The organism is Pseudomonas sp. AGC41 (assembly GCF_057334555.1).
Genome location: NZ_JBHFJB010000104.1, coordinates 30,531 through 79,847, shown reverse-complemented (window position 1 = coordinate 79,847; position 49,317 = coordinate 30,531). Strand labels below are relative to the sequence as shown.

The window sequence follows — 49,317 nt, the reverse complement described above, 5'->3', positions numbered from 1 at the left end:
TGCTCCCTCGCCACAGAAGCGGTTCTGGCAAGCTTCGCACTATCCACATCCCGACTTTTATGATTGACCCGGCAACTTTATTTCGTTTGCCGGGCACCTCTCCCCGCGGCTTAGATAAAGGCAATCTTTCTTCCTCCGAGCCGTCATCCATGAGCCGCGAAAGCATCAGCCAATCGATTTCCTTCGTTCACCCCATCAGCCTCGACCATGGAAAAAATGCCGAAGTCTGGGACACGGATGGCAAGCGCTACATTGATTTTGTCGGCGGTATCGGCGTGCTGAATCTCGGCCACTGCAATCCAAGTGTCGTCGAGGCGATTCGCGAGCAAGCTACCCGGTTGACCCACTATGCGTTCAATGCCGCGCCGCACCGGCCTTATCTCGAATTGATGGAGCGCCTGGCAAGATTCATCCCGGTGGACTATCCGGTTAGCGGCATGCTTACCAACAGCGGCGCCGAGGCAGCGGAAAACGCCTTGAAAATCGTCCGCGGCGCCACGGGGCGCACCGCCGTGATTGCATTTGATGGCGGCTTCCACGGCCGGACCCTGGCCACCCTCAACCTCAACGGCAAGGTTGCGCCCTACAAACAGAAAGTCGGTGTCCTGCCCGGACCGGTCTATCACCTGCCCTATCCCAGCCAGGACAACGGCGTGACCGGTGCCGAAGCCTTGAAAGCCATGGACCGGCTGTTCAGCGTCGAGATCGATGTGAATGACGTAGCCTGCTTCATCGTCGAGCCGGTGCAGGGCGAAGCCGGTTTCCTGACGATGGACATAGCCTTCGCCCAGGCGCTGCGCCAGTTCTGTGACGACAAGGGCATCGTGTTGATCATCGATGAGATCCAGTCCGGTTTCGGCCGTACCGGCCAACGTTTTGCGTTTTCGCGGCTGGGCATCGAACCGGACCTGATCTTGCTGGGTAAAAGCATTGCCGGGGGCGTGCCGCTGGGCGCGGTGGTTGGCCGCAAGTCGCTGATGGACACGTTGCCTAAAGGTGGGCTCGGCGGCACTTACTCTGGCAACCCTATCGCCTGCGCCGCCGCGCTGGCGACCCTGGACGAGATGACCGACGCGAACCTGCAGGCCTGGGGTGCGCGCCAGGAACAGGCCATAGTAGGCCGCTACGAATCCTGGCGCCGTCGCGGGCTGTCCCCCTATCTGGGGCGGTTGACCGGAGTCGGCGCCATGCGCGGCATCGAACTGGCCCACGCCGATGGCACCCCGGCGTCGGCTCAACTGACGCAATTGTTGGCAGCGGCACGGGACTCGGGCTTGCTGCTGATGCCCAGCGGCAAATCCCGGCACATCATTCGGCTGCTGGCGCCGTTGACGACCGAGCCGGTGGTGCTGGAGGAGGGATTGGATATTTTGGAGGCGTGCCTGGCGAAGCTGGCTTGATCACATATTTCTGCCTTCGCGAGCAGGCTCGCTCCCACAGAAGTTTTCCACAGGGGCGTGTAGAACATCCAGGCAATAAAAAACCGGCCGGAGCCGGTTTTTTGTGCCCGATGAATCAGAACGAAACGTTCTGCAAGCCATCCAGGTAACGCTCGGTGTCCAGGGCCGCCATGCAACCGGCGCCGGCCGAGGTGATCGCCTGGCGGTAGACGTGGTCAGCGACGTCGCCGGCCGCGAAGATACCTTCGACGCTGGTGGCCGTGGCGTTGCCGTCGCGACCGCCCTTGACCACCAGGTAACCGTCCTTGAGCTCCAGCTGGCCTTCGAACAACGAGGTGTTCGGCGTGTGGCCGATGGCGATGAACACACCGTCGACCTTGATTTCGTCAAAGCTGCCGTCATTGTTCTTCAGGCGGGCACCGGTCACGCCCATGTTGTCGCCCAGCACTTCGTCGAGGGTCGCGTTGAGCTTGAGGATGATCTTGCCTTCGGCGACGCGGGCGTTGAGCTTGTCGATCAGGATCTTCTCGGCGCGGAAGGTTTCGCGACGGTGGATCAGCGTGACCGTGCTGGCGATGTTGGCCAGGTACAGGGCTTCCTCGACGGCGGTGTTGCCGCCACCGACCACAGCCACTGGCTTGTTGCGGTAGAAGAAGCCGTCGCAGGTGGCGCAGGCCGAAACACCTTTGCCCATGAACGTTTCTTCCGATGGCAGGCCCAGGTAGCGGGCGCTGGCGCCGGTGGCGATGATCAGGGCGTCACAGGTGTAGGTCGCGCTGTCGCCGGTCAAGGTGTAGGGCTTGGCGGCGAAATCCACGGCGTTGATGTGATCGAAGACGATCTCGGTCTCGAAGCGCTCCGCGTGCTCCTTCATGCGTTCCATCAAGGCCGGACCGGTCAGGCCATGGACATCACCCGGCCAGTTGTCGACTTCAGTGGTGGTGGTCAACTGACCGCCGGCCTGCATGCCGGTGATCAGCAACGGCTTGAGGTTGGCACGTGCCGCATAGACCGCGGCGCTGTAACCGGCGGGGCCGGAACCGAGGATAATCACTCGCGAATGACGGACTTCAGACATGACCTGCTCCTGTTGACCGGACCCTGCGGCCCGGAACGCCGGCTATGCGGCGGGAATAAAAAAGGACTGTGGATGCACTTGGGGAAGGCTTGGGTTCGACAGTCCTGAAAAAGATTGGGTGCAGCGTATCGAGGGAGCGAAGATTAAGGAAATACGGTTTAACAATCCAGCTCATAGGTGAGCTCTATCCGCTGCGGCGCTGCCGATAGCTGCAATCCTGCGCTAAACCTTTGTTACACACCGTGTCGTGGCTTTCGCGCATCGGGCAAAGCCGGTAAGGTCGGCGCGTCCACTACCTTCGGAGCCACCTATGCCCGCCGCCCCTGTCCTGTCTGGCCCGCAATATTTGCGAGAAGGACTCAAACTGGTCCTGAGCCCAAGCCTGCGCCTGTTTGTATTGTTGCCGTTGGCGATCAATCTGGTGTTGTTCGTCGGGCTGGTCTACCTGGCCGGCCACCAGTTCAGCCTGTGGGTCGACACGCTGATGCCGTCGCTGCCGGACTGGCTGAGCTTTCTCAGTTACGTGCTCTGGCCCCTGTTCGTCGTCCTTGTCGTACTGATGGTGTTTTTCAGCTTCACCATGCTCGCCAATATCATTGCTGCGCCCTTCAATGGCTTTCTCGCCGAGAAAGTCGAGGTAGTGGTTCGCGGCACTGATGATTTCCCCGCGTTCAGTTGGGGCGAGCTGGTTGCGATGATCCCGCGCACCCTGGCCCGGGAAGCGCGCAAGCTCGGCTATTTCCTGCCCCGGGCCCTGGGGCTGTTTGTGCTGTCGTTCATCCCGGTGATCAACATCGTCGCCGCACCGCTGTGGCTGCTGTTCGGCATCTGGATGATGGCGATCCAGTACATCGACTACCCGGCGGACAACCACAAACTGGGCTGGAACGAGATGCTCGCCTGGCTGCGGGAAAAACGCTGGCAGAGCCTGGGCTTCGGCGGCAGCGTTTACCTGGTGTTGCTGATCCCCTTCGTGAACATCTTGATGATGCCGGCGGCGGTGGCCGGGGCGACGTTGTTCTGGGTTCGCGAACAAGGTGCCGAGACGGCTTTGGCCCGGCGGGGCTGATGGGGCATGACCGGTTAGAAGAACTCGGTTGCTACTCGCCTGAACTGCCTTTCCCAGCCAACTGGTACACAAGGCTGGTACATATGGCACTGATAGCACAACCATTCCGGCATCCCGACTCTGGTATCTATTACCTACGACGCAGGGTGCCGGATGACATCCGAAAAGTGATCGGTAAAACTGAAATCGCCGGTCGCTGAACACACGAAACCCTCAACAGGCGAAGGCTGCATTTGTAATCGCGTATGCAGAGTCCGAGCGCTTTTTCAACAGGCGCAGTGAATTGAATGGCTGCTACCACAGAATGGTCAATGGAACGTCACCGCTTGATTTCGTGATTTCAGTCGACATTATGGTCCCGTCGACTCCCATGCTAATTTGAACTGTTGTGGCCATGCTACGCCTTGCACTTGGCGGACGAGCCCCCCCTTCGGCAGCTCTGGCCTTGATCAAGTCTTCAAAACCCATAGCAACATCCATGTCGTAGATCACCTCTGGTCGAGCCTTGCCCAAGGCGATTTTCGGCGGAAGAGCGATGCAGTTAACGAGGAAAATCCCATTCCAAATTCGGCCCTCATGCAATGAAAGAACATTTCACGGCCCACATCGATACCAGCGGCAAATTCGCGGTTCGTCTGCAATTCACCGCCCTTCAATTGGTTTCCCAAAACTATCCATGATGCGGCCTGAGTTGGCGCTAAAACCGCTGTCACAGCAGTGGCGGATAATAAATAAACTTCTTTGCAGTAAGTAAACCGTTGTAAAATTCACTTTCTTCCGAAGGGTAAATGAGGCTTTTATCCTTGCCATAATCTGATATATAAATGTCATCTTGTCTTGGGTGGCCTTGCAAATTTTATATGCTTAAAAACTGATCAGTGATACCGGGAATTTCGTTTCTCCAGCTTTCTCGAAGTCTTTTACGTGTTTAATCAGAGGCTGTGTTTTTAGATCAATATTCACAGTATTCTGTGAGGACGAATGCACGACCATCGCGGACAGTGATCCATCTTTGATGATGGATCCATGCACGTGGATATCGGCTTAGCTTTCGGAAAGGTACTCCGCCAAAACGCAAGGAGGCCGGGCTGACCCAAGAACAGCTAGCACATGATGCCGATGCGCAGCGCAACTACGTCAGCTTGATAGAACGCGGGATTCACCACCCTACTATTGCGGTAGTTTTCAGGCTTGCACAAGCTCTACACTGCCTGCCGTCCGCTCTGATATCAGAACTGGAAATAGAGCTGACCCGCCCCCAGTAGTTGCGGATGCTTATGCTTTGTCCTTGACCGCAAATACAGGCTCATCTGCGCCGCTCCCGCCTATAAAAACCTCATGCGTTCCGCAACAATTTCGAGGCACTGTCGTCGCAAATCCTTGCGATCCACAGCATAGTGCGCTCGACGATGGGCGTCGGCGGACAGTGCTATGACATTCTCGATTGTGTCAGCTCCTCCCTCCGAAAGCGGGACAATATGGTGGGTTTCTAAATAAATGCCGCCGTTTGCCATTTTGAAACCTGGAGCGCTCGTCAGCTCACATGTGCCCCCCGATCTTGCCAGCACAAGCGCACGTACCTTCGGATCTCGGTACCTTTGAACACCATTGTACGTATAGGCCTCAGAGCGGTTTTCCTCCCGAAACTGATCGCACATTACCTGCCCATCTCCAATGGGAAGACCTGCTGTGTCCTCCTCACAACCCGCTGTTCCTAATGGATGATCAGAATTGCATCCACGAATCAGGAGAAAATCACCCGTGTCTTTATCAAAGCGCTCCACCGTCCAGGATTCGTCATCTAAGTAACGACCAACAGCACGGTCATTCCCAGAATCCACGTCTTCTATCTCGCGGACAGGTCCTGACACGATCACCACACGTACAGGGACCGAATTCATGTAGGCAAGCTGAACTGTCGAGTTGAAATGTTGCGCACGACTAATGCGTGGGTCCTTGATAGTGCGGTTTCTATTTTTGGGGTCTTTTTCGAGTTGCCTGATCAACGTATCGGCATAGGAAGCCAGGTTGCCCGAGAAGTGAACTCGTCCCCGATCATCCACTCGTAGCTCTTCGAACCAGACGCATAACAAAAATATACGCTCGTTATAGTTGCGAAAAGACCATTCGTAGCAGTACCCACCGTTGGATTGGGGCAAAGCGACCGGTTGACCGTCTTTCTTTCTGAAGCTCCACGCGTTGACATCGATACCCGCTTCCTCCACGCAATCGATGATCATCCATTTGCCCTTGGGCCTTAAAGCTTCCAATTCAGTATCCAACACTTGCTCCTTATAAAAACCTAGATTTAGCGAGCTGATAATAGCAGCGCATCATCTAACGACCGATTTACGAGCCCTTAAAAATCCAAGTTATTTAAGCATAACAAATTAACCCTTGACGATTTTTTATACCATGGTAACGCGATACTACCTTTTATGATACCAACCAAGGATCAATTCATGTCGCGAACGTTTCTCTACTGCCGAGTGAGCACCGCGAGCCAGTTCACTAAAGCCAAGTTCAAGAAGTGAAATCTGCGGATTTGATATCCAACCGAACCGCGTTGTTGAAGAAACCATTTCGGGCAACATTGCTACGTCAGAATGTCCAGGGTTTCAAAAGCTACTTGACCGAATGGCGTCAGGTGACGTTTTAATCGTTACCAAGCTTGACCGTCTGGGCAGAAATGCAATGGACGTACGCCAGACAGCGGAGAGGTTGGCAAATAATGGAGTCCGCGTTCATTGCCTAGCTCTAGGAGGTGTTGACTTAACCTCTGCGGCAGGGAAGATGACAATGCAAGTCCTTGGAGCGGTCGCCGAATTTGAACGTGATCTGCTGATCGAACGAACCCAGCAAGGCTTGAAACGTGCAAAAGCCGAAGGAAAGAAATTGGGTCGCCCAGTCGCGGTGAAAACCACTGCAAGCGTTCAACAGTTGAAGGCACAAGGATATATACAGACCCAGGTTGCATCAGAATTAGGTATTGGTATTGCAACGGTAAAACGCCACTGGCACATTGGAGGGCTGCCGGAGGTGTAAATTCAATACCACCCTATTTTAGGCCTAAACACCATTCTGGCCCCATGTGAATATTAAGCTGGATCAACGACGCACTTTGCCCGCTCGAAAAATTCGAACAGGAAACTGAACTTAGGCAGCTTGATTTACCTCTAAAAAACGCATTCCTTACCTGCTTTGTCCGCTCGATGTGTATAGATGATAATTTTTTGAGAAAAAAATGCACCTCAAATGTCCCTACTAATCAGCAGGGCCAACATTTTGATAATCATATCGCCTCGGCAACGGCATCTGCCACTCCCGCTTCAATCGCATCTTTTGCCAAACTATCATAGTATCGCTTAGTAAGCTCAGACTGAAGAAAGTCATCATTCAATAGTTTCAAAAATAATCCCTGAGATTTTTTCGTACGCAAACTAAACCGTTCTCCATCAGCTGTGAATTTGAATCGCCCACGCAATGCCGGATGCGTACTCGCAAAGCTGATAACGTCTGCGTTAGGTATCAAATTAAGAACCGGAGAAGAGCTAGCCGCCTTTACCAGTTTTCTCGAAAAAGAAATATCATCCAGCCTATCAGAAAACACCTGTACGTTTTCAACCAAATCCGCTTGCTTGATATTTTCAATGCCTTGAGTAGCTATATTCTTAATGGCGTCATGAAACCCAAAGAAACGCTCCAACGCCTTCAAGTCAAGAATATAATACTGCCCACCTATCTTGAAAAATTCAAATTTCGCATTAATTTTCAGCACATCCTCATCGAGCTTTTTGAATCTATTGCTACCCCGAGCACGCATCAAATTGAAGCCTGTATCTTTACGCAGCAACGCAACAGGGTACTGATACTTATACAACGCCATCTGATGCTCAGCATTACCGAGCAAAATCAATATCCCTTCAAGATTATTAAGCCTATCTTCAGCGAAAGAAAACTCGTCAAAGTTATCAGCCGCAATAATGCTTCTCAAGTGTTGTAGTTCAGGAGGGATATCAGGAAGATCATAATGATAAACTGTTTCCCTACGATCATCGGCGCTCGAAAGCTCAATCAAGGAAAGATCATCATTCATTAGAATTCTGTTCGTTATCGATTCAACAAACATACTAGTTAATTCTGTTTGTGGAACCTCATCAATATCTGCTTTTTTTATCTGCATACCATTGTCGGACTCTAAAAGAAAATAGATTTCAGCCCCACATCCATCGGCAATAACCGCTGATATCTGCGCTTTCAACTCATCGATAGTCATTACGCTTTCCTTACGAAAAAGACTTTATCATCCAGGCCTAAGCGACTTATCTGGTCCCCCACAGCCAGGCGTTCCTTTGAAATAACCACCACACCTTCCACCAACCCCACGCGCGTCTGTAAGTTTACTTTATACACCCTAAAACCAAGGACCGCTAAAGTCGGATTAGCATAAAATTTATCAGTCTTAACGTATATCACGCCGATGATAAACAGCAAAACTCCCAGAGCAAGCAAATATCTTACACTCGTCAAATTAAAACAAATCAATGGGATGATATAGGTTGTTAAAAACGTAAGATGCTCATAATTCACATCTTCTATTTTAATAACTCGCGCCGCAATACTTTTAGCTCCCGCGATACGATAATCAAAACGAAAGTAATACATCGTACCGAAAAGTAAAAAGGCAAAAGCAATGACAGAAACGACATTACGCGTAAGCAATGATGAAAAACCGATAAATTTACATTTATCACCGTAACAAATCGGAATATCAACCGTGACTACTACAATCAGCAGAAATAAAAACCAAAGCGAAAGTATATATAATTCAAATTTCTCTCTACTTTCATGTGTTCGCATTGAGTCATGGTCCGTTTGCTCAAGCCACTTATGAAGTAAGTAGCTTTCTGCACCGTATTCCATTATGCCACGGATGTCCATAGGCCATCACTAGACAACCCACCATGATTTACATGGCAGATTGCACGGGTCTTAAAATAGGCGATTAAGCGATGGGACGCGATGGCAAAGGTACTGGCTGTCTGTAGAGGCAGCTATTCGCCTTCCGCCTTAATGAATTGAGTAGAGAGGCTTGGCGCTCGATCACGAAGGTAAGTCGCAGCGTCGTCTGCAATGTCCTTCGCTTTCTCATGCCGCTCAGCAAGGTTCATTGCCCATGATCGCCCTGGATGTATCACGTCCCAGCGTGGACGCATCCCAGCATGGCGCCCCTTCCCAGGGTTGTGGTTGCCAAAGCCATCAATTAGCGAATTCCACACGGGGGTAAACCTCGCGATAATTAGCGATTCGCCCAATGGAATCCAAATGTCGTCCACTACCAAAAACCGGCAGTGGAAATCCTCGATATTCAGGTTCTCAGCCGCACGAATGCTGTCAGCATGTTCCTTCAATCGCTTTTGAAGAACCTTTCCAGGTAACGATCCTAAATCGCCGCCCATTCGGGCACCGGCAGGAACAGCCTTGCCTACGTAAATCGGCAGCATGAACTGCCCATTTTGGTTCAATGACGCTAACCGCGCATATGCCGGGAAGTCACCAGTGTAGTAAATCGCATACACTCCCGCCCCATCGAATGCAGGTAATGCGCTCAGTGGGTGGACCTCCTTGGATAGCAACGCTTCAGCAACGCTGGCACCTAGGTTTTTCTTGTCCAACGGATTGAATGGAATGACCTTGCCCGTCATGCGACGTTTACCACCTTCTTGACGGTTTTTTGAATACGGATGATCTCAGCAATTGCCAGCTTTTCCGCAACACTCGAAGCCACATGCTGCGCTAGTAACACCGGTACCGCATTACCAAGCTGTCGCATCGTTTCGGACCAGCTTCCATGGAACCGGAAGCCATCTGGGAAAGTTTGAATGCGAGCGCTTTCACGCACAGTGAAATAACGCACATCACCATTTGGCTTGACTAACATGTTTTCGCCGCCCGGTACGCCATGGTCGCCAGCTTTCAGAGTCTTGGCTGGTAAATCCAACGGGCTACCGGTGTGCCCTGGGTATGAGCGAGCGCCGCCCTGAAATGTATGGTTAGGCACTTTCAGTGCTGCCTTGGTTTCAGGATCAGGAAGGTCGGCAATCGCATCACGGACCGTTCTCCATGGCTCTTTATCCATGGGAAATAGATCGTTCTTCAGCTTACGAACACGTGACAAAAGCTTGGCAGGTACTTCTGGCATTTTGAGGCCATGCCTAGCCCAGTATTCACCGGTGACCCACTGTGAATGCAACAACGCATCATAGCTGTGGGTTTCTTCAGGAAAGGACCACTCAACGCCGAGGTCGTCCCTAAAGCCAACGATGAAAACCCGCTCCCTTTTCTGTGGAACACCATAATCAGCGGCATTCACAAGGGTCGGCACAACGTTGTAGGTGTGGCCCTTCCCCTTGCGCTTACCCGAGGTTCGCTCAGCTTGCAGGCGCATCAAATGATCATGCCAACCCTCGTCTTTTCGACGTGGCAATTCTGGGAACTCAAGCTGGAGCAAAATGTACTGGTAGTAATTTGCGAAAGCAGCTCGCGTCAGCCCTTTCACATTTTCTACGATGAACGCCTTCGGCTTTAATGTTCGGATGATTTCAACAGTCGCGGGGAACATGTCGCGACTATCATCGTACGCACCATGTTTACCGCCGATGGAGAACGGTTGACAAGGAGGACCACCCGCAAGCAGCTCAATACCTTCAGGAACGCTGCTCCAGTCAAAACCACGCACATCACCTTCATGTAGCTTCCAGTGCTGCACAAGGGGATAGCCACGCTTCTGGTTTTCACGAACGGTATCGCAAGCCCACTTGTCCCACTCGACGACGGCTAGGTGTGAAAATCCAGCTATTTCACATCCCATGGCAAGGCCGCCCGCCCCCGCGAATAGCTCAACGGATTTCATCGCGTGTTCTCCCCACCAAGAAAGCCCTTCAGCATTTTCTCTAATAAATTCAAATCTTTAAGCTCGCATTCCCAAATCACAAGAACATCCCATCCCAGTGACCTTAGCTGAAGCAATGTGCGTATATCGCGTTCCCGGTTGCCTTCCAATTTTGGAATCCAGAAGTCCAACCGAGACTTGGGCAATCTTGCGAGTGGACAGCCATCATGCCGGTGCCAAAAACATCCGTGGACGAAAATGACTTTCTTCTTGCCCTTGAAAATGATGTCCGGGCGGCCTGGGAGGCTACGATCGTGAAGTCGATAGCGAAATCCCATCGAAAAAAGTAGCCGACGCACCACCATTTCGGGCTTTGTGCCCTTTGACTTTACCTTCGCCATGCGGAGGCTTCGGTCAGAGGGGGACAGCGTGTCCACGAATCTTACCAGTCACAGGGAATTCCTTCATTACCAAAAACTACGAATAGTGATGCCCTGCTAGCACCTGAAAAATACTATCGCGGCAGGTAAGGGTCCTCGCGGATCTCCATACCTGACGATCATTGCTGGACTCTGCACCCAAAAAACGAATTCACCTTTGGTTTGCCCACGTAGGTACCAAGCTCGGCTCAATTGCCATGTAGCTCAAGCCAAGCCCAGCAGCCATAACGAAAAACCAAAGCTTCCCCGAGAAAAAAATCGTGGAGCCAGTCAAGAACATCCAAAAGCCTTGCAGCGGGCCATAGCTACGCTGGTTCATTAATGCCAGATAGTGAAGCAGCGCGACACCAGTGAAAACCATGACAAGGAAAATCAATGCCACGCCGATCACCTGAAAAATCATCAGTGATTGCCCGTACGCCGATAGGCTATGCGCGTAAAAATCCAAAAACGTACGCTGAGATGCCAGTTGCGTTAGCTCAGGATCAAAGGACGCCTTTGCCAGCAGCAAAAGACGACCACAAGCAGCAAGAATAGCTATCGGTGCAGCAATGTAAACGCTCCAACTGCTTGATGTGAATTGCCCTTTAACCAACGACACCAAGGCAATAGTCAAGTTGAAAGACAGCAAGGTTGACAAAAGCGCCCAGAGACATTCATGAACAAGGTCAATGTGGATCGCATATTTCCAGACCAAGAAGACCAAACCTAAACCAGCCGCGATCAACACAGCGATCACACCGCTAGCATCGTCGCCAGACCCTGATCGTTGTTGATTCACGACGATTTTGGTGATGTATGTTTTCCTCGTCTGAGACACGGTGACGGGTGCGTTCACTGTCGGCGAATTGGTTATCCCCGCGAACAATGCACCAAAAACCACCCCCATCAGAGGCCCCCAAATCCACGCCTGCATCGTCGCGTTTTCGATCAAATCCAAGATTGTCTGCATTAAATGCTCGCTGAGAAATTTTAGTCAGAATACTGTTTAAAAAACCAGTGATGGCTAATAAACCACGAGCCTGAAAGCAATGCAATTTTGACGTCAGAAAATTTTCACCCTCTTTGCATCCATTATCCTTTCTCCATCAATCTAGAAGCCTTCAAAAAACTGCCAGGCCAACCTGTACCTTTCGGCAGGTCCATATCACTGAAACATTTCCGCTCACTCATTTGGGAAAGGGCAGTGAACGGCGTGGCTTTCGGAACGTATGCCCACTTTTCAGTACATCGACTACCCGGCGGACAACCACAAACTGGGCTGGAACGAGATGCTCGCCTGGCTGCGGGAAAAACGCTGGCAGAGCCTGGGCTTCGGCGGCAGCGTTTACCTGGTGTTGCTGATCCCCTTCGTGAACATCCTGATGATGCCGGCGGCAGTGGCCGGGGCGACGCTGTTCTGGGTGCGCGAACAAGGTGCCGAGACCGCTTTGGCCCGGCAGGGCTGAGCCGTCACAAATCCATCATCCTGGCGTCACAATGACGAAACGGCCCCGGTCGACACTGGGGCCATGACCACACTCCTGCACGTTACCCTCGTCACCGAAACCTTTGCGCCGGAAATCAATGGCGTAGCCAACACCCTGGGCCGTCTCTACGACGGCTTGCGTGCCCGCGGGCACCGGGTGGAACTGATCCGCCCTCGCCAGGCCGGGGACCAGGGCCTGGCCAGTGACGAGCAGTTGCTGTTATGCCGGGGCTGGCCTTTGCCGGGGTATCCGGGGCTGCAATGGGGGCAGGCGTCGATGCACAAACTGCTGCGGCGTTGGAAACGTCATCGCCCGGACGTGTTGTACATCGCCACGGAAGGCCCGCTGGGCTTGTCCGCGCTACGGGCAGCGCGGCGCCTGGGGATTTCGGTGGTCAGCGGCTTCCATACCAATTTCCAGCAGTACACCCAGCAATATGGCCTCGGTTTGCTAAGCCGTGGGCTGACACATTATCTGCGCTGGTTCCACAACCGCTCCAGCCTGACGCTGGTGCCCAGCCTCAGTCAGCGCCTGGAACTGGAACGGCGGCATTTCGAACGCGTGGCGTTGCTGTCCCGCGGCGTGGACAGCCAATTGTTCCATCCAGCCAAACGCTCCACAGACCTGCGTGAGACGTGGGGCCTGGGCGAGGACGACATTGCAGTCATCCATGTCGGACGCCTGGCGCCGGAGAAAAACCTGGGGCTGCTCAAGCGCAGTTTCGACACGCTGAGCAACGCTTTTCCGGCATGGCGTATCAGACTGGTGATAGTCGGTGACGGCCCGCAGCGGCCCGCCCTCGAACAGCAATTGCCCGAGGCAATCTTTTGCGGCGCACAGCGTGGCGAAGCGCTGGCTGCGCATTATGCGTCCGGGGATGTGTTTGTCTTTCCGAGCCTGACCGAAACCTTTGGCAACGTTGTGCTCGAAGCGCTGGCCTCCGGGCTGGGCGTGGTGGCCTACGACCAGGCTGCGGCGGCGCAGCACATCCGTCACGGCTATAACGGTGTGCTGGCGATGCCGGGGGATGAAGAGGCTTTCTGCGACGCGGCCCGCTGGCTGCTGGAAGAGCGCGAGGCCTTGCGTTGTGTGCGGCTCAATGCGCGCCAGCATGCCAGTCGCCAGGGCTGGGCATCGGTGATCGAGCAGTTCGAGGCGCAGTTACGCGGGGTTTGTGCGGGTGAGCAGGTGTTGCCTGCGGCGCCGACGGTGCGTTGAGCCTCGGTGATTTTGAAATCGCCTTCGCGAGCAGGCTCGCTCCCACATTAGAAGATCTTCGGTGAACATACATCTTGTGTCCGACCGCAATCCATTGTGGGAGCGAGCCTGCTCGCGAAGGCAGGCGCCACTCAGACCAAGGTCATCAACGCCTCGCGGCTGAACGGCAGGATCTCCTGCTCGCGCCCTTCACGCACTTTCTGCGCCCAGTCAGGATCCACCAGCAGCGCGCGCCCCACCGCCACCAGATCGAACTCTTCCTTGTTCAGGCGCTCCAGCAGGTTCTCCAGGCTGGCCGGTTGCGCAACCTTGTCGGTATTGACCATGAACTGCAGGAACTCACCGTCCAGGCCGACGCTGCCGACAGTAATGGTAGGCTTGCCAGTGAGCTTGCGGGTCCAGCCGGCCAGGTTCAGGTCCGAGCCTTCGAACTCCGGCTCCCAGAAACGACGCGTGGAGCAATGGAAAATATCCACGCCGGCATCCGCCAGGGGCTTGAGAAATTCTCCCAGCGCTTCGGGCGTCTGCACCAGGCGCGCGGTGTAGTCCTGCTGTTTCCATTGGGAAAAACGGAAGATGATCGGGAAGCCCTCACCTACCGCAGCCCGCACCGCGCGAATCAGCTCGATCGCGAAGCGCGAACGGTTGGCCAGGCTGCCGCCGTAACCGTCGGTGCGCTGGTTACTGCCTTCCCAGAAGAACTGGTCCACCAGGTAGCCGTGGGCACCGTGGATTTCCACCCCGTCCATGCCGATGCTCTGGGCGTCTTTTGCCGCTTGGGCGAATGCCGCAATGACCTCGTCGATGTCCGCCTGGCTCATGCCATGGACCACGACTTGACCGTCCTTGAGTTTTTCAGTCGGGCCGTAGCCCGGCACGGCACCATCCGGCTCGGTGCCGAGACGCCGCACATTACCCACATGCCATAGTTGCGGAACAATCTTGCCGCCTTCGGCGTGCACGGCATCGACCACTTTTTTCCAACCGGCCAGGGCGGCCTCACCGTAGAAGTGCGGTACGTTCGGATAGCCGTTGGACGCCTGATGGCCGACCGTGGTGCCCTCGGTGATGATCAGGCCGACCCCGGCCGCCGCGCGACGACGGTAATACTCGATCACCTTGGCGTTCGGTACGCCGCCAGGCGAAAAGGAGCGCGTCATCGGCGCCATCACGACCCGGGTCGGCAATTCCAGCGCGCCGAGATGAAAGGGTTTGAACAGGGCTTTTACAGGCATGGGGCACTCCATGAAAACGCGGTCACAGATCGGATATGACGACGATAATATGAGGCCTGCACAGCGCTGGGTAGCACTATTGATTGGAGTGATTAAGGATTAAAAGGTCGCGCTGAGGTATGGGGCTCGCCACAAAGCAATCACAAGCTTATGCGGTTCAAGCCAGCGCTTTTTCAATCGCCTGGATGACCGAAGGATCATCCGGCGCCGTGCGCGGCGAGAAACGCGCAAGCACCCGGCCATCCTTGCCGAGCAGGAATTTTTCGAAGTTCCAGGTGATGTCTCCGGGAAACTCGGCACCTTCACCGGCCAACAGACGGTACAACTGGTGACGGTCGTGGCCGTTCACTTCCAGTTTGCTCGACAGCGGAAACGTCACGCCGTAATTGAGGCTGCAGAATTCCTGGATCTCCTGATCGGTCCCCGGCTCCTGGCCGGCGAACTGATTACAGGGCAGGCCCAGCACGCTGAACCCCTTGTCCTTGTATTGCTGGTAAAGGTTTTCCAGCGCCGCGTACTGAGGCGTCAGGCCACATTTGGAGGCGACGTTGACCACCAGCACGACTTGGCCCTTGAAGGGCGCGAGAGGAAGCTCCTGACCATCCAAGGCTTGCAGTTTAAGGTCGTGGAAAGCACTCATGACGAACTCCAGGGTTTGCGGATCTTTTCGAAACAGCCATGGGCGATGCTAACAGCTGGCGACTAAAAAGGCGCCATAAGGCGCCTCTCCAGTCAACTTGAGCGTAGCGCACAAATCAGTGCTGATGGCCGCCTTCACCATGGACGTGGCCATGGGCGATTTCTTCCTGGCTGGCATCACGGATGTCGACGATCTTGACTTGGAAGTTCAAGCGCTGACCGGCCAACGGGTGGTTGCCGTCGACAGTCACGTCGTCGCCGTCGAGGTCACGGATAGTGACAATCTGCATCTGGCCATCAGGCGCCGAAGCGTGGAACTGCATGCCCACTTCCAGCTCATCCACGCCTTCGAACATGCTGCGGCTCAAGGTGCTGACCAGCTCGGCGGAATATTCGCCATAAGCGTCTTCCGGCTCAACGGCCACTTTCAGCTCGTCACCGGTGGTTTTGCCTTCCAGGGCTTTTTCCAGGCCTTGGATGATGTTGCCTGCGCCATGCAGGTAGACCAGCGGAGCGCCGCCGGCGGAGCTGTCGATGACCTCACCAGCGTCGTTGGTCAGGGTATAGTCGATGGAGACAGCCTTATTGGCGGCGATCAGCATGGGGCGAGACCTTTTGCATAAGAATGAAGAACGGACAAGTCTAAACAAGGATTTGCCCGAAAGCGAACGGAACCCGGACAAACGGGCTAGCTCGAACAGACCAACGGTCACCGGCTTCCACCAGGATGAGGACGGGCACTGGGTGGCCGAGCTGTCCTGCGGCCACACTCAGCACCTGCGCCACCAGCCACCCTGGCAATCCAGGGCCTGGGTGCTGGACCCGGCGCAACGTATTGAAAAAATAGGCCAGCCCTTTGCTTGCGGCTGGTGCGCTCAAGGCCCGGTTAGCGATAACCTTGGCGACTGAATTGTGGGTAGACGACCCGTCATAGGTCGCGCCATTCCCCCTTAGAGAATTCGCATGCAAACTTTTTTTATCGCACCCACCGATTTTGGTGTGGGTCTGACCTCCATCAGCCTCGGGCTGGTGCGTACCCTCGAACGGGCCGGGCTGAAAGTCGGCTTTTTCAAACCCATCGCCCAGCCCCACCCTGGCGATACCGGCCCGGAACGCTCCACCGAACTGGTGGCCCGTACCCACGGCCTCAAGCCGCCGCAACCGCTGGGCCTGGCCCATGTGGAGCGCATGCTCGGCGATGGCCAGCTCGATGAGCTGCTGGAAGAAATCATCACCCTCTACCAACAGGCCGCGATCGGCAAGGACGTGCTGGTCGTCGAGGGCATGGTCCCGACCCGCAGCGCCAGCTACGCCGCCCGGGTCAACCTGCACTTGGCCAAGAGCCTGGACGCCGAGGTCATCCTGGTGTCGGCGCCGGAAAACGAAGTGCTGACTGAACTGTCCGGTCGTGTCGAGTTGCAGGCGCAACTGTTCGGCGGGCCGAAAGATCCGAAGGTCCTCGGCGTGATCCTCAACAAGGTGCGCACCGACGAAAGCATGGAAGCGTTTTCAGCACGGCTCAAGGAGCACTCGCCCCTGCTGCGCAGCGGCGACTTCCGGCTGCTCGGCTGCATCCCCTTCCGCCCCGAACTCAACGCCCCGCGCACCCGCGACGTGGCCGACCTGATGGGCGCGCAGGTGCTCAACGCCGGCGACTACGAAACCCGGCGCATGAGCAACATCATCATCTGCGCCCGGACCATGCGCAACACGGTGGAACTGCTCAAGCCCGGCGTATTGGTGGTCACCCCGGGCGATCGCGATGACATCATCCTGGCCGTGAGCCTGGCGGCGATCAACGGCGTGCCGCTGGCGGGCCTGCTGCTGACCAGCGACACCCTGCCCGACCCGCGCATCATGGACCTGTGCCGAGGCGCCTTGCAGGCCGGCTTGCCGGTGCTGTCGGTGAGCACCGGCTCCTATGACACCGCCAACCTGCTCAACAGCCTGAACAAGGAGATCCCCATCGACGACCGCGAACGCGCGGAGATCATCACCGATTTCGTTGCCAGTCACCTCGACGCCAACTGGCTGCACCAGCGCTGCGGCACGCCACGGGAAATGCGCCTGTCGCCGGCGGTGTTCCGCTACCAACTGATCCAGCGCGCCCAGGCCGCCAACAAGCGCATCGTCTTGCCCGAAGGCAGCGAACCGCTGACCGTACAGGCGGCTGCGATTTGCCAGGCTCGGGGCATCGCCCGTTGCGTGTTGCTGGCCAAGCCGGCCGACGTCGAAGCCGTGGCCCGCGCCCAGGGCATCGAATTGCCGCCAGGGTTGGAGATTCTCGACCCGGATACGATCCGCGAGCGTTACGTGGAACCCATGGTGCGGCTGCGCAAGAGCAAGAGCCTGAACGCACCGATGGCCGAGCAGCAACTGGAAGACACCGTGGTGATCGGCACCATGATGCTGGCGCTGGATGAAGTCGACGGGCTTGTCTCGGGCGTCATCCACTCGACCGCCAACACCATCCGCCCGGCGTTGCAACTGATCAAGACCGCGCCCGGCTGTTCGCTGGTGTCCTCGGTTTTTTTCATGCTCTTCCCCGAGGAAGTGCTGGTGTATGGCGACTGCGTGATGAACCCGCACCCGAGCGCCGCAGAGCTGGCGGAAATCGCCCTGCAAAGCGCCGATTCGGCCGCAGCGTTCGGCATCACGCCACGGGTGGCGATGCTCAGCTATTCCAGCGGCGAGTCGGCCAGTGGCGAAGAAGTGGAGAAGGTCCGTGAAGCCACGCTGCTGGCCCACGAGGCACAACATGGCTTGCTCATCGACGGCCCGTTGCAATACGACGCCGCCGCCAACGAGGCCGTGGCCCGGCAATTGGCGCCCGACAGCCAGGTAGCCGGCCGCGCCACGGTGTTCATTTTCCCGGACCTGAACACCGGCAACACCACCCACAAGGCCGTGCAGCGCAGCGCCGATTGCGTCAGCCTCGGGCCGATGCTGCAAGGCCTGCGCAAACCGGTGAACGACTTGCCGCGCGGCGCCCAGGTCGATGACATCGTGTACACGATCGCCCTGACCGCGATCCAAGCCGCCAACCGACCCCTGGATATTTAAATGCTGGATTTCCTGCCTGCCCCCGTGCGTGGCGTCATTGCCTCGCTGCTGTTGGCGCTGAACACCATCGCCTGCTGTACGCCGCTGTTCGTCGTGGCGATCTTCAAGCTGTTGCTGCCCTTCCCCGCCGCCCAGCGTTTCACCGACTGGCTGATGAGCCACATCCACGAAGCCTGGATCAGTAACAACAAGGCCTGGATGAACCTGGTGCGCCGCACCCGCTGGCACCTCAGCGGCCTCGAAGGCCTGGACTACCAGCACTCGTATCTGATCACCAGCAACCACCAGAGCTGGGTCGACATCATGGTGCTGCAATACCTGCTGAACCGACGCATCCGCCCATTGAAATTCTTTCTCAAGCAGGAGCTGATCTGGGTGCCGGTGATCGGCCTGGCCTGGTGGGCGCTGGGGTTTCCGTTCATGAAGCGTTATTCCAAGGCGTACCTGGAAAAGCATCCGGAGAAGAAAGGCAAGGACCTGGAAACCACCCGCAAGACCTGTGCGAAGTTTCGCAACAACCCCGTGGGCATCTTCAATTTCGTCGAAGGCACGCGCTTCACCGAAGGCAAGCATGCCCAGCAACAATCACCGTTTCGCTACCTGCTCAAGCCCAAGGCCGGCGGCATCGCGTTTGTGCTTGATGCGATGGGTGAGCAACTGGAGTCGATCATCAACGTGACGATCCATTATCCGGGCGGTCGTCCGGGTTATTGGGATTTGCTCTGCGGCAACGTTGGCGAGGTGGTGGTGCATTTCCAGGAGTTGAAGATCCCGCCGCAGTTCATCGGCAAAAGCTACGACCAGGATGGCGAGTATCGCCTGGAATTCCAGGGCTGGATCAATCAGTTGTGGCAGGACAAGGATGCGCTGCTGGAGCAGATGCATCGCGAATTTCCCAACCGCCGCTGATTCCTTTGTGGGAGCGAGCCTGCTCGCGAAGGCGCTGGATCAGTCACATCTGCGTTGACTGACGCACCGCTTTCGCGAGCAGGCTCGCTCCCACAATGGATTGGGTTTGCGCCTTAGATAAATGAAAAAGCCCGCAGATGATCACTCATCTGCGGGCTTTTCATTTACAGCGCCGATCGTTAGATCGCCCCACGCTTGCGCAGCAGATCCAGCACCTGCTTGACGCTCTCTTCCAGGCTCAGCGCCTGGGTGTCGATCACCAGATCAGCATCCAGCGGCACGTCGTACGGGAAGGACTCGCCTGGGATGTTGTCGCCGGCGGCGGCGTACAGCCCTTGCGGATCACGCTGGGCGCACACCGTTGGCGAGGCCTGGACATAGACGGTCAGCAGCCGCTCGCGGCCAATCAGATCCTTGGCCTGCTCGCGCCCTTCGGCACTCGGCGCAACGAACGCGGCCAGGGTCAACAGGCCCGCTTCGTTGAACTGACGGGCCACGTGAGCCGCCCGACGCCAGTTCTCGGTGCGCCCGGCACGGTCCTGCGGCAAGCCCTTGTTCAGGTCGTGGCGCAGGTTCTGACCATCGAGCACAAACACCGCGCGGCCCATGTCGAACAGCTTGCGTTCCACCGCGTAGGCCAACGTGCTCTTGCCCGCGCCCGACAGCCCGCTGAACAGCACGGTGGCCGGCTGCTGGCCGAAACGCTGGGAGCGTTCTTCCACCGACACATGGGCCAGTTTGCCGTGGTGCGTGCTGCTGCCGTGGGCCAACGGCTGGGCGACGATCATGCCGGCACCGACGGTGCCGTTGGTCAGGCGGTCGATGACGATGAAGGCGCCAGTGGTGCGATTGCTCTCGTAGCCGTCCAGGGCGATCGGCGCATCCAGGGCAATCTTCACCTTGCCGATTTCATTGAGCTGCAACGCGCTGGCCGGACCTTCTTCAAGGGTGTTCACGTCGACCTTGTTGACGATGCTGGCAATCGAGCCGGGTACGTAACTGGTGGCGCGCTTGATGTCGTATTTCTTGCCGGGCAGCATCGGCTCTTCAGCCATCCACACCAGCATCGCTTCGAAACTGTCGGTCACCGGCGGAACGTTGTCGGCGTGTACCAGCAGGTCGCCACGGGAGATGTCGATCTCATCTTCCATGGTCAACGTCACGGCCTGGCCTGGACCGGCGTGCTCCAGCTCGCCTTCGAAAGTCACGATGGATTTCACGCGGCTGCTCTTGCCCGACGGCAGCACCACCACTTCGTCGCCCTTGTGCACGATGCCGCTGGCGAGCGTGCCGGCGAAACCGCGGAAGTTCAGGTTCGGACGGTTGACGTACTGCACCGGGAAACGCAGGTCGGTGAAGTTGCGGTCGCCCGCCACTTCCACGGTCTCGAGGATTTCCATCAGCGACTGGCCGGTGTACCACGGCGAACGCTCGGACTTGTTCACCACGTTGTCGCCCTTGAGGGCCGACATCGGCACGAAGTGCATGCTGGTTGGCTTCATCTTCAAGCCTTCGGCGAACTTCAGGTAGTCGGCCTTGATCGACTCGAACACGCCCTGGTCGAAGTCCTTGAGGTCCATCTTGTTGATGGCCACGACGATGTGCTTGATACCCAGCAACGAGGCGATGAAGCTGTGGCGACGAGTCTGGGTCTGCACGCCGTAGCGAGCGTCCACGAGGATGATCGCCAGGTCACAGGTGGATGCACCGGTGGCCATGTTGCGGGTGTACTGCTCATGGCCGGGCGTGTCGGCGATGATGAATTTACGCTTGGCAGTGGAGAAATAACGGTAGGCGACATCGATAGTGATGCCTTGCTCGCGCTCGGCCTGCAGGCCGTCGACCAGCAACGCCAGGTCGATGTCGTCACCAGTGGTACCAACTTTCTTCGAATCGCGAGTAATTGCTTCCAGGTGATCTTCGTAGATCATCTTCGAGTCGTGCAGCAGGCGCCCGATCAGGGTGCTCTTGCCGTCGTCGACGTTACCGCAGGTCAAAAAGCGCAGCAGCTCTTTACGTTCGTGCTGGCCCAGGTAGGCGAGGATATCCTCGCTGATCAAATCAGATTGATGCGACATGACAACCCCTTAGAAATAACCCTGACGTTTCTTGTCTTCCATCGAGCCTGCGCCATCGTGGTCGATGACCCGGCCCTGGCGCTCGGAAGTTCGCGTCAGGAGCATTTCCTGAATGATGTCCGTCAGGCTTTCGGCCTCGGACTCCACCGCGCCCGTCAACGGGTAGCAGCCAAGGGTACGGAAACGCACCTTCTTCTTGACGATGCGCGCCTTGTCTTCGTCAGACAGGTGCTCAAGGATCCGCTCGTCGTCGATCATGATCAGCGTGCCGTTCTTCTCGATCACTTCACGCTCGGCGGCGAAGTACAGCGGCACGATCGGGATGCCTTCGAGGTAGATGTACTGCCAGATGTCCAGCTCGGTCCAGTTCGACAGCGGGAAGACACGGATCGACTCGCCCTTGTTGACCTTGCCGTTGTAGACGTTCCACAGCTCGGGGCGCTGATTCTTCGGGTCCCAGCGGTGCTTGCTGTCACGGAACGAGTAGACGCGCTCCTTGGCGCGGGACTTCTCTTCATCGCGACGGGCGCCGCCGAAGGCTGCGTCGAAACCATGCTTGTCGAGCGCCTGTTTCAGGCCCTCGGTCTTCATGATATCGGTGTGCTTGGCGCTGCCGTGGGTGAACGGGTTGATGTTCTGCGCCACGCCGTCCGGGTTGATATGGGTGATCAGGTCCAGGCCAAGCTCTTCAACCATGCGGTCACGGAACTTGTACATCTCCTGGAATTTCCAGCGGGTGTCGACGTGCATCACCGGAAACGGCAGCTTGCCGGGGAAGAACGCCTTGCGTGCCAAGTGCAGCATCACGGCGGAGTCTTTACCGATGGAGTACAGCATCACCGGGTTATCGAACTCGGCGGCCACCTCGCGGATGATGTGGATGCTTTCCGCCTCCAGCTGTTTCAGATGCGTCAGTTTGTCGACCATGGCTACTCACGAAAGCTTTCTTATGAACGGCCAGCGGGCCGTGTTCGAGCGGGGAATCCTAGCACAGCGACCTCTTCTAATCAGGGCGCCAAATAGATCGAAACAGCATATGGATATGCCTGTGGGTTCGGGCGCGTTCAGGTATCCATGTGGGAGCGAGCCTGCTCGCGAAGGCGGTGCGTCAGTCAATACACATGTGTCTGTGATAACGCTTTCGCGAGCAGGCTCGCTCCCACAGGGTGACCAGCAGTCAGATCGGGTTGGGGCAATCGATGAAGATGTGCTCCAGCGCGAAGCGTCGCGCCAGGTAATCACCCAGCGCCTGCACGCCATACCGCTCGGTCGCATGATGCCCGGCGGCAATGAAGCTGATGCCGTTCTCCCGGGCGCTGTGGAAGGTCTGCTCCGACGCTTCGCCGCTGAGGTACAGGTCAACCCCGGCGAGTACCGCCTGATCGATGTAGCCCTGGCCGCCGCCAGTGCACCAGCCCACCCGGCGGATCATCTGCTCGCCTTCGATCAGCAGAGGTTCGCGCCCCATCACTTCCTGGACCTTGCGGGCAAAATCCCGGGGCGTCATCGGCTCGGACAAGGAGCCGACCAGACCAACGATTTTCGGGTTGTCCGGATCCAGCGGCCCCTCGACGGTGATGTCCAGCTGCCGGGCCAGTTGCACGTTATTGCCCACCTCGGGATGCAGATCCAGCGGCAAATGGTAGGCCAACAGGCTGATGTCGTGCTTGAGCAAGGTTTTCAGGCGCCGCTGCTTCATGCCAGTGATACACGGGTTCTCGCCCTTCCAGAAATAACCATGATGCACCAGCACCAGGTCGGCGCTGGCCTCTACGGCGGCGTCGAGCAGCGCCTGGCTGGCGGTCACGCCGCTGACAATCCGTATCACCTGCGGCGCGCCTTCGACCTGCAAGCCATTGGGGCAGTAGTCGGCAATCCGGCTGCTCGCCAGGTATCGGTCCACTTCTTCAACCAGGGTGTTCAGGGCTACGGCCATAAAAAGACTCCTAAATATCCCGTTCAGAGGCGCGCGCGGCCTCGTATAATGCGCGACATTATGGGCGGTCCCATTCCGCCTGCAACCTCTGTAGGACGTGCTTAATGCTCAAGGCGCTGCGTTTTTCCGGCTGGCCGCTGTTGGCTGGCGTACTTGTCGCACTACTGATTATCCAGCGCTACCCGGAATGGGTCGGCTTGCCAAGCCTCGACGTCAACCTGCAACAGGCGCCGCAGGCCAAGGCTCCGCAGCAAGGCCCCGTGTCCTATGCCGATGCGGTGATCCTCGCCGCGCCGGCGGTAGTCAACCTGTACACCACCAAGGTCGTGAACAAGTCCGGTCACCCGCTGTTCGAGGACCCGCAATTCCGACGCTTCTTTGGTGACAACTCGCCCAAGCAGAAGCGCATGGAATCAAGTCTGGGCTCGGGCGTCATCATGAGCCCGGAAGGCTACATCCTGACCAACAACCACGTCACCAGTGGTGCCGACCAGATCGTGGTGGCACTCAAGGACGGTCGTGAAACCCTGGCGCGGGTGATCGGCAGCGACCCGGAAACCGATCTGGCCGTGCTGAAGATCGATTTGAAAAACCTGCCGGCAATCACCATCGGCCGCTCCGACAGCATCCGCATCGGCGACGTGGCCCTGGCGATCGGCAACCCGTTCGGCGTCGGCCAGACCGTGACCATGGGCATCATCAGCGCCACCGGTCGCAACCAGTTGGGCCTGAACAATTACGAGGACTTCATCCAGACCGACGCCGCGATCAACCCCGGCAACTCCGGCGGTGCGCTGGTGGATGCCAATGGCAATCTCACCGGGATCAATACGGCGATCTTCTCCAAGTCCGGCGGCAGCCAGGGCATTGGCTTCGCCATTCCGGTGAAACTGGCCATGGAGGTGATGAAGTCGATCATCGAGCACGGCCAGGTGATTCGCGGCTGGCTGGGCATTGAAGTCCAGCCGCTGACCCAGGAGCTGGCGGAATCCTTTGGTTTGTCCGGGCGCCCCGGCATCGTCGTAGCGGGGATTTTCCGCGACGGTCCGGCCCAGAAAGCCGGCCTGCAATTGGGCGACGTGATACTCAGCATCGACGGCGAACCGGCCGGCGACGGCCGCCGCTCGATGAACCAGGTGGCGCGGATCAAGCCCACCGACAAGGTCACCATCCAGGTGATGCGCAACGGCAAGGAGCTCAAGCTCACCGCCGAGATCGGCCTGCGTCCACCGCCGGCGCCGGTCGTGCTCAAAGAAGAAGAGTAAACCAATCCCCTGTGGCGAGGGAGCTTGCTCCCGCCGGGTCGCGCAGCGGCCCTGAAAACTATCACCTCAAAACACCAGACAATCCTGTTGGAGCTGCTTCTCGCAGCCCAGCGGGAGCAAGCTCCCGCGCCACAAAAACAATCCGCGAATCGCCTGAATCAGAAATAGCATAAATTCTCATTAGTAGTGTTATATTGTTTCAATACTAAAAATTGGAACAACATAACATGTCATCCTTCAAACGGATTTCCGCTGCCAGTCTCGCCCTCGGCCTGCTCGGTGATCCCGCCTTTGCCGAAGAAATCCAGCCCCTGGAACTCGACGCCATCAACGTCACGTCCGAGTACGAATCCCCCACCGGCCCCGTTTCAGGTTATCGCGCGGCCCGCTCCGCCAGCGCGACCAAAACCGACACCGCCCTGCGCGACGTCCCGCAATCCATCAGCGTGATTCCCGCGAGCGTGCTCAAGGACCTGGGCAGCACCAGCGTCGAACGAGCGCTGGAGTATGCCGGTGGCGTATCGAAGCAGAACAATTTCGGCGGCCTGACGCTTTATGAATACAGCGTGCGCGGCTTTACGACGTCGGAGTTCTACAAGGACGGTTTCAGCGCCAACCGTGGGTACCCAAGCACCCCGGACGCCGCCAATATCGAACGCATTGAAGTTCTCAAAGGCCCGGCGGCCAGCCTTTATGGACGAGGGGATCCTGGCGGGACGGTGAACATCGTCACCAAGAAACCCCAGCTCGAGGCCTTTACCACACTGCAGACCAGCGCAGGCAGCTGGGACCGCTATCGCACCGCGCTGGACGTCAATACGCCACTGGACACCGAAGGCAACCTGCTGTCGCGGGTCAACCTGGCGGTCGAGGACAACAACAGCTTTCGCGATCATGTCGGCGGCAAGCGCGTCTTCGTCGCGCCCTCCATCAGTTGGCAGTTGACCCCCGATACGCGCTTGCTGGTGGAAAGCGAAATCGTGCGTCACAGCTCGACGTTCGATCGAGGCATCGTTGCTCCGAATAATCGCTGGGGTGGCGTCTCACGCTCGACTTTCCTCGGCGAGCCCAACGACGGCGACATCGACAACCACAACAACATGCTCCAGGCCGCCCTTGAGCATCAGCTCAACGATACCTGGCAACTGCGCCTGGCCAGTCATTACAAGCAGGGCGAACTCTGGGGCTTCGCCTCAGAGGCGCGCCCCCTGAATGCCGACGGCCATACCGTGAACCGCCGCTACCGCGAGCGCGACAATAATTGGCACGACAGCATCACCCAACTGGAACTGCGCGGCCAGTTCGACCTCGGCCCCTGGCAGCACGAACTGCTGATTGGGACTGAATACGAGGACTACCGCAAGAACGAGCGCGTGACGACCATCGCCGGCAGCGCTTATCCCATCGACGTCTACAACCCGATCTACGGCCAGCCAAAACCCAACGGTACGCGCTCCGGCACGGATTTCTTCGAGCACGTCAAAAGCAGGGCCGTGAACCTCCAGGACCAGATCATTTTCACCGACAAGCTGCGTGGCCTGCTCGGCGTGCGCTACGAACACTTCGAGCAGAGCATCGACAACCATGTCAACGACGTGACCAGCCGCCAACGCCACGACACCCTGACGCAACGCGCCGGTTTGTTGTACCAACTGACGCCGGAAGTCGGGCTGTTCGCCAACGCCTCCACCTCATTCAAACCCAACAATGGCCTGGACGCCGATGACAAGACTTTCAACCCGGAGGAAGGCGTCGGCTATGAAGCCGGCATCAAGAGCGAGCTGTTCGACAACCGCTTGAGCACCACGCTGGCGGCTTTCCATATCGAAAAAGAAAACGTTCTCAGCCCCGTGGCCGGGACTGACTTCAGTCGCGCCGTGGGCAAGGCCCGTAGCCAGGGCATCGACCTGCAGGTCACCGGCCAGGTGACCGATGCCGTGCGGGTAATCGGCGCCTTCGCCTACATTGATGCCGAAGTGACCAAGGGCGACGAGCAGATCCCCGACGGCAGCCGGATCCTCGGCGTCGCCAAGCGCAGCGGCAGCCTGCTGGGCGTTTATGAATTCCAGGACGGCCATTTGCGGGGCTCGGACGTCGGCGCGGCGTTCACTTACGTCGGTGATCGCTCGGGCGAGGCCGGCAAGGACTTTGAACTGCCGGCCTACCACACCGTGGATCTGCTGGCCCATTACAAAGCCAGCGACGACGTCACCGTGGGCCTGAACCTGAACAACGTCTTCGACGAAAAATACTACGAACGCTCCTACAGCAATTACTGGGTCATGCCCGGCGATCCGCGCAACTTCACTGTCAGCCTCACCCTCGATCTATAAAAAGGAAAATCAGCATGAAATACCCCAAGACCTTCGCCCTGCTCGGTATGCTCCTGGCCATCGATGCCTCGGCCCATGGCCTGTGGACCGAACAACGCCGCGGCAATATCGAAGTGATCTACGGTCACGGTGCCGAAGATAACGCCTTCAAGGCGCAGAAAATCAGTGGCGCCTGGGCCTACGACCTCGGCGGCAAGATGATCCCGGTCACGGTGGAGCGTTTGTCGGACCACGCGCGCCTGCAGCCTCTCAAGCCACCGGCCGTGCTGGCGGTCGCCCTGGACAATGGCATGTGGTCGCAGACCGCCGACAAGAAGTGGGTGAACGAGGGCCGCAGCAAAGTGCCCGGAGCGATCGAGTCGACCCAGACCTTCAAGTACAGCCTGGCGATCTATGAGCCGGGAGCGAAGTTACCGAAGCTGGATCAGATCAAGTTCGTGATCGTGCCGGAAGTCGACCCGCTGACCGTCGGCCCCGGCCAATCGCTGCCGGTGCGGGTACTGCTCGATGGCAAACCGGCTGCCAGCGTGAAGCTGGTCGGCGACTACCGCAGCGCACCGAACACCGTGAGCACGGAAACCGACGCCGAAGGCCGGGCCAAGGTGCTGGTGCGCAATGAAAGTTTGAACGTGATCGCCGCGAGCATGGAAATCCCGCTCAAGGACAACAAGGACGTGGCGACACGCGGGGTGTTTACCTCGCTGACGTTCCTCGGCGAGCCGCATCACGAGTAAGGCTCGAAAACTGCGGGAGCTGACGCCTTCGCGAGCAGGCTCGCTCCCACAGGGCCGTGCTGAAGGTTAGAGCTCGCCGAGAGCCTCGATCAGTGCCTGGTTCTGCTCCGGCGTGCCGATGCTGATCCGCAGGAACTGGGCGATGCGCTCTTGCTTGAAGTGCCGCACGATCACGCCTTGCTCGCGCAGCTTCGCCGCCAGGCCCGCCGCGTCGTGTCGGGGGTGGCGGGCGAAGATGAAGTTGGCCGCCGACGGCAGCACTTCAAAACCCTTGGCCTCAAGCTGCCCAACTACCCATTCGCGATGCTCGATGACCGACCGGCAGGTCCGCTCAAAATACTCGCGATCATCGAACGCCGCGGCGCCGCCGACATTCGCCAGGCGATCCAGCGGGTAGGAGTTGAAACTGTTCTTGATCCGCTCCAGCGCTTCGATCAGATCCGGATGGCCCACCGCCAGGCCCACACGCAGCCCCGCCAGCGAGCGCGACTTGGACAGCGTTTGCGTCACCAGCAGGTTCGGATAACGATCCACCAGACTGATGGCCGTCTCGCCGCCGAAATCGATATAGGCCTCGTCGACCACCACCACCGAATCCGGGCTGGCCTTGAGGATCTGCTCCACCGCGTCCAGCGCCAGCAGGCAACCGGTCGGCGCGTTCGGGTTGGGGAAAATGATCCCGCCATTGGGCTTGGCGTAGTCCGCCGGGTCGATCCGGAACTGCGCATCCAGCGGCACCGCATCGAACTGGATACCGTACAGCCCGCAATACACCGGATAGAAGCTGTAGCTGATGTCCGGAAACAACAGCGGGTGATCGTGCTGCAACAAGCCGTGGAAGATGTGTGCCAGCACTTCATCCGAACCATTGCCCAGGAACACCTGGTTGGTATGCACCCGGTAATACCGGGCCACGGCGCTTTTCAGCAGATCACTGTTGGGATCCGGATACAGGCGCAGATTGTCGTTCAGCTCGGTCTGCATCGCGGCCAGGGCCTTGGGCGATGGGCCGTAGGGGTTTTCGTTGGTGTTGAGCTTGACCAGCCGGGTCAGCTTCGGCTGTTCGCCCGGCACATACGGCACCAGGTCCTTGACGAACGGGCTCCAGAATTTACTCATTTCAGTTCCCCTTCTGTTCGTCTTTGATGCGGTACTCGGCGCTACGGGCGTGGGCGCTCAACGATTCGCCGCGGGCCAGCACCGAAGCGGTCTTGCCGAGTTCGGACGCGCCCTGCTCGGAGCAGAAAATGATCGACGAACGTTTCTGGAAATCGTAAACGCCCAGCGGCGACGAGAAACGCGCGGTGCCGGAAGTCGGCAGTACGTGGTTGGGGCCGGCGCAATAGTCGCCAAGCGCCTCGGAGGTATGACGGCCCATGAAGATCGCACCGGCATGACGAATCTTCGGCAGCCAGGCTTGCGGGTCGGCGACCGATAATTCCAGGTGTTCCGGCGCAATGCGATTGGCGACCTCCATGGCCTGCTCCATGTCATCGACCTTGATCAGCGCACCACGACCATTGATCGAGGTGTTGATGATCTCGGCGCGGTCCATGGTCGGCAGCAACCTGGCGATGCTGGCGGCGACCTTGTCGAGGAATTCGGCGTCCGGACTGACCAGGATGGCCTGGGCATCTTCGTCGTGCTCGGCCTGGGAAAACAGGTCCATGGCAATCCAGTCCGGGTCGGTCTGGCCGTCACAGACCACGAGGATTTCCGAGGGGCCGGCGATCATGTCGATGCCGACCTGGCCAAATACGTGGCGCTTGGCGGTGGCGACATAAATGTTGCCCGGCCCGACCACCTTGTCGACCCGCGGCACGCTTTCGGTGCCATAGGCCAACGCAGCCACCGCCTGCGCACCGCCGATGGTGAACACTCGGTCGACGCCGGCGATGCAGGCGGCCGCCAGCACCAACTCCTTGATCTCCCCGCGCGGGGTCGGGACGACCATGACCACTTCGGTCACGCCGGCCACCTTGGCCGGAATCGCGTTCATCAACACCGAAGACGGATAGGAGGCCTTGCCACCTGGCACATACAGGCCGGCGCGGTCCAGTGGCGTGACTTTCTGGCCGAGCACCGTGCCATCGGCCTCGGTGTAGCTCCAGGAGTCCTGCTTCTGTCTTTCGTGATAGCTGCGCACACGGGAGGCGGCTTTTTCCAAGGCTTCGCGCTGGGGCACGGTGATTCGGGTCAGGGCCAGCTCCAGGCGCTCGCGCGGCAGGATCAGGTCGGCCATCGAGGCGACTTTCAGGCCGTCGAACTTCTGGGTGAACTCCACCAGGGCGGCATCACCGCGCTCGCGCACGGCCTTGATGATGTCGAGCACACGCTGATTGACCGAGTCGTCGGACACGCTCTCCCAGCTCAGCAGGTGATCCAGATGATGTGCAAAATCCGGGTCGGCAGCGTTGAGTCGGCGAATCGAGGTGGGAGCGGTCATAGCGAGGGCCTCATTAATGGCAAATGCTCAGGCGCCCTAAGCTACCAGTCCATTCGCGTGGGCACCTGAGAAAATTGGCTATGACGCGGATAGACGGGCGCGACGCAGAAGTCGCGCGGGTGAATCAGCCGCGGTGTCGTGATTCCACTGCCTTGCGCAGGGTATCGATCAGCGCCTGGATGCGGGCGTGCTGCATTTTCATCGAAGCCTTGTTGACGACCAGTCGGGAGGTGACGTCGGCGATGAAATCCTGCGGCTCAAGACCGTTGGCCCGCAACGTATTGCCGGTGTCGACGACGTCGATGATCTTGTCCGCCAGGCCGATCAGCGGCGCCAGCTCCATCGAACCGTAGAGCTTGATGATGTCGACCTGACGGCCTTGCTCGGCGTAGTAACGCTTGGCAATGTTGACGAACTTGGTCGCCACCCGCAGGCGGCCCTTGGGCTCGGGGGCGCCGACCTTGCCGGCGGTCATGAGCTTGCAGCGGGCGATCCGCAGGTCCAGCGGCTCGTAAAGGCCCTGGCCGCCATACTCCATCAGCACGTCCTTGCCGGCTACGCCCAGGTCGGCGGCGCCATGTTCAACATAAGTCGGCACATCGGTGGCGCGCACGATCAACAAGCGCACGTCGGCCTGGGTCGTGGGGATGATCAGCTTGCGGCTCTTGTCCGGATTCTCGGTCGGCACGATGCCCGCTTCGGCCAGAAGCGGCAGGGTGTCGTCAAGGATGCGGCCCTTGGACAGTGCGATGGTCAACATGGGAAACGTCAGTCCTTATCAAGGTACTCATGCCTGGTCGCAAGCGGCGCCAGACAGACATCGAGGGTGTGACCACCCTCGATGTGAAACGAAATCAGAGGGCACCTCCCTGTGCCCGTTCAGCCGGGACTAGCCCGGTACGCGACGGATCTTGGCGCCGAGCATCTGCAGCTTCTCTTCGATGCACTCGTAGCCACGGTCGATGTGGTAGATGCGGTCGATCAGCGTGTCGCCTTCGGCAACCAGCGCCGAGATGACCAGGCTGGCCGAGGCCCGCAGGTCGGTCGCCATGACTGGCGCGCCCTTCAGTTTCTCGGTCCCGGTGACGATGGCGGTGTTGCCTTCGACCTGGATCCTCGCGCCCATGCGGTGCAGCTCGTAGACGTGCATGAAACGGTTTTCGAAGATCGTCTCGATCACCGCGCCCGTGCCTTCGGCAATGGCGTTGAGGGAGATGAACTGCGCCTGCATGTCAGTCGGGAACGCCGGGTATGGAGCGGTCCGCACGTTGACGGCTTTCGGCCGCTTGCCGTGCATGTTCACTTCGATCCAGTCTTCACCGCAGGTGACTTCGGCACCGGCTTCCTTGAGTTTTTCCAGGACGGCTTCGAGGATGGTCGGATCGGTGTCCTTGACCTTGACGCGACCACCGGTGACGGCGGCGGCTACCAGGTAGGTGCCGGTTTCGATACGGTCCGGCATCACTTTATAGGTGGCCGAGTGCAGGCGCTCGACGCCATCGATGGTGATGGTGTCGGTGCCGGCGCCGCTGATCCTGGCGCCCATGGCGATCAGGAAATTCGCCAGGTCCACCACTTCAGGCTCGCGGGCAGCGTTTTGCAGCACGCTGCGGCCCTTGGCAAGGGCGGCGGCCATCATGATGTTTTCGGTACCGGTCACGCTGACGGTGTCGAAGAAGAAATGCGCGCCACGCAGGCCGCCTTCAGGGGCCTTGGCCTTGATGTAGCCGCCTTCGACGTCGATCACCGCGCCCATGGCTTCGAGGCCACGGATGTGCAGGTCCACCGGACGTGAACCGATCGCGCAACCGCCAGGCAAGGCGACTTCGGCTTCACCGAAACGAGCGACCATCGGGCCGAGTACCAGGATCGACGCACGCATGGTCTTAACCAGTTCGTACGGCGCGATCAGGGTCTTGATGGTGCGCGGGTCGATTTCGACGCTGAGCTTCTCGTCGATCACCGGCTCGATGCCCATGCGACCGAACAGCTCGATCATCGTGGTGATGTCGTGCAGGTGCGGCAGGTTGGCCACGGTCACCGGGCCATCGCACAACAGCGTCGCGGCCAGGATCGGCAGGGCGGAGTTCTTTGCCCCGGAAATACGGATTTCGCCATCAAGACGAACGCCGCCGGTAATTATCAGTTTATCCATAAGAATCTCGAGGCCCTTGGGCTCAGGTGCGCTCGGCCCAGGCCGCGCGGCTGAAAAATTTCATCGTGACCGCGTGGATGCTGCCATCGGCGATCCATGGGTTCAAATGGGCATAGACGCTCTGCTGACGCTTCACTGGGCTCAACGCCGCCAGTTCATCGCTGATTACGTTCAACTGGAAGTTGCAGCCTTCGCCTTCAACTTCCACCTGCGTATCAGGCAGCTTTCCTTCAAGAAAGCTCTTCACTTCTACAGCCTGCATGCTCAACCTCAATCGGCGCCCTGTGCGCACGGGTCGCACATCATACAAAAAAGCCCCGCGCCTGCGAACCCCGCGAAGCAGGACTCTGACAGGGGGCTTTCCAGCGATGTGGGTCAGGGATGCGCCATCAGCTCGGTCAGTTCGCTGACCTGGGCTATTTCGCGCATGTCTTCGGGCATCCCGCGGATGCTCCACGTTTTGCCGGCGGCCTTGGCGTCGCGCACGAAGCACAGCAGCAGCGACAGGCCGACGCTGCTGGACTTGCGCACGCCCGAACAGTCGATTATCAACTCAGCGGTCTTTGCGGACTTGATCAGCGCCAGGCCCTGCTTGCGCAAGCCCGGGCCGGTGCGGTAATCCAGCACGCCGCTGAGCAGCAGTTCGCCGGCCTCGCTCAGGCGGATGGCCGATTCACTCACCGGCTCATTCATTGTTGCTGCTTCTCTTGGGCGTCTTCGGCAACTTCCTTGGCCTTGGCGACTTCACCGGCCCAACCATTGATGGTCTTGTCCAGGTCATTGCCATTGCGCTGCATCGCATCGGCGAACTGATCACGGAACAATTTGCCGATGTTGATGCCGTTGATGATCACGTTGCGCACTTTCCACTCGCCGTTGATTTTCTCGAGTGTGTAGGAAACCGGGTAAACGGCGCCATTGTTGCCCTTGACCGTCATGCCGACGCTGGTGCGCTCGCCTGACTCATCCTTGGCCGGGTCGACCGTGATGCCCTGGTTGTTGTACTCGAGCAAGGCGTTGCCGTAGAACTGGAACAGGCTGCGCTTGAAGTTTTCCTGGAAGCGGGTCATCTGCGCGGGCGTAGCCTTGCGCGAATACTTGACGGTCATGATGCTCTTGGAAATGCCGTCTGCATCCACCACCGGCCCGACGATACGATTCAGGGACTCATAGAACGCGCCCGGGTCCTGCTTGTACTTTTCCTTGTTGGCTGAAAGATCGGCCAACAATTGATCGGTGGTCGTCTTGATGATGTCGTGCGCCGAAGGCGCCGCCACGGCGTTGCCCATCAGCGGCAGCGCCGCCAGCAGGACCAGCAGGCTGCGTCGCAGGATAGAGATCATTCAAAAGCTCCTCATTTGGCATCTTTGCTAACGGTATTGAGCAGGAATTTACCGATCAGGTCCTCAAGCACCAGCGACGACTGCGTGTCGTGGATGGTCCCGCCATCCTTGAGCAGGGAATCTTCCCCGCCCACGCTGATACCGATGTATTTCTCACCCAACAGCCCAGCCGTGAGAATAGATGCAGTGGAATCAGTCGGCAGGTTATCCACGCGCTTTTCCAGTTGCAGCGTCACTCGACCGGTGAAACTGTCGCGATCCAGATCGATTGCCGTGACCTTGCCGATGGTCACACCGGCCATGGTCACCTTGGCTCTGACCGTCAAACCGGCGATATTGTCAAAATAAGCATAAAGTTTATAAGTATCGGTGCTTGCGGTCGGCGCCAGGCCACTGACCCGCAGGGCCAGCAACAGCAAAGCCAGGATGCCAGCCAGCAGGAAAAGGCCGACACCGATTTCCAGGGTGCGGTTTTGCATCAGAAATCTCCAAACATCAAGGCGGTCAGAATAAAGTCAAGGCCCAGGACGGCCAACGAGGCGTATACCACGGTCTTGGTTGTGGCACGGCTGATCCCCTCTGACGTGGGCTCACAGTCATAACCTTGAAACACGGCGATCCAGGTCACCACGAAAGCGAATACGGCACTCTTGATCACACCGTTGAGCACATCGTCGAGAAAATCGACGCTGTTCTGCATGTTGGCCCAGTAGGAGCCTTCATAGACCCCCAGCCAATCGACGGCAACCCATGAGCCGCCCCAGATCCCGACGACACTGAAAATCATTGCCAGCACCGGCAGGGAAATGAAGCCGGCCCACAAGCGGGGGGCAATGATGTACTTGAGCGGGTCGACACCGATCATTTCCAGGCTGGACAACTGTTCGGTGGACTTCATGTTACCGATCTCGGCCGTCAACGCCGAACCGGCGCGTCCGGCAAACAGCAGCGCAGTGACCACGGGCCCGAGCTCACGCAGCAACGTCAGCGCAACCATCTGCCCGACCGCCTGCTCCGACCCGTAGCTGGACAATATGCTGAAGCCCTGTAGCGCCAGCACCATGCCGATGAAGATCCCCGAGACGACGATGATCACCAGGGACATCACCCCCACCGAATGCAGTTGCTTGACCAGCAAGCCAAAACCGCCGCCGGTCGAATTGCGACCGAGCAAGGCATGCATCAGGAACAGCGAGGAACGCCCCAGCACTGCCACCACGTCGATGCCCGAGCGACCGAACAGGCGGACTCTTTCTATTAATGACTTCTTGCGCATCAGCGCTTCCCCAGCAGATCGGTACGGTAATCCGTGGCCGGAAAATGGAACGCCACCGGGCCGTCCGGATCACCCTTCATGAATTGGCGAATACGCGGGTTGTCCGAATCCTTCAACTCCTGGGGCGTGCCCTGCCCCAGCACTTGGCCGTCACCGACCACATAGATGTAGTCGGCGATGCTCGCGGTTTCGGCCAGGTCGTGGGACACCACGATGCTGGTGATGCCCAGCGCATCGTTGAGCAGGCGGATCAGGCGCACGAGCACGCCCATGGCGATAGGGTCCTGCCCGACGAAGGGCTCGTCGTACATGAGGATCTGCGGATCAAGGGCAATCGCCCGAGCCAACGCGACCCGACGCTTCATGCCACCGGACAGCTCATCCGGCATCAGCTCCAGGGCGCCGCGCAGCCCGACTGCCTGCAATTTGAGCAGGACGATGTCGCGGATCATCTCTTCCGGCAGCTCCGTATGGACCCGCAAGGGAAACGCCACGTTTTCGAACACGTCGAGATCAGTAAACAGCGCACCGCTCTGGAACAGCACGCCCATATGCTTGCGCGCATCGAACAGGTCGCTGCGCGACAGTTCTGGAAGATTCTGGCCATTGACCCAAACCTCGCCGGCACTGGGGCGCAATTGCGCGCCCATCAGACGCAACAGCGTGGTTTTGCCGCAGCCGGAAGGCCCCATGATGCCGGTCACCTTGCCGCGCGGGATGCGAATATCGATGTCATTAAAAATGCTGCGCGTCCCTCGCTTGAAGGACAGCCCCTTCAGCTCGACCGCGTAGGCGTTGTCGGCACTCATCTAAACTCCTTGCGATGCAGCCTCATATTCGGATGTCCCGGCCAGCCGACAAACGCCGGTAAACGCCGGGCACACGAACCGGCGGCGAACTATATCACTGCAACGGTCAGGCGCCCAATGCCCGCGCCCGCCCGTTAAGCCTCGCTTGAGTAAAAACGTCACATTTCGTGTCAAGCCTAGAGGCTGTCCGAACAAAGCATGACGAACTAACGTGAGAGAATCGTTCATTGCCGGTATAATCGCCGCCTTTTCATCGGGCTGTACGATTTCTGACATGAGCCAATCCAGCGAACTGATTCAATCGGCACAACGTACTCTCCGCCTCGAACTCGAAGCCGTGCAAGGTTTACTGGCCCATATCGATGCTGATTTCGTACGCGCATGCGAGATGATTCTGTCCAGCAAGGGCCGCGTGGTCGTGGTGGGCATGGGCAAATCCGGGCACATTGGCAACAAGATTGCCGCAACCCTGGCCAGCACCGGCACCCCGGCGTTTTTTGTCCACCCCGCCGAAGCCAGCCATGGCGACATGGGTATGATCACTCGGGACGACATCATCCTGGCGCTGTCGAACTCCGGCTCCACCAATGAAATCGTGACCCTGCTGCCGTTGATCAAGCGCCTGGGCATCCAGTTGATCAGCCTCACCGGCAATCCCGACTCGCCGCTGGCCAAGGCCGCCGAGGTGAATCTCAACGTGCATGTCGAACACGAAGCCTGCCCGCTGAACCTGGCACCTACCTCTTCCACCACGGCGGCGCTGGTCATGGGCGACGCCCTGGCCGTGGCCTTGCTGGAAGCCAGGGGCTTCACTGCCGAAGATTTCGCTTTCTCCCACCCCGGTGGCGCCCTTGGCCGCCGGCTGCTGCTCAAGGTCGAGAACGTGATGCACGCGGGAGAAGCATTGCCGCAGGTACAACGTGGCACGCTGCTCAAGGACGCCCTTATGGAAATGACCCGCAAAGGCCTGGGCATGACCGTTATCCTGGAGTCGGACGGCAAGCTCGCCGGGATCTTCACCGACGGCGACCTGCGTCGCACCCTGGATCGCACCATCGATATCCACAGCACGACTATCGATGAGGTCATGACCCCCCACGGCAAGACAGCCCGGGCGGAAATGCTCGCTGCTGAAGCGTTGAAGATCATGGAAGACCACAAGATCAGCGCCCTGGTGGTGGTTGACGACGAAGACCGCCCAGTGGGCGCCCTGAATATGCACGACTTGCTGCGTGCAGGAGTCATGTAAATGAGCACAGACCTGCTGCAACGCGGCAAAGCGATCAAACTGGCAGTGTTCGACGTCGACGGCGTGCTGACCGATGGTCGCCTGTACTTCCTCGAAGACGGCAGCGAATTCAAGACGTTCAACACCCTCGATGGCCAGGGCATCAAGATGCTCATGGCCACCGGCGTGCAGACTGCAATCATCAGTGGCCGCAAGACCCCGGTGGTCGAACGGCGCGCGAAGAACCTCGGTATCCCGCACCTTTATCAGGGGCGCGAAGACAAATTGGTGGTGCTGGATGAACTCCTCGGCCTACTCAATCTAAGCTATGAGCAGGTCGCCTACCTCGGTGACGATCTGCCAGACCTTCCGGTGATCCGCCGTGTCGGCCTGGGCATGGCAGTGGCCAACGCGGCTGCCTTCGTACGCGAGCACGCCCATGGCGTCACCACAGCGAGGGGCGGCGAAGGCGCGGCCCGCGAATTCTGTGAACTGATCCTGCGTGCCCAGGGCCACCTTGAAGCGGCCAACGCCGCGTACCTGTGAGCCACCTATGCTGAGCAAGAAAATTCGCACCATCCTGGTGTTCGGCTGTATCGCAGCGATCTTCGCCGCGGTGGGCTACTGGAACATCAGCCCGGAACGCTTCCTCGACCAGCCTGCGGTCCAGGCGCCGGAAAACGATATCGACTGGTATGCGACCAACACGCATACCTTGCAGTACCTGCCCGATGGCAAGTTGCAGTATGAAATGACCTCGGACAAGGTCGATCACGTTAAGGCCAGCGACATCACGCTGGTCACCAAGCCGGACCTGAACATGTTCCGCGGCACGCCGTTCCCGTGGCACGTACAAAGCGAGCGCGCCGAGGTCAATCCCGGCGGCACCGAAGTGGAACTGATCGACTCGGTACGCGTGGCCCGAACCGATGAGAAGAACCGTACCACCATCATCACCAGCACGCGTATGACGGTCTTCCCGCAGCGCCAATATGCGCAGACCGAGCAACCCGTTAGAATCGACGGCGCCGGCGGCGTGTCGACCGGCACGGGAATGAAGGCCTATTTGAAGGAAAGCAGGATACACCTGCTATCGAACGTAAGAGGACAGTATGAAGCTCGCTAAAACCCTCCCTATTTTGCTCAGTCTGGGCGCAGCACTGGGAAGCGCGAGCGCCTGGGCCCTCCCCACCGACCGCGACCAGCCTATCCGCATCCAGGCCGACGACGCGCAACTGGACGACAAGAACGGCGTCGCCACCTACAAAGGCGACGTGATCATCACCCAGGGCTCGATGAAGGTCACCGGCAACACTGTGACCATCACGCGCACCCAGTCCGGCGACATCGACGTGGTGACCTCGGTCGGCAACCTGGCCTACTTCGAGCAAATGCAGACCGCAGGAGACACCAAGCCGGTCCAGGGCTATGGCGTCACCATCCAGTACCACGCCTCCCAGGACCGCGTCGTGCTGATCGACCGCGCCAAGGTTGTCGACAAGGACAATAACGTGACCCAAGGCGAGAAAATCGTCTACGACACCAACAAGAAACTGGCCAGCGCCGGTCGTGCCACTGGCAGCAAGGTCACCGAATCGCGCCCGCGCATCGACATGGTGATCCAGCCGAAAAAGAAAACCGACGAGCAGAAGGCCCAGTAATGGCAACTCTGAAAGCTCAGCATCTGGCCAAGAGCTACAAGAACCGCCAAGTCGTACGTGACGTCAGCCTGTCCATCGAAAGCGGCCAGATCGTTGGCCTGCTCGGCCCCAACGGCGCGGGCAAGACCACCTGTTTCTACATGATTGTCGGCCTGGTGCAGGCCGACCAGGGTCGCGTACTGATCGATGATCTGGATGTCAGCCACCGGCCGATGCATGGCCGGGCAAAAGCCGGCATTGGCTACCTGCCCCAGGAAGCGTCGATCTTTCGCAAGCTTTCGGTGGCCGACAACATCATGGCGATCCTGGAAACCCGCCAGGAGCTCGACAAGGCCGGCCGTCGCCAGGAGCTGGAAAGCCTGCTGCAGGAATTCCATATCAGCCACATCCGCGACAACCTGGGCATGAGCCTGTCCGGTGGCGAACGTCGCCGCGTGGAGATCGCCCGTGCTCTGGCCACCGCGCCGAAATTCATTCTGCTCGACGAGCCGTTTGCCGGCGTGGACCCGATTTCGGTGGGCGACATCAAGCAGATCATCCATCACCTCAAGGCCAAGGGAATCGGCGTGTTGATCACCGACCACAACGTGCGCGAGACGCTGGATATCTGCGAAACCGCCTACATCGTCAACGATGGCCAACTGATCGCCGAGGGCGATTCCGCCACCATCCTGGCCAACGAACTGGTCAAGGAAGTGTACCTGGGTCATGAGTTCCGCCTTTAAGCCAAAGGTTGCCTGGCGGATGCCCGGGCGCCCTCAATTAATTGAGATCGCCCCCTAGGCAAACACTTCAGTTTCAGGCATATAATTTGCTTAAGTTTGGCGCTCCGGCGCCCTGTAGTGGATGGCGCATGTGCGCCGGCGAATAAGGTGTTAAGCCCCAGCCATGAAACCATCGCTAGTCTTGAGAATGGGCCAGCAGCTGACGATGACACCGCAGCTGCAACAGGCTATCCGCCTGCTCCAATTGTCGACCCTGGACCTGCAACAGGAAATCCAGGAGGCGCTGGAGTCCAATCCGATGCTCGAACGCCAGGAAGAAGGCGACGACTTCGACAATACCGACCCACTGGCCGACAACGTCGAGCAGAAAACCACCCCGGAAATTCCGGAACCGTCCTATCAGGAAGCCGCCCCGACGGTGGATAACCTCGAGGATGGGGAATGGAACGAACGCATTCCCAATGACCTGCCCGTGGACACGGCGTGGGAAGACGTCTACCAGACCAGCGCCAGCAGCCTGCCAGGCGGTGACGACGACGAGTGGGACTTCACCACCCGCACCTCCGCTGGCGAAAGCCTGCAGAGCCATCTGTTGTGGCAGCTGAACCTGGCGCCGATGTCGGATACCGATCGGCTGATCGCGGTTACGCTGATTGATTGCATCAACAACCAGGGCTACCTGGACGAGACCCTCGAGGAAATCCTCGAAGCCTTCGACCCGGAACTTGATATCGAGCTGGACGAGATCGAAGCCGTCCTGCACCGTATCCAGCAGTTCGAACCCGCCGGCATCGGCGCGCGCAACCTCGGTGAGTGTCTGCTGCTGCAATTGCGCCAACTGCCCGCCAAGACGCCGTGGCTGGCCGAAGCCAAGCGCCTGGTAACCGACTACATCGACCTGCTGGGCGGCCGCGACTACAGCCAGTTGATGCGCCGGATGAAGCTCAAGGAAGATGAGCTGCGCCAGGTCATCGAGCTGGTGCAAAGCCTGAATCCGCGCCCCGGCTCGCAAATCGAGTCCACCGAGCCCGAGTATGTCGTTCCCGATGTGATTGTGCGCAAGCACAACGATCGCTGGCTGGTGGAGCTGAACCAGGAATCGGTACCCAAGCTGCGGGTCAATGCCCAATACGCCGGTTTCGTGAAGCGCGCCGACACCAGCGCTGACAATACCTTCATGCGCAACCAGTTGCAGGAGGCGCGCTGGTTCATCAAGAGCCTGCAAAGCCGCAACGAAACCCTGATGAAAGTAGCCACCCAGATCGTCGAGCATCAGCGCGGCTTCCTGGAGTACGGCGACGAAGCGATGAAACCGTTGGTCCTGCACGATATCGCCGAGGCGGTGGGCATGCACGAGTCGACGATCTCAAGGGTGACCACCCAGAAATTCATGCATACCCCAAGGGGCATCTATGAATTGAAATACTTTTTCTCCAGCCACGTCAGTACCTCCGAAGGCGGTGAATGCTCGTCCACGGCCATCCGCGCGATCATCAAAAAACTGGTCGCCGCGGAAAATCAGAAAAAGCCGTTGAGTGACAGCAAGATCGCTGGTTTACTGGAGGCACAAGGCATTCAGGTGGCCCGCCGTACCGTCGCCAAATACCGCGAATCCCTGGGAATCGCACCTTCGAGCGAACGCAAGCGGTTGATGTAACAGGCCACGCCACAGCGTTCCAGTGGCAGGTATTTCTGCCTGCCGCTTTATGCACTGGCAACGAAGGAGAAGCTGTATGCAAGTCAACATCAGTGGACACCAACTGGAAGTGACCGAACCCCTGCGCACCTACATCGGCGAAAAACTCGACCGATTGGAAAGGCATTTCGACAAGATCACCAACGTGCAAGTCACGATGAACGTCGAGAAGCTGCTGCAGAAAATCGAAGCCACGCTGCATATCCCCGGCGGAGAAGTGGTTGCCAACGCAGAGCATTCAGATATGTATGCCGCGATTGACCTGCTGACCGACAAGCTGGATCGCCAACTCAAAAAGCATAAGGAAAAGACCCAGAGCCTCCTCCAGGGCGCAACCGGTCGTTAACCCCCCCAATCCATGATCCGACTAGAATCCATCCTGACCCCCGGCCGTTCCCAGGTGAACGCGCCGGGTGGCAGTAAAAAGAAAGCCCTCGAACAAATCGCCAACCTGATCCACCGCGAAGTACCGGATCTGGAAATGCAGGATGTCTTCGAGGCGCTGGTTGCCCGTGAAAAACTCGGTTCCACCGGTTTTGGCAACGGCATCGCCATCCCCCATTGCCGTCTCAAAGGTTGCTCCGCGCCAATCAGCGCGCTATTACACCTTGAAGCCCCCATAGATTTCGACGCCATCGACGGCGCCCCGGTCGATCTGCTGTTCGTATTGCTGGTCCCGGAAGCGGCGACCGATGCGCACCTCGAGCTGCTGCGCCAGATCGCCAGCATGCTCGACCGCAAGGAAGTACGCGAAAAACTGCGCAGCGCCTCAAGCAACGAAGCCTTGTATCAGGTAGTCCTGGACGAGCAGAACGGCCATTAATCATGCGCATGATCATTGTCAGTGGCCGCTCCGGCTCCGGTAAAAGCACGGCCCTCAATGTTCTTGAGGACAGCGGCTACTATTGCATCGACAATTTGCCGGCCGGCCTGCTTCCAGAACTGGCCGAGCGCGCCCTTATCCACACCGAGCTGGCGCAACCGCTGGTCGCCGTATCGATCGACGCCCGTAACCTGCCAAGCCATTTGTCACGGTTCCCGGCATTGCTTGAGGAAGTGCGCAACCGGCACATCCAGTGCGACGTGTTGTACCTGGACGCTGACGAAGAAACCCTGCTCAAGCGCTTCTCGGAGACCCGCCGACGCCACCCGCTGAGCAACGCCAGTCGTTCCCTGGCTGAAGCAATCCATGACGAGAGCCAACTGCTGGGACCGATTGCCGACCTGGCGGACCTGAAGGTCAACACTACCAACCTGAACCTGTATCAGCTGCGCGACACCATCAAGTTGCGCCTGCTGAACCAGCCGGAACCGGGCACGGCGTTTCTGGTGGAGTCGTTCGGCTTCAAGCGTGGCATGCCTGTGGACGCCGACCTGGTGTTTGACGTCCGCTGCCTGCCCAACCCTTACTGGAAACCCGAGTTGCGTGAGCAATCCGGGCTCGACCAGCCGGTAATCGACTACCTGGCTGCGCAGCCTGATGTCGAGGAAATGTACCAGGATATTTCCAGCTACCTGCTAAAATGGCTGCCGCGTTTTGCCGCTAGCAACCGTGCCTATGTCACGATTGCCATCGGCTGCACTGGCGGTCATCACCGCTCCGTATACCTGACCGAACGCCTGGGTCAGCTCCTGCAACAATCCCTGAAGAATGTCCAGGTTCGCCACCGCGACCTCAGCTAAAGGATTCACATCGCGATGCCTGCTCGGGAAATTGAAATTATCAACAAGCTGGGATTGCATGCCCGTGCATCGGCGAAATTTGTCGGTGTCGCAGGTAAGTTTCCGGATACCACGATCAGGGTCGGGCGCACGCCGGAGGCAACAGTCGACGGTAAGAGCATCATGGCGATGATGATGCTGGCTGCGGGTAAAGGCACCAAGATCCACTTGAGTACCGAAGGTGAACAGGCGCAGGAAGCCATGGATGCGCTGGTGGAGCTGATCAACAACTATTTCGACGAAGGCGAGTAACCAAGCGCCGCTGATTGACCCGTGGCGAGGGAGCTTGCTCCCGCTGGGCTGCGAAGCAGCCTCTCTTTCTCGACACAGATGATAGCAAGGTGATTACGACTGCTTCGCAGCCGAGCGGGAGCAAGCTCCCTCGCCACAAAAGCTCATCCACTTGCACATCATCCCAACGCCGTATCCATCACCATCATCAAGCAGAACCCGAGCAACAGACCCAGGCTCGCCAGTTTTTCATGTCCATTGCGGCGCGACTCAGGGATGACCTCATGGGTCACCACCAGCAGCATCGCTCCAGCGGCCAGCGCCAGCCCCAACGGCAACAGCACCTCGGCCAACGTCACCAGCCAGGCACAGAGCAATGCGAACAGCGGCTCGACCAGCCCTGACGCTGCGCCAATCAGGAACGCCTTGACCCGCGACATCCCCGCCGCGGCCAGCACCAGCGCAATCACCAGCCCTTCCGGCACATCCTGCAAAGCGATGCCCATCGCCAGGCTATCGGCATCCGCCATGCCGCCGCCCGCCGAAACGCCGACCGCCATGCCTTCCGGAATGTTGTGAGCGATGATGGCGAACACGAACAACCAGATCCGCGGCGCAATAACCGGTCGTGCTGGCGTCGCAACCAGTCTTTCAGGGCTGGCAGAGACCTTGCGGTCCACCAGATACAGCCCGAACGCCCCCGACAGGATGCCGAAACAGATGAGCCCGCTGGCCGCCCAAGGCGTGAAGCCCAACTGTTCGGCCGCGGCAATGCCCGGCACGATCAGCGAAAACGCCGTGGCCGCGAGCATCACCCCGGCACCGAACCCCAACAGCGAATCGCTCATGGCCTGAGGCATGCGCCGTATCACCAGCACCGGCACCGCGCCCAACGCCGTACCCAAGGCGCAAAGCCCACCGCCCTGGAGCGCGCGCAATATTTTCGGCTCAAGGTCTAGCCACGCCAGCCCTTGGGCAGCCAACAAAGTCATCCCGACCAACAGCAGCAGCGATCCCAAGGCGTAGCGGAACATCCGCCCGCCGCCTATCGCCAGAGTTTCAGTGTCCATAGTCAGCCTTGGGTTGTTTGCAAGCAGCTCAAGCAAGCGCAGCCTGGTAGCGCCGGGCGACTTCCGGCCAATTGATCACGTTGTAAAACGCGTTGATGTATTCTGGACGGCGGTTTTGATATAGCAGGTAGTAGGCATGTTCCCAAACGTCCAGACCCAGGATCGGCGTATTGCCGCTCATCAGCGGACTGTCCTGGTTGCCGCTGCTTTCTACTACCAAGGTCTTTTGCGGGGTCACACTCAACCAGGCCCAGCCGCTGCCGAAGCGGGTCAGTGCCGCTTTCGTGAAGGCTTCCTTGAACTGATCGAGACCGCCCAACTGCGCGTCTATTGCCGCTGCCAGCGCACCGTCCGGCTGGCCGCCACCGTGGGGCGTCATTACTTCCCAGAACAACGAGTGGTTCGCATGACCACCGCCCTGGTTGATCACCGCGGCTCGCAGCGCCTGCGGTAATTGCTCCACGCTGGCCAGCAGTTTTTCGATGGGCCAATCGGCATATTCAGTGCCATCCACTGCCGCGTTGAGGTTGTTGATATAGGTCTGGTGATGCTTGGTGTAATGAATCTCCATGGTCTGCGCATCGATGTGCGGTTCCAGGGCGTCGTAGGCGTAAGGCAATGCAGGCAAGGTGAAAGCCATCTCAGTGGACTCCGTAATGATGAGGGACGTGGCTGTGCCGGGACGAAACGGCAGCGCTGTGCAGCAGGCGCTGAGTGCGCGGGTACTCGCCGTACTCGCTGATGAAATTCAGCAGTTCGACATAGGTCCTGTGGCTCTGGCGCATCGCCGCGGCACGCAGGGCCGGCGCCAGGCGTTCGTCCTGCATGGTCTGCAATAACCGTTGGTGAACCGCGCAGAGGTACTCGGCGCTCTCCTCCGGCTGGTTCAGGCGCAAGTGCAGATCCGCCAGGTTGTGATGCGACACCACACAGGCGGCCACCGCTTCGTCAGCATCCGCCCAACGCTCGAACAACACCTGCGCCAAGGCCAGGGCCTGCAGGTAGGCTTCGCGGGCATCCACCCATTCACCCTGCAGGAAATGGTTATTGGCCCGCTCGATCGTACGTTTCCAATGCTCCATGATGAGTCCTCCACACAAGTGTCGGGTTACACACCGCCTGCGGTGAGCTTTTCCGGGTCCAGCAGGATCTCCAGTTCGGCGCGCGACAGGTCGGTGTGTTCCAAGGCGACATCGATCACCGGGCGACCTTGCTGGTAAGCCTTCTTGGCGATTTCAGCGGCCTTCTGGTAACCAATGATCGGATTCAGTGCCGTGACCAGGATGGGATTGCGCGACAGCGCCTCCTTGAGCCTGGCTTCGTTGACCTTGAACGTGGCGATGGCCTTGTCCGCCAGCAGTCGGCTGGCGGTGGACATCAGAGCGATGCTGCTCAACAGGTTCTGGGCAATGATCGGCAGCATCACGTTGAGTTCGAAATTGCCCGATTGGCCGGCGATGGTAATCACCGTGTCGTTACCGATGACCTGGGCCGCAACCATGGCGGTGGCCTCGGGAATCACCGGGTTGACCTTGCCGGGCATGATCGAGGAGCCCGGCTGCAGGCCTTCGAGCTCGATCTCGCCCAGGCCGGCCAATGGCCCCGAGTTCATCCAGCGCAGGTCGTTGGCGATTTTCATCAGCGACACGGCGGTGGTCTTGAGCTGCCCGGAAACCGCCACGGCGGTGTCCTGGGAGCCGATCAGCGCAAACAGGTTCTTGCCCGGGGTGAATTGCACCTGGGTCAGTTGCGTCAGTTGCTGGCTGAACAATTCGGCGAAGCGCGGATGGGCGTTGACGCCAGTTCCAACCGCCGTACCGCCCTGGGCCAGGGACTGCAGGCTCGGCAACAGATCCTGCAAGTGGCCGATGTTGGCCTTGAGCTGTTGCGCCCAACCGTCGAGCACCTGGCTCAAGCGCACCGGCATGGCATCCATAAGGTGGGTGCGGCCAGTCTTGATGAATGGGTGGACTTGCTCGGCCTTGCGTTCGATCACTTGAACCAGGTGCAATAGCGCCGGCAGCAGCTGCTCATGCAGCGCCAGCGCGGCGCTGACATGAATGCTGGTCGGGATGATGTCATTGCTGCTCTGGCCACAGTTGACGTGGTCGTTCGGGTTGACCACCTCTCCCAGCAAGCGGCTGGCAAGCGTGGCAATCACTTCATTGGCGTTCATGTTGGAACTGGTGCCGGAGCCGGTCTGGAAGATATCCACCGGGAAATGCGCCATGAAGTCGCCTTCGAGCAGCCCTTGGGCCGCATCGACGATGGCCTTGCCCTGGGCGGCGCAGATTTGCTCCAGCTCGACGTTGGCTCGGGCGGCAGCCGCCTTGGCCAGGATCAGGGCACGAATGAACTGCGCGGGCATGCGTTGGCCGCTGACCGGGAAATTATCCACCGCGCGCTGGGTCTGCGCGCCATAGAGTGCGTCCACGGGGACCTGAAGTTCACCCATGCTGTCGCGTTCGATACGGGTATTACTCATCGGGAAATCCTTGCTCCAGTTCAATAAGGGAAATCGACGGTTCCAGCGCGCAGGTGGCCAGCGCCCAGGCATGGCTTTGCCAACGCTTTAGGCGGCAGCGGCAAAGCGCTTGCCGCTCAAGTTCACGCAAAGGGCGCCAGGCTTGATCCAGGCAGAGGTTGCGCCAGTGCCAGGGCAGCGCGACATCCGATGCGGTGTCGAGCAACAGCCGGAAGGCGGTTTCGCCAATCATCCACGGCGACGTGGCGGTGCAACAGGCCAGGTAGCGCCCCTCGGCCAGGTAGTGTTCGATCAGCCGCGGTTCGTCCGGGCTCATCGCGCAGCGGATCTGGCGACTCATCCAGCGCCAGTTTTCAAGGTAGGGTTGTTCGTGCAGGGCAAGACTCATGACCGGGGCTCACTCGGCGAATGAGATTCATTATTAGATGATAATAAGAACCAACACAACCACGAACGACACAAAAAATCACTGTGGCGAGGGAGCTTGCTCCCGCTCGGTTGCGTAGCGACCGCAAGGTCTTGGGGCCTGCTGCGCAGCCCAGCGGGAGCAAGCTCCCTCGCCACAAAAGCGCTCTCGCCGCTGGATCTTCGGGTACAAAAAAAGGCGCGTCACCCCAGTGGATGACGCGCCTTTTTTACAGGGTGAGGCGTTAGCTCCCCGCCACCATCATTCGCTCGATCAGCACCGAGCCGGTGCGGATGTTGCTGCGCAGCTCCAGGTCGCTGCCCACCGCCACGATCTGCTTGAACATATCGCGCATGTTACCGGCAATGGTGACTTCCTGGACCGGGAATTGGATCTCGCCGTTTTCGACCCAGAACCCCGCCGCGCCACGGGAATAATCGCCGGTCACCATGTTCAGACCATGGCCCATCAACTCGGTGACCAGCAACCCACGCCCCATGCGCCGCAGTAGCGCTGCCTGGTCTTCCTCGCCATGGGTGACGAACAGGTTGTGCACACCACCGGCGTTAGCGGTGCTCGGCATGCCCAATTTGCGCCCCGAATAGGTGCCGAGGATGTACGAAACCAGCTCGCCGTTTTCCACGAACGGCTTGGCATAAGTGGCCAGGCCATCCCCGTCGAAAGCCGAACTGCCCATGGCTTGCATCAGGTGCGGACGCTCGTCGATGGTCATCCATTCGGGAAACAGTTTCTGGCCCAGCGCCCCTTCGAGGAACGAGGATTTGCGGTACAGGTTGCCGCCGGACACCGCCGACAGGAAGCTGCCGAACAAGCCACCGGCCAACTCGGCGGAGAACAGCACCGGCACCTCACAGGTCGGCACAGGCCGCGCGCCCAGGCGACTGGCGGCCCGTTGCGCAGCTTTCTGGCCGATGCTCACCGGGTCCGCCAGCAATGTGCCCTGGCGGCTCACGTCGTACCAGTAGTCGCGCTGCATCTGCCCGTCAGCCTCGGCGATCATCACGCAGCTGAGGCTGTGACGGGTCGATGCGTACCCGCCGATGAAACCATGGCTGTTGCCATAAACGCGGCAGCCTTGGTGGGTATTGAGCGTAGTGCCGTCGGCGTTCTTGATCCGGCTGTCGGTGTCGAATGCTGCCGCCTCGCAGCGCAATGCCTGCTCGATGGCCTGCTCGGGCGTGATGTCCCAGGCGTGGAACAGATCGAAGTCCTTGAGCTCCTTGCACATCAGCGCGGCATCGGCCAGGCCGGAGGCCTCGTCTTCGGACGTATGCTGGGCAATCGCCAGTGCAGCGGCGACTGTTTCGCGAATGGCGTCAGGGCCGCTGGCCGAAGTGCTGGCCGACCCCTTGCGCTGCCCCACGTAAAGGGTGATGCCAAAGCCCTGGTCGCGATTGAACTCGACGGTTTCCACCTCGCGTTGGCGCACCGACGTCGACAGCCCCTGCTCCAGCGACACCGCCACTTCGCACGCGCTGGCGCCCTGTCGCCTGGCTTCGGCGAGGATCTGCTCGACCTGTTCCTGCAGTGCCGGCAATGCTTGCGGGCCGACGCTTTGAACTGCACTCATGGTGTTCTCCACTCAAATTCTGCTTTCGGTAATGGCCATCGAGCGACCGGGCCGGACAAGCGGCCCCCGACTGGTTATCATGGCGGCGTTTCTTTGCGGACTGCCACCATGGTTGATTCTTACGACGACTCCCTCTACGAGGGTGAAAAAAGCAAATCCCAGGTCAAACGCGAGCTGCATGCTCTGGTTGACCTCGGCGAGCGCCTGACAACACTCAAGCCTGACTTGCTGGCCAAACTGCCCTTGACCGACGCCTTGCGCCGGGCCCTGGCCGATGCGCCCAAGCACACCGCGAATATCGCGCGTAAACGGCACCTGCAATTCATCGGCAAGCTGATGCGCGACCAGGACACTGACGCCATCCTGGTTCTGCTCGACCAGCTCGATGCCTCCACCCGGCAGTACAACGAGCGTTTCCACAACCTGGAACGCTGGCGTGATCGCCTGATCGCAGGCGATGACGGCACTCTGGAAAAATTCGTCATCGACTACCCGGAGGCCGATCGCCAGCAACTGCGCTCGCTGATCCGCCAGGCCCAGCACGAACTGGCGCAGAACAAGCCGCCGGCGTCGAGCCGTAAAATCTTCAAGTACATCCGTGAGCTGGACGAAACCCAACGCGGCCTGCGCTGATCGTAACAGCTTGACTCCTCTGCAAGAGGTGGCAGTTATCGTGGCGAGGGAGCTTGCTCCCGCTCGGTTGCGTAGCAACCGC

General features: G+C 58.9%; 52 protein-coding genes and 2 pseudogenes. 24 read left to right on the top strand and 30 right to left on the bottom strand.

Annotation, left to right across the window (positions count from 1 at the left end; all coding sequences use genetic code 11):
* Positions 1-149 precede the first annotated feature (149 nt).
* Entirely contained in the window at positions 150-1,400 is a 1,251-nt protein-coding gene (locus tag ACE04F_RS18005; protein ID WP_486108770.1) for a 2-aminoadipate transaminase, read from the top strand.
* Positions 1,401-1,515: 115 nt separating this feature from the next.
* On the opposite strand, the gene trxB is transcribed toward ACE04F_RS18005, so the two are convergent.
* A complete protein-coding gene (gene trxB / locus ACE04F_RS18000) occupies positions 1,516-2,478 on the bottom strand; it encodes a thioredoxin-disulfide reductase (protein ID WP_053125120.1) in 963 nt (320 codons plus the stop codon).
* 310 nt (positions 2,479-2,788) lie between these two features.
* Between trxB and cysZ the strand changes: the two genes are divergently transcribed.
* From cysZ to ACE04F_RS17985, 3 genes are all read left to right on the top strand, one after another.
* Positions 2,789-3,547: a sulfate transporter CysZ gene (gene cysZ, locus ACE04F_RS17995; protein WP_486108768.1), complete on the top strand. Its 759-nt coding sequence runs from the start codon at positions 2,789-2,791 to the stop codon at positions 3,545-3,547.
* The gene (locus ACE04F_RS17990) at positions 3,547-3,747 is read left to right on the top strand and encodes a DUF6538 domain-containing protein (RefSeq protein WP_486108766.1); all 201 of its coding nucleotides are present in this window, start codon (positions 3,547-3,549) and stop codon (positions 3,745-3,747) included. Before cysZ ends, ACE04F_RS17990 begins: the two co-directional genes overlap by 1 nt.
* Positions 3,748-4,569: 822 nt before the next feature.
* Positions 4,570-4,812, top strand: coding sequence for a helix-turn-helix domain-containing protein (locus ACE04F_RS17985; RefSeq protein WP_486108862.1), 243 nt, complete (start codon positions 4,570-4,572; stop codon positions 4,810-4,812).
* Between the two features lie 60 nt (positions 4,813-4,872).
* On the opposite strand, the gene ACE04F_RS17980 is transcribed toward ACE04F_RS17985, so the two are convergent.
* Positions 4,873-5,829, bottom strand: coding sequence for an HNH endonuclease (locus tag ACE04F_RS17980; RefSeq protein WP_486108764.1), 957 nt, complete (start codon positions 5,827-5,829; stop codon positions 4,873-4,875).
* Positions 5,830-6,009: 180 nt separating this feature from the next.
* Between ACE04F_RS17980 and ACE04F_RS17975 the strand changes: the two are divergent.
* A pseudogene (locus ACE04F_RS17975) lies at positions 6,010-6,592 on the top strand (recombinase family protein).
* A 247-nt stretch (positions 6,593-6,839) separates the two neighbouring features.
* Here ACE04F_RS17975 and kwaB read toward each other — a convergent pair.
* The 6 genes from kwaB to ACE04F_RS17945 all read right to left on the bottom strand — a co-directional run bounded on the left by kwaB (position 6,840) and on the right by ACE04F_RS17945 (position 11,831).
* A complete protein-coding gene (gene kwaB, locus ACE04F_RS17970) occupies positions 6,840-7,823 on the bottom strand; it encodes an anti-phage protein KwaB (protein ID WP_486108762.1) in 984 nt (327 codons plus the stop codon).
* On the bottom strand, positions 7,823-8,488 hold the full coding sequence (kwaA, locus tag ACE04F_RS17965) for an anti-phage protein KwaA (RefSeq protein ID WP_486108760.1): 666 nt from the start codon (positions 8,486-8,488) through the stop codon (positions 7,823-7,825). Before kwaA ends, kwaB begins: the two co-directional genes overlap by 1 nt.
* Positions 8,489-8,601: 113 nt before the next feature.
* Entirely contained in the window at positions 8,602-9,252 is a 651-nt protein-coding gene (locus ACE04F_RS17960) for an Eco29kI family restriction endonuclease (RefSeq protein WP_486108758.1), read from the bottom strand.
* Positions 9,249-10,460, bottom strand: coding sequence for a DNA cytosine methyltransferase (locus ACE04F_RS17955; protein ID WP_486108756.1), 1,212 nt, complete (start codon positions 10,458-10,460; stop codon positions 9,249-9,251). The genes ACE04F_RS17960 and ACE04F_RS17955 overlap by 4 nt, the downstream gene beginning before the upstream one ends.
* A complete protein-coding gene (locus ACE04F_RS17950; RefSeq protein ID WP_486108754.1) occupies positions 10,457-10,876 on the bottom strand; it encodes a very short patch repair endonuclease in 420 nt (139 codons plus the stop codon). Before ACE04F_RS17950 ends, ACE04F_RS17955 begins: the two co-directional genes overlap by 4 nt.
* A gap of 154 nt (positions 10,877-11,030) precedes the next feature.
* Positions 11,031-11,831 (bottom strand): hypothetical protein, encoded by an 801-nt coding sequence (locus ACE04F_RS17945; RefSeq protein WP_486108752.1) that lies wholly within the window; start codon positions 11,829-11,831, stop codon positions 11,031-11,033.
* Positions 11,832-12,084: 253 nt separating this feature from the next.
* Here ACE04F_RS17945 and ACE04F_RS17940 point away from each other — a divergent pair.
* Both ACE04F_RS17940 and ACE04F_RS17935 read left to right on the top strand, forming a co-directional pair.
* Positions 12,085-12,327: pseudogene (locus tag ACE04F_RS17940) on the top strand (EI24 domain-containing protein); the annotation flags it as partial.
* A 63-nt stretch (positions 12,328-12,390) separates the two neighbouring features.
* On the top strand, positions 12,391-13,566 hold the full coding sequence (locus tag ACE04F_RS17935) for a glycosyltransferase family 4 protein (protein WP_486108750.1): 1,176 nt from the start codon (positions 12,391-12,393) through the stop codon (positions 13,564-13,566).
* A 131-nt stretch (positions 13,567-13,697) separates the two neighbouring features.
* On the opposite strand, the gene ACE04F_RS17930 is transcribed toward ACE04F_RS17935, so the two are convergent.
* From ACE04F_RS17930 to ACE04F_RS17920, 3 genes are all read right to left on the bottom strand, one after another.
* Complete coding sequence (locus tag ACE04F_RS17930; RefSeq protein ID WP_486108748.1) at positions 13,698-14,801, bottom strand: NADH:flavin oxidoreductase; 1,104 nt, start codon at positions 14,799-14,801, stop codon at positions 13,698-13,700.
* Positions 14,802-14,958: 157 nt separating this feature from the next.
* Complete coding sequence (locus ACE04F_RS17925; protein ID WP_486108746.1) at positions 14,959-15,441, bottom strand: glutathione peroxidase; 483 nt, start codon at positions 15,439-15,441, stop codon at positions 14,959-14,961.
* Positions 15,442-15,556: 115 nt separating this feature from the next.
* A complete protein-coding gene (locus tag ACE04F_RS17920; RefSeq protein WP_486108744.1) occupies positions 15,557-16,042 on the bottom strand; it encodes an FKBP-type peptidyl-prolyl cis-trans isomerase in 486 nt (161 codons plus the stop codon).
* Between ACE04F_RS17920 and ACE04F_RS17915 the strand changes: the two genes are divergently transcribed.
* The 3 genes from ACE04F_RS17915 to ACE04F_RS17905 are packed head-to-tail and all read left to right on the top strand — an operon-like array spanning position 16,011 to position 19,412.
* Positions 16,011-16,349, top strand: coding sequence for a DUF3565 domain-containing protein (locus ACE04F_RS17915; RefSeq protein ID WP_486108742.1), 339 nt, complete (start codon positions 16,011-16,013; stop codon positions 16,347-16,349). The genes ACE04F_RS17920 and ACE04F_RS17915 overlap by 32 nt on opposite strands.
* A gap of 54 nt (positions 16,350-16,403) precedes the next feature.
* Positions 16,404-18,503, top strand: a complete 2,100-nt coding sequence (pta, locus tag ACE04F_RS17910) for a phosphate acetyltransferase (RefSeq protein ID WP_486108740.1) — start codon at positions 16,404-16,406, stop codon at positions 18,501-18,503.
* Positions 18,504-19,412, top strand: a complete 909-nt coding sequence (locus tag ACE04F_RS17905) for an acyltransferase (RefSeq protein WP_486108738.1) — start codon at positions 18,504-18,506, stop codon at positions 19,410-19,412.
* Between the two features lie 179 nt (positions 19,413-19,591).
* On the opposite strand, the gene cysN is transcribed toward ACE04F_RS17905, so the two are convergent.
* The 3 genes from cysN to ACE04F_RS17890 form a co-directional block, all read right to left on the bottom strand.
* Positions 19,592-21,490 carry a sulfate adenylyltransferase subunit CysN gene (gene cysN / locus ACE04F_RS17900; protein ID WP_486108736.1) on the bottom strand — a complete coding sequence of 633 codons (1,899 nt, stop codon included), beginning with the start codon at positions 21,488-21,490 and terminating at the stop codon, positions 19,592-19,594.
* A 9-nt stretch (positions 21,491-21,499) separates the two neighbouring features.
* Positions 21,500-22,417 carry a sulfate adenylyltransferase subunit CysD gene (gene cysD / locus ACE04F_RS17895; protein ID WP_030139871.1) on the bottom strand — a complete coding sequence of 306 codons (918 nt, stop codon included), beginning with the start codon at positions 22,415-22,417 and terminating at the stop codon, positions 21,500-21,502.
* A gap of 250 nt (positions 22,418-22,667) precedes the next feature.
* A complete protein-coding gene (locus ACE04F_RS17890; RefSeq protein WP_486108733.1) occupies positions 22,668-23,426 on the bottom strand; it encodes a Nif3-like dinuclear metal center hexameric protein in 759 nt (252 codons plus the stop codon).
* A gap of 104 nt (positions 23,427-23,530) precedes the next feature.
* On the opposite strand from ACE04F_RS17890, the gene algW reads away from it, so the two are divergent.
* The 3 genes from algW (at position 23,531) to ACE04F_RS17875 (ending at position 27,758) form a co-directional block, all read left to right on the top strand.
* Positions 23,531-24,691 (top strand): Do family serine endopeptidase AlgW, encoded by a 1,161-nt coding sequence (gene algW, locus ACE04F_RS17885; RefSeq protein ID WP_486108731.1) that lies wholly within the window; start codon positions 23,531-23,533, stop codon positions 24,689-24,691.
* Positions 24,692-24,918: 227 nt separating this feature from the next.
* On the top strand, positions 24,919-27,024 hold the full coding sequence (locus ACE04F_RS17880) for a TonB-dependent siderophore receptor (RefSeq protein ID WP_486108729.1): 2,106 nt from the start codon (positions 24,919-24,921) through the stop codon (positions 27,022-27,024).
* Positions 27,025-27,038: 14 nt separating this feature from the next.
* On the top strand, positions 27,039-27,758 hold the full coding sequence (locus ACE04F_RS17875; protein ID WP_486108727.1) for a DUF4198 domain-containing protein: 720 nt from the start codon (positions 27,039-27,041) through the stop codon (positions 27,756-27,758).
* A 66-nt stretch (positions 27,759-27,824) separates the two neighbouring features.
* Here the strand turns inward: ACE04F_RS17875 and hisC are convergent, their stop codons facing one another.
* The 10 genes from hisC to ACE04F_RS17825 all read right to left on the bottom strand — a co-directional run bounded on the left by hisC (position 27,825) and on the right by ACE04F_RS17825 (position 35,787).
* Positions 27,825-28,877 carry a histidinol-phosphate transaminase gene (gene hisC, locus ACE04F_RS17870; protein WP_486108725.1) on the bottom strand — a complete coding sequence of 351 codons (1,053 nt, stop codon included), beginning with the start codon at positions 28,875-28,877 and terminating at the stop codon, positions 27,825-27,827.
* Position 28,878: 1 nt separating this feature from the next.
* Positions 28,879-30,204, bottom strand: coding sequence for a histidinol dehydrogenase (gene hisD, locus ACE04F_RS17865; protein ID WP_486108723.1), 1,326 nt, complete (start codon positions 30,202-30,204; stop codon positions 28,879-28,881).
* A gap of 124 nt (positions 30,205-30,328) precedes the next feature.
* Positions 30,329-30,964, bottom strand: a complete 636-nt coding sequence (hisG, locus tag ACE04F_RS17860) for an ATP phosphoribosyltransferase (protein ID WP_305496776.1) — start codon at positions 30,962-30,964, stop codon at positions 30,329-30,331.
* Positions 30,965-31,093: 129 nt separating this feature from the next.
* Positions 31,094-32,359 (bottom strand): UDP-N-acetylglucosamine 1-carboxyvinyltransferase, encoded by a 1,266-nt coding sequence (murA, locus tag ACE04F_RS17855; RefSeq protein WP_434569795.1) that lies wholly within the window; start codon positions 32,357-32,359, stop codon positions 31,094-31,096.
* A 22-nt stretch (positions 32,360-32,381) separates the two neighbouring features.
* Entirely contained in the window at positions 32,382-32,621 is a 240-nt protein-coding gene (locus ACE04F_RS17850; RefSeq protein WP_486108721.1) for a BolA family protein, read from the bottom strand.
* 113 nt (positions 32,622-32,734) lie between these two features.
* Positions 32,735-33,040 (bottom strand): STAS domain-containing protein, encoded by a 306-nt coding sequence (locus ACE04F_RS17845; protein ID WP_486108860.1) that lies wholly within the window; start codon positions 33,038-33,040, stop codon positions 32,735-32,737.
* A gap of 8 nt (positions 33,041-33,048) precedes the next feature.
* Positions 33,049-33,702 (bottom strand): MlaC/ttg2D family ABC transporter substrate-binding protein, encoded by a 654-nt coding sequence (locus ACE04F_RS17840; protein WP_305496782.1) that lies wholly within the window; start codon positions 33,700-33,702, stop codon positions 33,049-33,051.
* 11 nt (positions 33,703-33,713) lie between these two features.
* Positions 33,714-34,181: an outer membrane lipid asymmetry maintenance protein MlaD gene (gene mlaD, locus ACE04F_RS17835; RefSeq protein WP_186613429.1), complete on the bottom strand. Its 468-nt coding sequence runs from the start codon at positions 34,179-34,181 to the stop codon at positions 33,714-33,716.
* On the bottom strand, positions 34,181-34,978 hold the full coding sequence (gene mlaE, locus ACE04F_RS17830; RefSeq protein WP_434561153.1) for a lipid asymmetry maintenance ABC transporter permease subunit MlaE: 798 nt from the start codon (positions 34,976-34,978) through the stop codon (positions 34,181-34,183). Before mlaE ends, mlaD begins: the two co-directional genes overlap by 1 nt.
* Positions 34,978-35,787: an ATP-binding cassette domain-containing protein gene (locus ACE04F_RS17825; protein ID WP_305496786.1), complete on the bottom strand. Its 810-nt coding sequence runs from the start codon at positions 35,785-35,787 to the stop codon at positions 34,978-34,980. Before ACE04F_RS17825 ends, mlaE begins: the two co-directional genes overlap by 1 nt.
* A 274-nt stretch (positions 35,788-36,061) precedes the next feature.
* Between ACE04F_RS17825 and ACE04F_RS17820 the strand changes: the two genes are divergently transcribed.
* The 10 genes from ACE04F_RS17820 to ACE04F_RS17775 all read left to right on the top strand — a co-directional run bounded on the left by ACE04F_RS17820 (position 36,062) and on the right by ACE04F_RS17775 (position 43,071).
* Complete coding sequence (locus tag ACE04F_RS17820; RefSeq protein ID WP_486108717.1) at positions 36,062-37,036, top strand: KpsF/GutQ family sugar-phosphate isomerase; 975 nt, start codon at positions 36,062-36,064, stop codon at positions 37,034-37,036.
* Entirely contained in the window at positions 37,037-37,561 is a 525-nt protein-coding gene (locus tag ACE04F_RS17815; protein ID WP_486108715.1) for a KdsC family phosphatase, read from the top strand.
* Positions 37,562-37,568: 7 nt separating this feature from the next.
* On the top strand, positions 37,569-38,141 hold the full coding sequence (gene lptC, locus ACE04F_RS17810) for an LPS export ABC transporter periplasmic protein LptC (protein WP_486108713.1): 573 nt from the start codon (positions 37,569-37,571) through the stop codon (positions 38,139-38,141).
* Positions 38,128-38,676, top strand: a complete 549-nt coding sequence (gene lptA / locus ACE04F_RS17805; RefSeq protein WP_305496790.1) for a lipopolysaccharide transport periplasmic protein LptA — start codon at positions 38,128-38,130, stop codon at positions 38,674-38,676. The genes lptC and lptA overlap by 14 nt, the downstream gene beginning before the upstream one ends.
* Positions 38,676-39,401: an LPS export ABC transporter ATP-binding protein gene (lptB, locus tag ACE04F_RS17800; protein ID WP_305496791.1), complete on the top strand. Its 726-nt coding sequence runs from the start codon at positions 38,676-38,678 to the stop codon at positions 39,399-39,401. The genes lptA and lptB overlap by 1 nt, the downstream gene beginning before the upstream one ends.
* A 163-nt stretch (positions 39,402-39,564) precedes the next feature.
* Positions 39,565-41,058 (top strand): RNA polymerase factor sigma-54, encoded by a 1,494-nt coding sequence (locus tag ACE04F_RS17795; RefSeq protein ID WP_305496793.1) that lies wholly within the window; start codon positions 39,565-39,567, stop codon positions 41,056-41,058.
* Between the two features lie 76 nt (positions 41,059-41,134).
* Positions 41,135-41,443 (top strand): ribosome hibernation-promoting factor, HPF/YfiA family, encoded by a 309-nt coding sequence (hpf, locus tag ACE04F_RS17790; protein ID WP_039592236.1) that lies wholly within the window; start codon positions 41,135-41,137, stop codon positions 41,441-41,443.
* A gap of 12 nt (positions 41,444-41,455) precedes the next feature.
* Positions 41,456-41,920: a PTS IIA-like nitrogen regulatory protein PtsN gene (gene ptsN / locus ACE04F_RS17785; protein WP_486108710.1), complete on the top strand. Its 465-nt coding sequence runs from the start codon at positions 41,456-41,458 to the stop codon at positions 41,918-41,920.
* A 2-nt stretch (positions 41,921-41,922) separates the two neighbouring features.
* Positions 41,923-42,780 (top strand): RNase adapter RapZ, encoded by an 858-nt coding sequence (gene rapZ / locus ACE04F_RS17780; RefSeq protein ID WP_486108708.1) that lies wholly within the window; start codon positions 41,923-41,925, stop codon positions 42,778-42,780.
* A 15-nt stretch (positions 42,781-42,795) separates the two neighbouring features.
* Entirely contained in the window at positions 42,796-43,071 is a 276-nt protein-coding gene (locus ACE04F_RS17775) for an HPr family phosphocarrier protein (RefSeq protein ID WP_458129268.1), read from the top strand.
* Positions 43,072-43,229: 158 nt separating this feature from the next.
* Here ACE04F_RS17775 and ACE04F_RS17770 read toward each other — a convergent pair whose 3' ends face one another.
* The 6 genes from ACE04F_RS17770 to pmbA all read right to left on the bottom strand — a co-directional run bounded on the left by ACE04F_RS17770 (position 43,230) and on the right by pmbA (position 48,602).
* Complete coding sequence (locus ACE04F_RS17770; protein WP_486108705.1) at positions 43,230-44,120, bottom strand: ZIP family metal transporter; 891 nt, start codon at positions 44,118-44,120, stop codon at positions 43,230-43,232.
* Between the two features lie 28 nt (positions 44,121-44,148).
* Entirely contained in the window at positions 44,149-44,760 is a 612-nt protein-coding gene (locus tag ACE04F_RS17765; protein WP_486108703.1) for a superoxide dismutase, read from the bottom strand.
* Between the two features lies 1 nt (position 44,761).
* On the bottom strand, positions 44,762-45,202 hold the full coding sequence (locus tag ACE04F_RS17760; RefSeq protein ID WP_486108702.1) for a hypothetical protein: 441 nt from the start codon (positions 45,200-45,202) through the stop codon (positions 44,762-44,764).
* Between the two features lie 26 nt (positions 45,203-45,228).
* A complete protein-coding gene (locus ACE04F_RS17755) occupies positions 45,229-46,605 on the bottom strand; it encodes a class II fumarate hydratase (RefSeq protein WP_486108700.1) in 1,377 nt (458 codons plus the stop codon).
* Positions 46,598-46,993, bottom strand: a complete 396-nt coding sequence (locus tag ACE04F_RS17750) for a FagA protein (RefSeq protein WP_434626109.1) — start codon at positions 46,991-46,993, stop codon at positions 46,598-46,600. Before ACE04F_RS17750 ends, ACE04F_RS17755 begins: the two co-directional genes overlap by 8 nt.
* A gap of 262 nt (positions 46,994-47,255) precedes the next feature.
* Positions 47,256-48,602 (bottom strand): metalloprotease PmbA, encoded by a 1,347-nt coding sequence (gene pmbA / locus ACE04F_RS17745; protein WP_486108697.1) that lies wholly within the window; start codon positions 48,600-48,602, stop codon positions 47,256-47,258.
* A gap of 108 nt (positions 48,603-48,710) precedes the next feature.
* Here pmbA and yjgA point away from each other — a divergent pair, with 108 nt between their 5' ends.
* Positions 48,711-49,235 carry a ribosome biogenesis factor YjgA gene (gene yjgA / locus ACE04F_RS17740; RefSeq protein WP_014336624.1) on the top strand — a complete coding sequence of 175 codons (525 nt, stop codon included), beginning with the start codon at positions 48,711-48,713 and terminating at the stop codon, positions 49,233-49,235.
* Positions 49,236-49,317 lie beyond the last annotated feature (82 nt).

Excerpts from the sequence above, each read along its gene's own strand:
- ACE04F_RS17930 (WP_486108748.1), bottom strand. The coding sequence starts at position 14,801 with ATGCCTGTAAAAGCCCTGTTCAAACCCTTTCATCTCGGCGCGCTGGAA.
- mlaE (WP_434561153.1), bottom strand. The coding sequence starts at position 34,978 with ATGCGCAAGAAGTCATTAATAGAAAGAGTCCGCCTGTTCGGTCGCTCG.
- murA (WP_434569795.1), bottom strand. The coding sequence starts at position 32,359 with ATGGATAAACTGATAATTACCGGCGGCGTTCGTCTTGATGGCGAAATC.
- ACE04F_RS17765 (WP_486108703.1), bottom strand. The coding sequence starts at position 44,760 with ATGGCTTTCACCTTGCCTGCATTGCCTTACGCCTACGACGCCCTGGAA.
- trxB (WP_053125120.1), bottom strand. The coding sequence starts at position 2,478 with ATGTCTGAAGTCCGTCATTCGCGAGTGATTATCCTCGGTTCCGGCCCC.
- ACE04F_RS17960 (WP_486108758.1), bottom strand. The coding sequence starts at position 9,252 with ATGACGGGCAAGGTCATTCCATTCAATCCGTTGGACAAGAAAAACCTA.
- hisC (WP_486108725.1), bottom strand. The coding sequence starts at position 28,877 with ATGAGTAAATTCTGGAGCCCGTTCGTCAAGGACCTGGTGCCGTATGTG.
- ACE04F_RS17815 (WP_486108715.1), top strand. The coding sequence starts at position 37,037 with ATGAGCACAGACCTGCTGCAACGCGGCAAAGCGATCAAACTGGCAGTG.
- cysZ (WP_486108768.1), top strand. The coding sequence starts at position 2,789 with ATGCCCGCCGCCCCTGTCCTGTCTGGCCCGCAATATTTGCGAGAAGGA.
- ACE04F_RS17890 (WP_486108733.1), bottom strand. The coding sequence starts at position 23,426 with ATGGCCGTAGCCCTGAACACCCTGGTTGAAGAAGTGGACCGATACCTG.
- yjgA (WP_014336624.1), top strand. The coding sequence starts at position 48,711 with ATGGTTGATTCTTACGACGACTCCCTCTACGAGGGTGAAAAAAGCAAA.
- cysD (WP_030139871.1), bottom strand. The coding sequence starts at position 22,417 with ATGGTCGACAAACTGACGCATCTGAAACAGCTGGAGGCGGAAAGCATC.
- ACE04F_RS17775 (WP_458129268.1), top strand. The coding sequence starts at position 42,796 with ATGCCTGCTCGGGAAATTGAAATTATCAACAAGCTGGGATTGCATGCC.
- ACE04F_RS17955 (WP_486108756.1), bottom strand. The coding sequence starts at position 10,460 with ATGAAATCCGTTGAGCTATTCGCGGGGGCGGGCGGCCTTGCCATGGGA.
- kwaA (WP_486108760.1), bottom strand. The coding sequence starts at position 8,488 with ATGGACATCCGTGGCATAATGGAATACGGTGCAGAAAGCTACTTACTT.
- pmbA (WP_486108697.1), bottom strand. The coding sequence starts at position 48,602 with ATGAGTGCAGTTCAAAGCGTCGGCCCGCAAGCATTGCCGGCACTGCAG.
- ACE04F_RS17820 (WP_486108717.1), top strand. The coding sequence starts at position 36,062 with ATGAGCCAATCCAGCGAACTGATTCAATCGGCACAACGTACTCTCCGC.
- ACE04F_RS17915 (WP_486108742.1), top strand. The coding sequence starts at position 16,011 with ATGGAGACAGCCTTATTGGCGGCGATCAGCATGGGGCGAGACCTTTTG.
- ACE04F_RS17875 (WP_486108727.1), top strand. The coding sequence starts at position 27,039 with ATGAAATACCCCAAGACCTTCGCCCTGCTCGGTATGCTCCTGGCCATC.
- ACE04F_RS17935 (WP_486108750.1), top strand. The coding sequence starts at position 12,391 with ATGACCACACTCCTGCACGTTACCCTCGTCACCGAAACCTTTGCGCCG.
- ACE04F_RS17945 (WP_486108752.1), bottom strand. The coding sequence starts at position 11,831 with ATGCAGACAATCTTGGATTTGATCGAAAACGCGACGATGCAGGCGTGG.
- ACE04F_RS18005 (WP_486108770.1), top strand. The coding sequence starts at position 150 with ATGAGCCGCGAAAGCATCAGCCAATCGATTTCCTTCGTTCACCCCATC.
- ACE04F_RS17850 (WP_486108721.1), bottom strand. The coding sequence starts at position 32,621 with ATGCAGGCTGTAGAAGTGAAGAGCTTTCTTGAAGGAAAGCTGCCTGAT.
- ACE04F_RS17925 (WP_486108746.1), bottom strand. The coding sequence starts at position 15,441 with ATGAGTGCTTTCCACGACCTTAAACTGCAAGCCTTGGATGGTCAGGAG.
- algW (WP_486108731.1), top strand. The coding sequence starts at position 23,531 with ATGCTCAAGGCGCTGCGTTTTTCCGGCTGGCCGCTGTTGGCTGGCGTA.
- ACE04F_RS17825 (WP_305496786.1), bottom strand. The coding sequence starts at position 35,787 with ATGAGTGCCGACAACGCCTACGCGGTCGAGCTGAAGGGGCTGTCCTTC.
- ACE04F_RS17795 (WP_305496793.1), top strand. The coding sequence starts at position 39,565 with ATGAAACCATCGCTAGTCTTGAGAATGGGCCAGCAGCTGACGATGACA.
- kwaB (WP_486108762.1), bottom strand. The coding sequence starts at position 7,823 with ATGACTATCGATGAGTTGAAAGCGCAGATATCAGCGGTTATTGCCGAT.
- ACE04F_RS17920 (WP_486108744.1), bottom strand. The coding sequence starts at position 16,042 with ATGCTGATCGCCGCCAATAAGGCTGTCTCCATCGACTATACCCTGACC.
- lptC (WP_486108713.1), top strand. The coding sequence starts at position 37,569 with ATGCTGAGCAAGAAAATTCGCACCATCCTGGTGTTCGGCTGTATCGCA.
- ACE04F_RS17760 (WP_486108702.1), bottom strand. The coding sequence starts at position 45,202 with ATGGAGCATTGGAAACGTACGATCGAGCGGGCCAATAACCATTTCCTG.
- hpf (WP_039592236.1), top strand. The coding sequence starts at position 41,135 with ATGCAAGTCAACATCAGTGGACACCAACTGGAAGTGACCGAACCCCTG.
- lptA (WP_305496790.1), top strand. The coding sequence starts at position 38,128 with ATGAAGCTCGCTAAAACCCTCCCTATTTTGCTCAGTCTGGGCGCAGCA.
- hisD (WP_486108723.1), bottom strand. The coding sequence starts at position 30,204 with ATGACCGCTCCCACCTCGATTCGCCGACTCAACGCTGCCGACCCGGAT.
- ACE04F_RS17990 (WP_486108766.1), top strand. The coding sequence starts at position 3,547 with ATGGGGCATGACCGGTTAGAAGAACTCGGTTGCTACTCGCCTGAACTG.
- ACE04F_RS17755 (WP_486108700.1), bottom strand. The coding sequence starts at position 46,605 with ATGAGTAATACCCGTATCGAACGCGACAGCATGGGTGAACTTCAGGTC.
- pta (WP_486108740.1), top strand. The coding sequence starts at position 16,404 with ATGCAAACTTTTTTTATCGCACCCACCGATTTTGGTGTGGGTCTGACC.
- lptB (WP_305496791.1), top strand. The coding sequence starts at position 38,676 with ATGGCAACTCTGAAAGCTCAGCATCTGGCCAAGAGCTACAAGAACCGC.
- cysN (WP_486108736.1), bottom strand. The coding sequence starts at position 21,490 with ATGTCGCATCAATCTGATTTGATCAGCGAGGATATCCTCGCCTACCTG.
- ACE04F_RS17905 (WP_486108738.1), top strand. The coding sequence starts at position 18,504 with ATGCTGGATTTCCTGCCTGCCCCCGTGCGTGGCGTCATTGCCTCGCTG.
- mlaD (WP_186613429.1), bottom strand. The coding sequence starts at position 34,181 with ATGCAAAACCGCACCCTGGAAATCGGTGTCGGCCTTTTCCTGCTGGCT.
- ACE04F_RS17880 (WP_486108729.1), top strand. The coding sequence starts at position 24,919 with ATGTCATCCTTCAAACGGATTTCCGCTGCCAGTCTCGCCCTCGGCCTG.
- ACE04F_RS17770 (WP_486108705.1), bottom strand. The coding sequence starts at position 44,120 with ATGGACACTGAAACTCTGGCGATAGGCGGCGGGCGGATGTTCCGCTAC.
- ACE04F_RS17750 (WP_434626109.1), bottom strand. The coding sequence starts at position 46,993 with ATGAGTCTTGCCCTGCACGAACAACCCTACCTTGAAAACTGGCGCTGG.
- ACE04F_RS17840 (WP_305496782.1), bottom strand. The coding sequence starts at position 33,702 with ATGATCTCTATCCTGCGACGCAGCCTGCTGGTCCTGCTGGCGGCGCTG.
- rapZ (WP_486108708.1), top strand. The coding sequence starts at position 41,923 with ATGCGCATGATCATTGTCAGTGGCCGCTCCGGCTCCGGTAAAAGCACG.
- hisG (WP_305496776.1), bottom strand. The coding sequence starts at position 30,964 with ATGTTGACCATCGCACTGTCCAAGGGCCGCATCCTTGACGACACCCTG.
- ptsN (WP_486108710.1), top strand. The coding sequence starts at position 41,456 with ATGATCCGACTAGAATCCATCCTGACCCCCGGCCGTTCCCAGGTGAAC.